Raw genomic sequence first — 57671 nt, 5'->3', positions numbered from 1 at the left:
ACGCCCTGCATGGCCTGCGCGTTCTTCATCGCCATGCCGAGCAGCATGGACACCCAGACCATGCCCGTGCCGAAGGCCAGCGCCAGTCCGAGCGTGGCCAGCACGTTCAGCGGGTTGGTGTGGACGCGCAGCCCCAGGCACATCGCGAACAGGACGAGGATCACCAGCGAGACCGCCGAACGGCAGCTCTCCGCCAGCAGCTTGGCGACGAGCACGGAGGAGCGTGCGATCGGCATCGTCCGGAAGCGGTCCATGACGCCGCTGGTGAAGTCCACGTTGAGGCCCGTGCCCACGGCCATCGCCAGGCTGAGGCCGATCTGCCCGAACAGGCCCGGGATCATGTACTGGATGTAGTTGTGCGAGTTGCCCGCCACCGCCCCGCCGAAGACGTAGACGAAGAGCACGGTGAAGAGGATCGGCATCAGCAGGGCGTCGAGCAGGGACTCCGGGTCGGCCTTCATCCGCATCAGGTTGCGGCGCGTCAGCGCGCCGATGTGGTGCGCGCTGGCGCGCAGGCTGGTGCGCTGGTCGGCGGCGTAGGCGCTCATGCGACGGACTCCAGGGGCGAGAGGGGAGCGGGAGCGGCCGGAGCGGACTGCGCTGCGGTGACGGCCAGGAACACCTCGTCCAGGCTCGGCAGCCGCATCTCCAGCGCGGCGACGCCCAGGCCGGAGGTGCCGAGCGCGGCCACCGCGGCCGTCAGCTCGGCGTCGTCACCGGCGGGGACCGCCAGGCGGCCCTCCCCGTCGGGCACGGCGGCGACGCCGTGGTCGGCCAGCCGGCGGACCATGGCGTCCAGCTGGTCCGGCCGGGCGGGCCGGATCGTCAGCGTCTGGTGGCCGACCTGCCGCTTGAGCGCGTCCACGCTCCCGGCGGCGATCACCTTGCCGCGGTCGATGACGGTGAGGTCGGAGGCGAGCTGCTCGGCCTCCTCCATGTACTGGGTGGTCAGCAGCACTGTCGAGCCTTGGTCGACCATGTGGCGGACCTCCGTCCACACCTCGTTGCGGGTGCGCGGGTCCAGCCCGGTGGTCGGCTCGTCGAGGAAGAGCACGAGCGGGCGACCGATCATCGAGGCGGCCAGGTCGAGGCGGCGGCGCATGCCGCCGGAGTACGTCCTGGCCGGGCGGCGCGCGGCCTCGGTGAGGGAGAAGCGCTCCAGCAGCTCCTCGGCACGGCGGCGCGCCCCCTTGGCGCTCAGGTCCAGCAGCCGGCCGATCAGGTAGAGGTTCTCGTAGCCGGAGAGCAGCTCGTCGACGGCGGCGAACTGCCCCGTCAGCCCGATGGCCCGGCGCAGCCGGTGCGGCTGGCGCTCCACGTCCCACCCGGCGACGCACGCCTGTCCGGCGTCCGCGCGCACCAGCGTGGACAGGATCCGCACCAGTGTCGTCTTCCCGGCCCCGTTCGGCCCGAGCACCCCCATCACGGTGCCCTCGGCGACGTCGAGATCGACGCCGTCGAGGGCCGTGGTCTCCCCGTAGTACTTCGCCAGCCCCCGCACCCGCACGGCGGCGGCCCGGCTCGGATTCGTCCTCAGCTCCATGCGAGGCACTCTGCCGCTGGGCGCCGTCACGCCTCCGTCAGCCCACCGTCAACCAGCCCACCGTCAACCTGGGGGCGCGGGGCCCTGCCGGGCTCGGGTCAGTGGAAGGTGTGCTCCTCCGCCGGGAAGGCGCCGGTGCGGACCTCGTCCATGTACTCCGCCGCCGCGCGGCCCAGCTCGGCGCGCAGGTTGGCGTACTGCTTGACGAACTTCGGCACGCGGCCGTCCGTCATCCCGGACATGTCCGTCCAGACCAGCACCTGGGCGTCGCAGCCGACGCCCGCGCCGATCCCGACGGTCGGGACGTGCAGCTCGTGGGTGACCTGCGCGGCCAGCTCGGCGGGGACCGCCTCCAGGACCACCGCGAACGCGCCCGCCGACTGGACGGTCTTGGCGTCCCGCAGCAGCTGGTGGGCGGCCTCGTCGCCGCGGCCCTGGACCGGGTAGCCGCCGAGGGCGTGCACGGACTGCGGGGTCAGGCCCAGGTGGGCCATGACCGGGACGCCGGCCTGGACCAGCATCTCGATCGCCGGGGCGGAGCGCTCGCCGCCCTCCAGCTTGACCGCGTGGACGCCGGACTCCTTCATCAGGCGTACCGAGTTGCGGAGCGCCTGCGCCGGGGACTCCTGGTAGCTGCCGAACGGCAGGTCGGCGACGACCAGGGCGCGCTTGGTGCCGCGGACGACCGCGGCGGACAGCATCGCGATCTCGTCCATGGTGACCGGCACGGTGGTGTCGTAGCCGAGGTGGCAGTTGCCCATCGAGTCGCCGACGAGCAGTACCGGGACGCCGGCCTCGTCGAAGACGCCCGCGGTCATCGCGTCGTAGGCGGTCAGCATGGCCCAGCGCTCGCCGCGGGTCTTCGCGGCGGCCAGGTCGCGGACGGTCACGCGGCGCGAGGTGACGCCGCCGTAGAGGGACTTCGGGGCAGGCGGGAGCGAACCGTTCTGCATGACGTGTCTCCTGAATGTTGGTCTCGTGGCGCCGTTCGGCGTCCCCGGATCACGTCCCATGCTGGCACGCGCCCACGGCGGAGGAAAGGGGAGTGCCCCGGGCGCCGCAGTCGCACACGTCACTCTCCGCTCGTCCGCTCACTCCATCGGGCCTCATTTTCGATACGAGACGTTCTCGTATCGAAAATGGGCTACGCTACCTCCCATGACGACGACTGCCCCTGCCGCTGCTCCGCCGCGGGTGCCCGAGGCGATACACAAGCGCCGCTGGGCGATCCTCACCGTTCTGGTCTTCAGCCTGCTCGTTGTGGTGCTGGACAACTCGATCCTGAACGTCGCGATGAAGACGATCGCCTCCCCGAAGCCGACGGGTCTGGGTGCCACCCAGAGCCAGCTGGAGTGGGCGATCAACTCCTACACGCTGGTCTTCGTGGGCCTGCTGTTCACGGCCGGCCTGCTGGGCGACCGGCTCGGTCGCAAGAAGGTGCTGCTCTTCGGCATGGTCGTGTTCGGGGCGGGCTCGCTGCTCTGCTCCATGGCGAGCAGTCCGGGTGAGCTCATCGCCTTCCGCGCGGTGATGGGTTTCGGTGGCGCCTTCGTGCTGCCGGCCACGCTGGCCATCATCATGAACGTCTTCGAGCGCGAGGAGCACCCGAAGGCCATCGGCATCTGGTCCGGCGCGGTGGGTCTCGCCATCGCCATCGGCCCGATCGCGGGCGGGCTGCTGCTGGCCCACTTCTGGTGGGGTTCGGTCTTCCTGGTCAACGTCCCCATCGTGGTGGCCGCGCTGATCGGCATGGTCGTGCTCGTGCCGGACTCCAGCGACCCGAACCCGGGCAAGCTCGACCCGCTGGGTGTGCTGCTCTCCATGGTCGGCCTGGTGGCGCTGATCTACGGCATCATCAAGGGCGGCCAGGACGCCGACTTCGGCGCCACCGAGAGCTGGGTGCCGATCACCGTCGGCCTGCTGGTGCTGGTGGCCTTCGTGCTCTACCAGAAGCGCGCGGCCCACCCGGTGCTGACCATCTCCTGGTTCCGCAACAAGCACTTCTCCGCCTCGGTCGTGGCCATCGGCCTCGCCTTCTTCGCGCTGATGGGCGTCACCTTCTTCGGTGTCTTCTACATCCAGAGCGTGCGCGGCTACAGCCCGCTCCAGGCCGGTCTGCTGCTGCTCCCGCTCGCGGTCGCGCAGCTGATCTTCTCCCCTCGCGCCCGGTTCGTCGTGGACCGCTACGGCGTCCGGTTCACCGTCGCGTTCGGCATGTTCCTGATCGCCGCTGCCTTCGTCGGCTTCATGACGCTGGGCCGCTCCACGGGCATCTGGGTGCTGGAGGTCATCGCCTTCGTCCAGGGCGCCGGTATGGCCCTGGTCATGCCGCCGGCCTCGGTCACCATCATGGCCAGCCTGCCGCGTGAGAAGGCCGGCTCCGGCTCGGCCGTCAACAATACCTTCCGGCAGGTCGGCGGGTCGCTCGGGGTGGCCGTGCTGGGCGCGCTGCTGTCCACGAGCTACCGCAGCGGCATCAGCGGCCACCTCGCCGCGCTGCCGCCCGCCCTGCGCGGTCCGGCCGGCGAGTCGATCGAGGGCACCCTCGGCATCGCCGAGCAGCCGCAGTTCCACGCCGCCGCACTGGTCGATCCGGCCAAGGACGCGTTCGTCCACGCCATGCACGTGACGGCAGCGGGCGCCGCGGTGGCGGCGGTGCTCGGGATGATCGTGGCGATCGCCTTCCTGCCGGGCCGGGCCGCGGCCTACGGCGGCGCGATGACGCCACGTGCGGGCGGCGCGTCCGACGCGGGTCAGGTTCCGGCCGACGCTACCGGGACGCAAGCGGAGTGAGGGAGGATGGGGTGGTGAGCAGCAACGCCGGTCAGGCCGGTCACACCGTTGACAGCGAGTTCGAGAACCTGATCAGCCGCGAGCTCGGCCCGCAGCGTGCCACCGCCCCTGCTCCCGCCCCTGCTCCCGCATCGGCCCCCGCTTCGGCCCCCGCTTCGGCCCCGGCTCCCGCCCCTGCTCCCGCCCCGGCCAAGCGCGGGCGCCCGCGCAGCGAGGCGGTGGAGGCCTCGATCGTCGAGGGTATGCTGCGCCTGCTGGACAACGGTTCCAGCCTGGCCGGCCTCACGGTCGAGGCCATCGCCGCCGAGGCGGGCGTGGGCAAGGCCACGATCTACCGCCGCTGGGCGGACAAGGACGCGCTGTTGCTGCACCTGCTCACGCAGCTGGAGTCCAAGCTGGAGCCCGTCTGCGAACGCGGCACCCTGCGCGAGTCGCTGATCGCGGCCCTGGAGAGCATCCGCCTGAACGCGGTGAACCGCCGCTCCGGCACCAACCTCGCCATGATCGGCGCGGAGATCCGCGCCATCCCCGACCTCTACTGCCGCTACCACGAGACGGTCATCGAGCCCCGTCGCAGGGCGATGCGCCGGCTGGTCGAGGGGGCACAGCTCCGCGGTGAGCTGCGCTCGGACATCGACGCCGACCTGCTCGGCGAGCTGATCGTCGGCCCGATGCTCTCCCGTGCGGTGCTGCACCCGGACGCCTCCCTCGAGGACCCGGCCCTGGCGGCCACGATCGTCGACGCGGTACTGGAGGGCATCGCGCTACCGTCGTACAGAGATCCGGTTCACAGCAACGCCGACGGAACCTGAGGTCGGGAGCGGGGCGTCTCCTCACCCATAGGCTGAGTTCCGGCAAACGGGACCAACTAGGGCAAGGGTGAGGAAAAGCGCATGCTTCGCGGCTTCGGGGGACTCCACTGGCGCGGACGGGACGGCAAGGGCCGCTCCGCCTGGCGGCGCGGCTGGGTGCTGGCCGCGTTGGGGTTGCTGCTGGCGGCGGTGCTCGCCTTCCACCGGCAGATTCCCGACACGATCGGCAACTTCGGCAGCCTGATCGAGACCTTCCTGCCCTGGTTCGGGCTGGGCGTTCCGGTGCTGCTCACGCTCGCGCTGCTGCGCCGCTCCGCCGTCGCGCTGGTGGCGCTGCTCGCGCCGACCCTGGTCTGGATGCTGATGTTCGCCCCGCTGATCCCGGACAAGAGCGGTGGCTCCTACGACTTCACCGCCGTCCAGCACAACATCAGCGCGGACAACACGAGCGTCGCGAGCACGATGCGGACGCTGATGGCGGCCGATCCGGACGTCATCTCCCTGGAGGAGATCACCGGCACCGAGCTCCCGGTCATCCGGCAGACGCTGGAGACCACCTACCGCTACCACGTCGTCGAGGGCACCGTCGGCCTGTGGTCGAAGTACCCGCTGAGCGACACCGGACCCGTCGACATCAAGATCGGCTGGACCCGCGCCCTGCGGGCCACCGTGCAGACGCCCGAGGGTGACCTCGCCGTCTACGTCGCCCACATGCCCTCGGTCCGCGTCCACTTCGACGGCGGCTTCACCGCCAACCAGCGCAACCACAGCGCGGAGGCGCTGGGGGAGGCGATCAGCGCGGAGAAGCTCAGGCGGGTGCTGCTGCTCGGCGACATGAACGGCACCATGAACGACCGCGCGCTGGCGCCGCTCACCATGCAACTGCGCTCCGCCCAGGGCAGCGCGGGCGCGGGCTTCGGCTTCTCCTGGCCCGCGAGCTTCCCCTCCGCGCGCATCGACCAGATCATGTCCCGCGGCATCACCCCGACCGCCGCCTGGACCCTGCCCCGCACGGGCAGTGACCACCTCCCGATCGGCGCGCACTTCGAGCTGTAGGCGCTCGCACCGGCGCAAAGCCGTTGCCCGGCCGATCGGCCGGCCGGTAGCGTCCGCGATCATGACCCCGACGCTGCACGCCGACCGCCTGCTGCTCGAGCCGTACGTCCCCGCGGACGAGGAGGGCTTCGTCGCCCTGTTCCAGGACGAGCGCGTCTCACGCTGGATGGGCGACGGCCCGGCCACGGAGGCCGAGGACCGGGAGCTGTTCGGGCGGATCTTCACCAAGGTCTACGCCCAGGACCTCTTCGCGGTCTGGGCCGTCCGCCGTGACGGCGCGCTGGTCGGGCACGCCGAGATCAAGCCCACCGAGGTGTCCGGCGGTCAGGAGATCGTCTACGCGCTGGCCGCGGACGTGTGGGGGCAGGGCCTCGGGACGGAGCTCGTCCGGACCCTGGTCGCCCACGCGTTCGACGTCCTCGGGCTGGCCGCGGTGCACGCCACCGTGGCCGCGCCCAACACCGTCTCGCTCGGCCTGCTGCGGAAGGCCGGCTTCGAGCACGTCAGGGACATCAGCGAGGACGACGGGAGCACCACCGTGCTGCTGACCCGTCGTCGCCCCGGCTGACTCTCGCTGCCCGGCTGACCCTCGCTACCTCTCGCGCCAGCGGTTGGTGATGGGCTGGCGGCGGTCGCGGCCGAAGTTCCTCGGAGAGATCTTCGTGCCCGGCGGGTACTGCCGGCGCTTGTACTCCGCCGTGTCCACCAGCCGGATCACCCGCTCGGCCAGCGCCCGGTCGAAGCCCGCGGCGACGATCGCGGCCAGGCCGCGGTCCTGTTCCACATAGGCCGTCAGGACGGCGTCCAGGACGTCGTACTCGGGCAGTGAGTCCGTGTCGACCTGGCCCGGCCGCAGTTCCGCGGACGGCGGCTTGACGATGGTGTTCTCCGGGATCGGCGGGGTCTCCCCGCGTGCCTCGGCGATCTCGTTGCGCCAGCGCGCGAGACGGAAGACCAGCGTCTTGTAGACGTCCTTGATCGGACCGAACGCGCCCACCGAGTCGCCGTAGAGGGTCGAGTAACCGACCGCCAGCTCGCTCTTGTTGCCCGGCGCGAGCACGAGGTGGCCCTCCTGGTTCGAGACCGCCATCAGCAGCGTGCCGCGCAGCCGTGACTGGAGGTTCTCCTCGGCCAGGCCCTTGAGGTCCAGCGCGTCCACATACGCGTCGAACATGGGCGCGATGGACACCGTCCGGAAGTCCAGCCCGGTGCGACGGGCCAGCTCGGCCGCGTCGTCGCGGGAGTGGTCGGAGGAGTAGGCGCTCGGCATGGAGATGCCGTGGACGTTCGCCGCACCGATCGCGTCCACCGCCAGCGCCGCGACGAGCGCGGAGTCGATGCCGCCGGACAGGCCGACCAGCACCGAGCGGAAGCCGTTCTTGCGCACGTACGCCCGCAGCCCGCAGACCAGCGCGGCGTAGATCTCCTCCAGCTCGTCCATCGGCGCGGCCCGGCCCGCGGCGACCGGCTCCTCGGGAGCGGGCAGTGGGTCCGGCGACAGGACGGTGCGCCTGATCTCCAGGCCGTCCGCAACGATGCGGGTGGTGCCGTCGACGGGCGCGGTGGCCTGCGGCAGGTCGAGGTCGAGCAGCAGGCAGCCCTCCTCGAACTGCGGCGCGCGCGCCAGCACCGTGCCGTCGGCGCCGACGACGACCGACTGGCCGTCGAAGACCAGCTCGTCCTGGCCACCGACGAGGTTGACGTAGGCGAGCGTGCAGCCGGCCTCGGCCGCGCGGCGGCGGACCAGGGCGAGTCGCTCCGCGCCGCGCCGCGCCTCGTAGGGGGAGGCGTTGACCACGAGCAGCAGCCCGGCGTCGGCCTGGCGCGCGGCCTGGACCCGGCCGCCGTCCTGCCAGATGTCCTCGCAGATGGCGAGGGCGACGTCGACGCCCCGCACCCGTACGACGGGCAGGGTGTCGCCGGGCACGAAGTAGCGGAACTCGTCGAACGTGCCGTAGTTGGGCAGGTGGTGCTTGGCCGTCCGGGTGACGACCTCACCCATGTGGAGTACGGCGGCGCAGTTCTGCGGAGAACCGGCCGGGAGCCCGAGCCGCGGGGTGTCCTGGAGTGACTTGCCCAGGTAGCCGACGACCACCGGAGTCTCGCCCAGGCCTTCCGCCGCGAGCCGCGCCGCGAGCGCGACCAGCGCCGAGCGGGAGGCCTCGATGAAGGACGGACGCAGCGCCAGGTCCTCGATGGGATAGCCGTTCAGCGCCAGCTCGGGGAAGGCGACCAGGTGAGCGCCCTGTTCGGCGGCGTGTCGGGTCCAGCGGACGACGAGTTCGGCATTGCCGTCGATGTCGCCGACGACGCTGTCCACCTGATTCAACGCGAGGCGAAGGCTAGGCATGCCCCCAGAGTAATCGTCTCTTCGACGCTATGTGCCGGAAGGGGTCGGTGATCAAGGAGTACTCGTTCGGCGGCGTTTCCTTGCCTGCCTTATCCGGGCATGCGGCTATTGGTATAGATGCTCTGATACGAGCGAGATATAGCCGTATTGACGGTATGTCCGAAATAAAGGTACGTTCGAGCCTTCGAGCGAGGGTGCGGGCACGATCGATCGTCCGCAGAGGGGATGGACCACGTGGACCAGTCGGCCGAGGGAGGGGCCACCGCCCCGTGGGCGGTTCGTCGACCGCCCCGCTCCGACGCGGAACTGAGGGAGCGTCCGGCCCGCGGCGTCCTGCCCGGCTGGACGGCGCTGCTCGCGATTCTCGTGGCCGCCGTTCTCGCCGTCCTGGTGCAGGCCCGTCGCGCCTCCGGCCTGCCGAGCTGGTTTCCCGGCGGGCGGGCCCTGCACGACAGCGGACCGGTCGTACCGGAGCGGGCTGCCGTCGCCCTGCTCGCGATCTGCGGTGTCGTGGTGGTCGTCGCCTTCTTCGGGTTGATGGCCAACTCGATGGGCACCGCGCGCGTGCTGAGCCGGTGGGGCGGCTACCGCGGCACGGTCCGCCGGCCCGGGCTGTTGTGGGTGAACCCGCTGTTCAAGCGGCGTCCTGTCGACGTGCGGATCCGCCACTGGCGCAGCGAGGCGATCGCGGCGACCGACCGCGAAGGGTCGCCGATCAGCGCCGAGCTGATCATCGTCTGGCAGGTCAAGGACACCGCGCGGGCCCGCTTCGCCGTCGACGACCACGGCAGGCACCTGGCTCTGAGCGCGGAGTCCGTCTTCGCCCGGACCGTCTCCACCCTGCCCTGCGACAGCTTCGCCAACCCCGGCCCCTCCCTGCGCGACGGCCAGTGGCTCGGTGGTGAGCTGACCCGCCTGCTCGGCGCCGAGATGGCCCCGGTCGGTATCGCCGTCTACTCCGTCCAGGCCGTCGGCCTCGGTTACCGGGCCGACTTCGCCGACAGCATGCGCCGCCGCCGGCTGGCCGAGCTGGACGCGGGCACCCGCGAGGTCGTCGTCGGAGACGCGGTGGAGACGGCGGCGTTGACGCTACGTCGGCTCGAGCGCGGCGAGGGGCTCACACTCGACGACACCTTCCGCGCCGAGCTCACCCGCGACCTGGTGGCGGCGTTCCTCACCGCCCCGGTCCCCGGCCGCGCGCAGGTCGTGGCCGGCACGGCCGGTCCGTCCGGTTCGTCCGGTACGGCCGAGGCTTCCGGCGCGGGCGGCGCGGGCTTTGCCGCCGATGTGGACGACGCGCTCGCCGTGGCCGCCGGGACCGCTGTGGCCGCCGGGGACGTGGGGGCCGGGGCGCGCCCGGCGCCGGGATCGGCCACCGCCGTCCCGGACGTGGACCAGCTCGGGGACGCCGGCCGCCTCCCCGTCCTGCACCGCTCCGCGACGGCGCTCTCGTCCCGGACCTCCCGGCTGAGGGGCAGCCGGCAGCGACACGTGGTCGAGCCGACTGCCGTCACGCCCGGCCCGTCGTCCTCCGCCGCGGCTTCCGGCGCGACCTCCGCCGCGTCCTCCGGCGGCGCCTCGCCCGTGGGCTCCGTCCCGCCTTCCGTGCCGCCCGCGCCCCGGGTGGAGCGCGCCGCAGACCTTCCGTGACCACCTCCGCACTTTTCGAAGAGCCATTCGAACCCCTGAGGAACGGAGACCGTCCGCGATGACCGCCTTCGCCGAGCTGGACATCACCGACTGCACCTGCGCCCACTGCCGTGCCCACGGCGGTGGTGCGTCACCGGGCGGTTCCGCCCCCCGGCCACTGATGGGCAAGCCACGGGCCCACGAACCACGCGGTACCGTCCGGCCGCTGTTCCGCGCCGCCGCGACCACCGCGATGATCGCGGTCGGCGGCGGCGCGGCCCTGATAGCCGCGCCCGCGGCGAGCGCCGAGTCGGCGCCCGCCCACGCGGGCTGGGACGGGCAGCGGTACTGGTTCCAGTCCAACGGCGTGTGGCGCTGGACCACCCACTACGACATCTATCTGCGCCACACCGGCGGTGGTGGCTCCGGTGGCGGCGCCACCGCGACCGACGGCGGTATACGGCAGGGCTGGGACGGGCAGCGGTACTGGTTCCGCAAGAACGGCGAGTGGCGCTGGACCACCCACTACGACGTCTACCTGCGCTACACGGGCGCCGCCGGGGGCGCGACGGGCGCGGGCGGCGGCACGACGACCACGCCGCCTTCGGCGGACGGCATCAAGTGGGGCTGGGACGGGCAGCGGTACTGGTTCCGCAAGAACGGCCAGTGGCGCTGGACCACCCACTACGACATCTACCTCAGGTACGCGGGCTACGGGCACCCCGGCCCGGGCCCGGGCCCCGGTGACCCGGGTTCCACGCCGGCGCCCGGCCCGGTCGCCCCCGGCCCCGGTCACGGCGCGGGCAGCGTGGAGTCGGCGATCGCCTTCGCCGAGGCCCAGCTGGGCAAGCCCTACGTCTGGGGCGGCAACGGCCCGTACGGCTACGACTGCTCCGGCCTGGTCCAGCAGGCCTTCTTCCGTGCGGGGATCAAGCTCCCCCGGGTCGCGGCCGAGCAGTACCGGGCCACCACGCCCATCTCGCCCAGCCAGCTGCGACGCGGCGACCTGGTCTTCTGGTCCAACAGCAGCCGCTCCAGCGGCATCCACCACGTGGCGATCTACCTCGGCGGCGGCCGCTACATCGAGGCCCCGCACCCCGGCGCGGACGTGCGCATCTCGGTGCTGTCGACCGGTTACTACCCGGACTTCTTCGGGCGTGTCTCCTGAGCGTCCGCCGATGAGCGCTGTTCAGCGGTGTGAACATCCCGCCAGGCCCATTATCTGCAATGATGCGATCAGTGGGCCTGGCGGGCGACGTGTGCGCCCCCGGCTTCCGCGCGTAACGCATCCGTAAACCGCAGAGGTGAGACTGTAGCCATGGGCAAGCAGCAGGAGTTCGTGCTCCGCACTCTCGAAGAGCGAGACATCCGTTTCGTCCGGCTCTGGTTCACCGACGTCCTGGGTTTCCTGAAGTCCGTCGCGGTGGCTCCGGCCGAACTCGACCAGGCCTTCGAGGAGGGCATCGGGTTCGACGGGTCGGCGATCGAGGGCTTCGCCCGGGTGTACGAGTCCGACATGCTGGCCAAGCCGGACCCGGGCACCTTCCAGATACTGCCGTGGCGCTCGGAGGCGCCGGGCACCGCCCGCATGTTCTGCGACATCCTGATGCCGGACGGCTCCCCGTCCTTCGCGGACCCCCGTTACGTGCTCAAGCGCACCCTGGAGAGGGCCTCCAACCTCGGGTTCACCTTCTACACGCACCCCGAGATCGAGTTCTTCCTCCTCAAGAACCTCCCCGGCGACGGCACCGCCCCCATCCCGGCGGACCAGTCCGGCTACTTCGACCACACCCCGCGCGGCGTCGGCCACGACTTCCGCCGACAGGCCATCACCATGCTGGAGTCGATGGGCATCTCGGTGGAGTTCAGCCACCACGAGGGCGCCCCGGGCCAGCAGGAGATCGACCTGCGCTACGCGGACGCGCTCTCCACGGCCGACAACATCATGACCTTCCGCCTGGTCATGAAGGAGGTCGCCCTGGAGCAGGGCGTCCACGCGACGTTCATGCCCAAGCCCTTCTCCCAGCACCCGGGCTCCGGCATGCACACCCACCTGTCGCTCTTCGAGGGCGACCGCAACGTCTTCCACGAGGCGGGCGCGGAGTACCAGCTCTCCAAGGTCGGCCGCTCCTTCATCGCCGGCCTGCTGCGCCACGCGGCGGAGACCGCCGCGATCACCAACCAGTGGGTCAACTCCTACAAGCGCATTTGGGGCGGCTCCCAGCGCGCCGCGGGCGCGGGCGGCGAGGCCCCCTCCTACATCTGCTGGGGCCACAACAACCGCTCGGCGCTGGTGCGCGTGCCGATGTACAAGCCGGGCAAGCAGGGCTCGACCCGCGTCGAGATCCGCTCCCTCGACACGGGCTGCAACCCGTACCTCGCCTACTCCGTCGTCCTCGCCGCCGGCCTCAAGGGCATCGCCGAGGGCTACGAACTCCCGCCCGGCGCCGACGACGACGTCTGGGCCCTCAGCTCCCTCGAGCGCCGCGCGCTCGGCATCGAACCCCTCCCGCAGAACCTCGGCGAGGCCATCGACCTGATGGAGCGCAGCGAGCTGGTCCGTGAGACGCTCGGCGAGCACGTCTTCGACTTCTTCCTGCGCAACAAGCGCCAGGAGTGGGAGGAGTACCGCTCCGAGGTCACCCCGTTCGAACTCCGCCGCGGCCTGCCGGTGCTGTAACCGCAGCTCAGCGGCACCCGTAGCACGACGAAGGGCCGGACCACGGTGGAGATCCCTCCACGGTGATCCGGCCCTTTCGGGGCTCTGGGGGCCGTCTACGGGCCGTCAGGCGAGCGGGGCGCGCTCGGTACGTGCTGTTCATCGCGTCGTGCGGGCGTCGCTGCTCGGCATCAGGTGCGACGCGGAGCGTGAACCACTGGGAGATTCCGACGACGATCAAGGAGAGGTGGCGGGGATCCTGGCCCCGTCCAGGATGTGTGCGTGCCACCACCTGGTGCGGTGACCGGGAACGTTCGGCGGGTCGGTCGTTGGTCTTCAGTTGTTGGGAGTCGCGGCCAGGAGTCGTTGGCCGAGGAGTCGGGCGGCTTGTTGGATCTCCGGGCATCCGATGATCCGGTATGGCGCCGGGATCGTCGCGAGCTGTTCGGCGTACCAGGTGGGGTTGCTGGTGCTGCCGACCAGGCGGGTGGTGTCGGCGTCCAGCGGTTGGAGTGTTCCCAGGGGTCGGGGCACGAAGGCGGCCGCGGCGTTGGCGGGGGCGTCGATGGTGATGTCGACGTGGTATTCCCATCCGGTGGCGAGGTGTTCTTCGAGCATGGCGACCGGGTCGAGGGCTGTGGGGGGTGTGAAGGTCTCGTCGAGGACTTCCACGCGGTGGATCCGGTCGATGCGGTAGGCGCGGCGGGCGTCGGAGCGGTGGGAGCGGCACAGCAGGTACCAGCGGCCGTGGCGGACGACGACAGCCCAGGGGTCGACCGCGGCGGCCCATTCGGCCCCGGCTTCGGAGCGGTAGCCGAAGCGTGCCTGCCGGTGGTTCGTGCAGGCCTGGACGAGTGCGGCGGTGGTCTCCGGGTCGGGCCGGGCTGCAGCGCGGTCGGGGACCGGGGCCGCGGTCCGGCGGACCGCCTCGGCCTCGGCTGCGACCGCCGTGGGGAGCGCCCGCATGATCTTGCCGAGGGCGCTGCCGACCGGTCCGCCGGGATCGCCGGCGTCGTGGTGGCCGTCGAGGACGGCCATGACCAGGCCGAGGGCCTCGGCGGAGCTGAACATCAGCGGCGGCAGGCGCAGGCCCCGGCCGAGGCTGTACCCGCCGTATGGGCCGCGGACGGATTTGATCGGGATGCCGGCGTCGCGCAGGAAGCCGACGTACCGCCGGGCGGCGCGTTCGGACACGCCGAGCTTGTCGGCGAGGCGGTCGGCGGTGATGCCCGGGGCGGTCTGGAGCAGTTCCAGGGCGAGCAGGGCCCGTGCCGTGGGGTTCGTCTCCGGTTTCACCGCGTCCTCCTTCGGCGTCGCCACGCACCTCGCAGACCAGGACGTAGATCGTCCGGAATGCAGTTTAGGGTGCGGGGCATGACCGAGAACACCGTTGTGATCACCGAAGTCCACGAACCGTCCATGACCGCGGGCGAGGCCGAGTTGCTGCTGTTCGCGCTGGATCGCTCCCGCGCGCAGTTCGCCTGGAAGTGCGGCGGCCTGGACGCCGCCGGCCTGGGAAAGGCGTACCCGCCGTCGGCGATGACCCTCGGCGGCCTGCTCAAGCACCTCGCGTTGGTCGAGGACGCGCAGGTCGCCGTCCATGTGACCGGTCGGCCGTTCGGGCCGCCGTGGCACGCGATCGGCGCGGCCGGCTCCGACGTCGGGGACTGGGCGTGGCAGTCCGCGGCCGACGACGCCCCCGAAGAGCTCTACGCGCTGTGGCGGGGCGCGGTCCAGCGGTCCCGCGCCGCCTGGACGGCCGCGATCGCCGACGGCGGCCTGGACCAGCCCTCGAAGTTCGCCGGCGACTCCGGTCAGGCGCCGAACCTGCGGCGCTTCCTGGTCGACCTGCACGACGAGTACGCCCGCCACGTCGGCCACGCGGACCTGCTGCGCGAGGCCGTCGACGGCCTGGTCGGCGAGGACCCGCCCCAGTGACCGCCGGCGGCACGGGGAACCAGGGGCCCGGCGGCGCGCACAACTGCCGACCGCCGAGGACGACGCCCGGGACGACACCGCGCAAGATCTCGATGCCCTCAGGGGCGCGATCGGGGCCGGCCAGCCGTAGCACGACGAAGGGTCTGACCACGGCCGAGATCAATCCACTGCCGCCCAGCCCTTTCGGGGCTCTGGGGACCTCGCTGTGCGCCTTGCGGAACGCACCTGCACGGCCGGATCCAGCGGAGGCTTGCCGTTGCCGATGATGTTGGGCAGGGTGTCCCGACGGCCTCCTGCACGCAGCGATCACAGGGCACGACGGGATGTGTATCGCGTGCTCTCTATGAGCCCTTGCCCCCGGGCGAGCCGTGGGCGCAGTCAGGAGTTGGGCATTGAGGCCGTCCGGATCGCGTACATATCGGCCAGGACCGCGACCAGCACCCAGGTCAGCGCGGCCGCGAGGATGGCGTACTTGACGATTCGGTTCCGGCGGCGGCCCAGGCGGGCCACCTCGTCGCTTCCGCGTGCGTCGGTCACCTTGGGGTCACGCCACCACATTGTCGCCAGCCAAACGCCGGTCAGGGCGAGCGCGAAGTAGCAGGTCCCACCGCCCACCGCCTCTCCGAACCGGTACACCGATATGTGCCAACCGCCGATCGTGATCACCGGCGCATCCTAGAGGAGCGCTGGTCCTGGCGCGGGACGGCGGGGGGTGCCGGTTTCCCCAGTCGTTGGTGAAGACAGCGGTCATGCCCTCGTAGTGCACGCTGAGGAACGGGTTCGAGTGGAACATCACGGCGATCCACGATGGGACGCCCACCTTCGGTCACGCCGGATCTGCTCGTATCACCTCGCCTGGTGGGCGTACCAGCGGGCTTCGACGGTGCGGCCGTCGGGGAGGGTGTGGTGGGCCGGGCCGTCGGTCGGAGTGAAGCCGGCCGCTTGGAGGGCGCGGCGGCAAGGGGCGTTCGTGCGTTGGGTTCCGGCTCGGGCGGTCGGCAGGCGCAGTTGGTCGTGGGCGATGCGCGCGCCCGCGCGGAAGAGTTCGGTGCCCAGGCCGCTGCCGCGGAAGCCGGGTGCCAGCCAGCCGCCCACCTCGCCGTTGCGGGTGTCGACGCTGACCGCGCCGGCGCAGCGGCCGTCCGCGGGATCGATGAGGGCGAAGAAGGCGCTGTTCTTGCGCCGCCACTGCCGGACCGTCCGGAACGAGGCGGGCAGCTCGCGGCTGCGCTGGTCCCGGTTCAGGTCGGTGACGTCCAGCAGCCAGTGGACCAGTTCCGCCTGCGGACGCTCGGGCCAGCCGAGCCAGCTGAGCGCGTCCGGGTCCCAGGCGCCGGCATAGGCCGCCGCGTAGCCGATGACGTCGCGCGGGGGTATCGCATGCAGCCGCGGGGTGTGGAAGGGCTGGAGCGACGGGCGCGTCCGTCCTATGCCGATCAGGCGCACGCGGCACCGCCCTCGGCGTGGGCCTGCACCGGGTGGGCCGCGGCCTTTCGGCAGGAGAAGACGGTCACGTCCCGGGTTCTACCGCACGACGGGCTGGACCGTCACGCGGAAATCGACGAACTACCCCGAGCCGGCCCGCTCCACCCGCACACGCATGGCCGACTGCCGCCTAACATACCGACATGTCGACACCATGGCGTGCTGCCGCCACCGAGTTCGAGCGCGTTCTGGCGCGGCACGGCGTCAGCGGCGCTGACGCCGTGGACTGCATGGACGTGGCCTGGGCCGCTTTCGGGGAGTTCGTTCAGGTGCCCATCGAGGGCCTGGTGCCGGTCGAGGACGACGGTGACGGTTTCATCGTCGAGTGGGGTTGCTGGGACTGGAACGAGGGGCGGCCCGCGATCTCACTCGGGCGGCAGTTGGTCGTCGTCGACCGGGGTCATGACGGCGCGGAGGGCGATCCGGAGTACTGGAAGGTCGAGCTCCAGGTCGGCTTCGCGGCCGACCAGCCGTGGTCTGACCTCGCCGGCGTCGCGTTCCGGGGCACCGGGTTCGACTTCGTCGGGATCGGTCCGCTGCGAGTCGCCGCGCTCGCCGGGGCGCGAGTGTGGGTCGAGTCGTTCCCGGAGCTCAGGGAGATGTGGCAGGCCAGGCCGGTGAGCAGTGGGCTGAGGTTCGGGCGGGCGGACTAGGCCGTCACGTGGAACGGGCCGTCGAGGGCGGCCCACTGGAGCAGCATGATGGATTTCGCGTCCGCGATCGCGCCCGACCGGATCAGGGAGAGGGCCTCGTGGAACGGGAGTTCCACGACCGTGATGTCCTCGCCCTCCTCGGCGACGCCCGTCGCGGTGGGGGAGGGGTCGGTGGAACGGTATGGGGCCGCGTAGAAGTGGAGACGCTCCGTCACCGAGCCGGGGCTCATGAAGGCGTCGAAGACGTGGCGGACCTCGCCGACCGTGCGGCCGGTCTCCTCCGCGGCCTCGCGGCGGATGGCCGCCTCGGGGGCGTCGCCGTCGAGGAGGCCGGCCGGGGTTTCCAGGAGGAGGCCGTCGGGGTGCCCGTTGACGTAGGCCGGGAGACGGAACTGGCGGGTGAGCAGGACGGTGGCGCGGTCCGGGTCGTACAGGAGGATCGTCGCGCCGTCGCCGCGGTCGTAGGTCTCGCGGGACTCCCGGCTCCAGTGCCCGTCGCGGTGCCGGAAGTCGAAGGTGGTCCTGCGCAGGACGTACCAGTCGCAGGCGAGCACCTCGACGTCGCGGATGCGCACGTCGGGGTTGCCGGTGAGGTCGCGGCCGTGCAGGTGGAGGCCGGTGCGGCCGCGGCGGTCGGGGGTGTCGAGGCCGGCCGTCACGACGGGATCCGCGCAGGGTCGGTGAAGACGGGCTTGCCCTCGGCGCGGGCCTGGCGGACCATCTCGTCCGCGCCGGCGGAGGGGCCGCCGATGCGCAGGACGGCGTCGCAGCGGGAGAGGAGCCGTTCCGCGATCGGGTGGAAGATCTCGTCGAACAGCGGCGTGCCGGGACCCGCTCCGCCCGCGGTCTCCAGCAGCGGAAGAGCGAGGGCCTCGCCGGTGACGGGCAGGTGCCCGGCGCGGAAGAGGGTGAGGGCGACCTCGTTCATGGCGTCGACGTTCGCGGCGAGCTTGGCCGGGTCGTCGCCGGTGCCGGAGCGGTAGGGGCCGGCGACGAGGATCATCAGCGAGGCGGCGGGCAAGGGAGTCTCCGTTCGGTCAGGCCAGGACGGTGCGGACGCCCGCGTCGCGCAGAGCGTCGAGGGTGTGCGGGCCGCCCGGGTGGGTGGCCGGGTCGGCGGCGGCGTGGTCGGTGACGAAGACCTCCACCGCGCCGAGCGGAGCGACCTGGCTGAACGCCCGGACGCCGAGCTTCGTCGCGTCCGCGACGGCCAGTGTCCGGGCGGACTGGGCGAGGCCCGCCTGTTTGACGGCGGCGTCGTCGAGGCTGAACTCCGACCAGCCGTGCTCGGCGTGGACGCCGCCGATGGACATCACGAACACGTCGAAGGCCAGCGCCTCCAGTGTCCGCAGCGCGAGCGGGCCGACGAGCGACCGCTCGCCGGGGCGGGAGCGCCCGCCGACGACCAGCAGGTCGATGCCGGGCCGGTCGGCGAGCTGCGCGGCCGCCTGCAGGCTCAGTACCGCGACGGTCAGCGGCGCGCGCTCGGCCAGGTGCTCGGCGACGTGGACCGTCGTCGTCCCGGCGTCCAGCAGGACGCGTGACCCCGGCTCGACGAGTGCGGCGACGGCCGCGCCGAGGCGGTCCTTCGTGGCGGCCTGCCACGACTCGCGTGCGGTGAACCCCGCCTCCTCCTCCCGCGCCCGCGTCGCCACGGCGGCCCCGTGCACGCGCCGCACCAGCCCTTGCCGCTCCAACGCGTCCAGGTCCCGGCGGACGGTCATCTCCGACACCCCGAGGCGCTGGGAGAGCTCCGACACGGAGACCCGGCCGGAGCCCTGCACCAGGCGCAGGGTCAGGTCCAGACGATTGGCGACACCCATGCCCGATATCTAACACCATGATGTTCGAATGAACAAGACCATGGTGGATGGCGCTACTAGTTGACCCGAGACTAGTTGCAGTGCAACTATTGAGAGGTCGGCAGGCCATCGCCCGCCGAACGGAGCGAGCCCGGGAAGGGGCCGTCACCATGAGCGTCGCGTGCAGAGCCAGGCAGAGAACGCAGAGAGCGCAGAGACCGTCGTCACCGACCAGCCCGCCGTACCCGTGCTCTGGGTGGTCGCGTCCGCCGGGTCCCGGGTCACCGCCTTCGTGCTCGACATGGTGGTGATGGTCGTGCCGTTGATGCTGCTGTCCTTCGTGCCGGCCGTGCGGACCCGGTTCGATGTCAACTCCGCCCTCGTCGACGGCGTGGTCTGGTCCCTCTACTACGCGGTGATGCTCGCGGTGCGCGGTCGCACCGTCGGCATGGCGGCGGTGGGTCTGCGGGTCGTGCCGCTCGCGCAGTACACCGGAGCGGCGGCGCGGGACGGACTGACCGTGCGCCAGGCGTGCGTGCGCACACTGGTGTTCCTGCTGCCCGTGATCCCGGGCGGTGCGCTGCGCTTCGGGTGGGCGGTCGTCGACTGCGCCTTCGCGCTCGGCGGCCCGTACCGTCAGGCGCTGCACGACAGGCTCGCGGGAACCGTCGTGGTCCACGAGGGCGACTACTGAGCAGGGCGACAACGACAGGCGACAACGACAGGGGGGCTCATGACGATGGAACTCGCCGCCGGAGGCGGCAGCGGGGTGGGCGGCTACAGCGTCGGATGGCTGACGCTGTCGCTGATCAACGCGGGGCTCGCGCAGGGCAAGGGCCGTTCCGGGCTGAACTGGTGGCTGATCTCGCTGCTGCTCGGACCGGTCGCGACGCTGCTGATCGTGGTCCGGCCCCGGCTCGAGACGCCGATGGTCCAGCTCCTCGCCGAGCACGCGGTGGCCGACGCCGAGGACTGAGCAGCCCCACCGCGCGGCGCGCGCCGCCGACGTCCGGGCCGGTTCGGGTGTTCGATGGACGTAGGGTCGGGGAGGATCGTGTGCGGAGGCCCACGGGATGCCACGGCAGGCCCGGGGACGGCGGCAGCGGCGCGGAGGCGAGTGGCGTTGGAGACGGAGCGCGGCGGGGCGCGGCGGAGCAGTCCGGTCGGACGGCTGGTGCGGCGCGGGTTCACCGACCCCGAGGCGGCCGCCCTGCGGCTCGCGGAACCCGCGCTGGCCGCACACGCCGCCGACAGCGTGCTGCTGGACGCGCTCGCCGCCACCGCCGATCCCGACCAGGCACTCAAGGGCCTGGCCGGACTCGTCGAGGCCTGCGCCGACGACGCCGAGCGGCACACCCTGCTGGACACCCTCACCACCGCCAAGCCGCTGCGCGACCGCCTTCTGGGCGTGCTCGGCGCCAGCGCCGCGCTGGGGGAGCACCTGGCCCGGCACCCGCACGACTGGCACGAGCTGGTCACCTTCGAACTGCACGACATCCACCCCGGGCCCGAGGAGTTCGTCCGCCGCCTCTACCGGCACATCTGGGAGGAGCAGCCCGGCATCCCCCGGGCGGACGCGCTGCGCACCGGCTATCGCCGGCTGCTGCTCAGCATCGCCGCCCGCGACCTCACCGGCACCGCCGACCTCGGGCAGACCGCCGCCGAGCTCGCCGACCTCGCCGGGGCGACCCTGCAGGCCGCGCTCGACGTCGCCGCCGAGGAGGACCCGGACGCCGCGCGTGCCTGCCGGCTCGCCGTTGTCGCCATGGGCAAGTGCGGCGGACGGGAGCTCAACTACGTCTCCGACGTGGACGTCGTCTTCGTCTCCGAGCCGCGGGAGGACGCCGACCCCGACGTCGCGCTGAAGGCCGCCACCCGCCTCGCCGCCCGGATGATGCGGCTCTGCTCCGACAGCACCCGCGAGGGCACCATCTGGCAGGTCGACGCGAACCTGCGCCCCGAGGGCAAGAACGGGCCGCTGGTCCGCACCCTCGCCAGCCACCTCGCCTACTACCAGCGCTGGGCCAAGACCTGGGAGTTCCAGGCCCTGCTCAAGGCCCGTCCGGTCGCGGGCGACGCCGAGCTGGGCCGGCAGTACCTCGACGCCGTCAGCCCGATGGTCTGGCAGGCGTCCCAGCGCGAGAACTTCGTGCAGGACGTGCAGCAGATGCGCCGCCGCGTCATCGAGGCGATCCCGGCGGGCGAGGTCGAGCGCGAGCTCAAGCTCGGCCCCGGCGGGCTGCGCGACGTGGAGTTCTCCGTCCAACTGCTCCAGCTCGTCCACGGCCGCACCGACGACACCCTGCGCAGCGCCACCACGCTGACCGCCCTCGCGGACCTCTCCGCCGGCGGCTACGTCGGCCGCGCCGACGCCGCCGCACTCGACAGCGCCTACCGATTCCTGCGCACGCTGGAGCACCGGATCCAGCTGTTCCAGCTGCGCCGCACCCATCTCGTCCCGACGGGGGAGCAGGACCTGCGCCGCCTCGGCCGCTCCCTCGGCCTGCGCGCCGATCCCCAGGCCGAACTGCTCGCCGAGTGGAAGCGGCACGGCCGCGAGGTGCGGCGCCTGCACGAGAAGCTCTTCTACCGCCCGCTGCTCGACGCCGTCGCCCATCTGGACCTGGAGGAGGCCGGGCTGACGACCCGCCTCGACGGCACCGCGCTCAGCGCGGAGGCCGCCCAGGCGCGCCTCGCGGCGCTCGGCTACCGGGCCCCCGCCGACGCCTTCCGGCACCTCCAGGCGCTCGCCAACGGCGTCAGCCGCCGCGCCGCGCTGCAGCGCACCCTGCTGCCGGTGATGCTCGGCTGGTTCGCCGAGTCCGCCGACCCCGACGCAGGCCTGCTGGGCTTCCGCAAGGTCTCCGACAGCCTCGGCTCCACGCCCTGGTACCTGCGCCTGCTGCGCGACGAGGGCGCGGCGGCGGAGAACCTCGCCCGCATCCTCTCCTCCGGCCGCCTCGCCCCGGACCTGCTGCTGCGCGCCCCCGAGTCGGTCGCGTTGCTCGGCGACTCCGACGGGCTCGTCCCGCGCTCCCCGCAGATGCTCGACCGCGAGGTCGCCTCCGCCGTGGGCCGCGCCGACGACGCGGCGGCGGCCGTCGCGGCGGCCCGCTCGGTGCGGCGCCGGGAGCTGTTCCGCACGGCTGCCGCGGACGTGCTGGGCCGTCTGGGTGACACCCCCGCCGATTCCGTGGAAGCGGCCGGACTGGCGCTGACCGGCCTCAACCGCGCGACCCTGGCGGGCGCACTGGCCGCGTGCGTCGCGGCGGCCGAGGCGGCGGCAGGGGAACCGCTGCCCACGCGGCTCTCCGTCATCGCCATGGGCCGCTTCGGCGGCCACGAGCTCGGCTACGGCTCGGACGCGGACGTCCTGTTCGTCCACGACCCCCTCCCGGGCGCCGCCGAGACCAAGGCGAGCAACGCCGCACGCGGCGTCTTCGAGGAGCTGCGCCGCCTGCTCCAGCTGCCCTCGACCGAGCCGCCCCTGGTCGTCGACGCGGATCTGCGGCCCGAGGGCCGCCAGGGGCCGTTGGTGCGCACCATCGCCTCGTACGCGGCCTACTACCGCCGCTGGTCCCACACGTGGGAGAGCCAGGCCCTGCTCCGCGCCAAGCCGGTCGCCGGCGACACGGCGCTGGGGGAGGAGTTCGTGACGCTGATCGACCCGATGCGGTACCCGTCGGCCGGGCTGGACGCGGCCGAGCTGCGGGAGATCCGCAGGATCAAGGCGCGCGTGGAGGCCGAGCGGCTGCCGCGCGGCGCGGACCCGACCACGCACACGAAGATGGGCCGCGGCGGGCTCGCGGACGTCGAGTGGGCGGTGCAGCTGCTCCAGTTGCAGCACGGCCACGCGGTCGCCGGACTGCGCACGACGCGCACGCTGCGCGCGCTGGGCGCGGCGGTGGAGGCGCGTCTGCTGGACGCGGACGCGGCGGAGGCGCTCTCGGCGGCGTGGGTGCAGGCGACGCGGGTGCGCAACGCGGTGATGCTGGTGCGGGGGCGCGCGGGCGACAGCTTCCCCGCGGAGCCGCGGGAGCTGGCGGGCGTGGCCCGCTACCTCGGCTACGGCGCGGGCCACGCGGGCGAGATGGTGGACGACTACCGCAGGACGGCCCGCCTGGCCCGCGAGGTCATGGAGCACGTCGTCTACGGCGAGTAGTCGCACTCACCTCAGGGGCCAGCGCGCCCGGGGCGGGCAACCGGCCGGCTCAGCGGGCGGCACCCACCGGCTCGGGCTGGGGTTCCGGGAGGGGCGCCGGCGCGGGCGCGGACTTCGGGAAGCTGTAGGGCCAGCGGCGGTACACCAGGCGCGCCGTGCCCAGGCCGATGAGGGTGCAGCAGGCACCCGCGATCGCGTCCATGAAGAAGTGGTTGGCCGTCGCCACGATCACCACCAGCGTGGTGAGCGGGTAGATCACGCCCAGGATCCGCACCCACGTGCGCTTGGCCAGGAAGAAGATGGTGATGCCGCACCAGAGCGACCAGCCGATGTGCATCGACGGCATCGCCGCGAACTGGTTGGACACGTGGGCCATGTCGCCCGAGGCCATCGAACCCCAGGTGTGGTGCTTCTCGACGGTGTCGATGAAACCGCCGTCCACCATGAGCCGGGGTGGCGCCAGGGGATAGAAGTAGTACCCGAACAAGGCGAACCCGGTCGTCACGAAAAGTGACAGGCGAGCCGCCGCATAACGCCCGGAATGGGCGCGGAACAGCCATACCAGTACCGCGATCGTCACGATGAAGTGCAACGTGGCGTAGTCGTAGTTCAGGCCGGTGATCAGCCATGAGACGGAGTCGAACGCATGGTTGACGTAACGCTCCACATCGATGTGGAGCATGCCTTCCAGCGCCCAGATGTCATGCGCATTCCGTTGGGCGCGCGCCTCCATCTCGGGGACCGCGTTGCGGACCATCGAGTAGATCCAGTAGCTGACTGCGATGAGCAGCAGCTCGATCCACAGGCGGGGGCGACCCGGAGAACGGAAGTGTCCGCGCACCGACCAGAGCAGGTGGCCCAGGGGCCTCCTGTTACTGGTGCGTGCTCCTGTTGCCTTCCCCATGGGTGAGTAGTCTGCCATGTGGCCTGGGCTCTCCTGATCACCCTCTGGTCTGGGATTCCACGAACGAAATACCCCTCAGGTCCTAGTGGAGCAAAAACCCGGAGCCGCCGCCCGGTGGGGACGACGGCTCCGGCCGTGGTTACTTTCTGTTATTTCCAGATGTCATTGAGGGTGACGGCGCCGGAGGGGCCCGTCGTGTAGGCGCGGTTCGTGCCCGACTCCCAGGTCACGTCGCCCGCCGCGTCGATGACGATGTACTTGTACTCGAAGTATGTGTTCGGGGCGATGCTGACGGTCTTCGACCAAACGGGGTAATTGGCCGACGAGAGCGGGATCGCCTTGGTGGGATCCCAGAAGCCGAGCGCGTCGATGCTGCCGACCACGTAGATGTCCTGACCGGTGACGGTCGACCTGTTCTCGTCGAAGGTCACGCCGACGGGGCTGGTCGCGGTCACGTTCCAGGTGTCGCCGAGGGTCGCCGCGCCGGTACCCGTGGTGGCCGTCCGGTTGGCGCCGGACTCCCAGGTGATGGTGCCGTCGGGGTCCTTCTTGAGGTACTTGTACTGGAAGGCCGTGTTGGAGGGCAGCGAGACCGTCGCGGCCCAGACCGGGTAGGCCGCGGAGGAGAGCGGGACGGCGTTCGCGGCGTTCCAGTTGCCGAGCGCCGGCAGCGAGCCGACGACGTAGACGTTCTGGCCGTACCAGGTGGTGGTGTTCGCGTCGAAGGTCTCGCTCACCGTCGTCGCGGAGCCGTTGTAGCCGTCCGTCAGCGTCGCGGTGGCGCCGGAGCCGGTGGTGGCGGCGTGGTTGGCGCCCGGTTCCCAGGTGACGTTCCCCGAGGAGTCCTTCTCGACGTACTTGTACTGGATCGCGGTCGACTGCGGCAGGTTCACCGTGATCGTCCAGGTCGAGCCGGACTGCGTCATCGGCAGCGCGGAGGCGGGCGCCCAGTTGCCGAGACCGGAGACGGAGCCGACCAGGTACATCGGCGCGCTGCTCGGCGCACCGCTGACGGTGAAGGTCTCCGCGACGCTCCCGGCCGGCGCGGTCGCGGTGGCACTCGCGCTGGCCGACGGGGAAGCGGACGCCGACGCCGACGCCGACGCCGACGCCGAGGCCGAGGCCGAGGCGGACGCGCTCGCCGAGGCGGAGGGAGAGGCCGACGCCGTCGCGCCGGAGGAGCTCAGCGCGTACAGCGCCACCGCGTCCTTCGCCGCGACCGAGACGGTCGCGTTGCCGCTGCCGTCCACGGTGACCGTCGGGCCGGAGCAGGAGCTGGTCGACGCCGTGTAGTCGCCGTGGATGACGTCGCAGTAGGTGCCGGCGGCGAGGCCGGTCTGGAACGTCCTGGTCTGCGTGGAGCTCTCGTTGTTGATCGCGATCCACGCCTTGCCGCCGCGTGAGAAGGCGATCAGGTTGGAGCCGTCGTCGTACCAGTTGGCCACCGCGGCGCCGGCGGCCGCGTTGTGCCAGCCGACCATGTTGGCCACGCCCTGGATCCGGTCGGTGCAGTACCAGCCGTTGTTGCAGTCGGTGTTGGTGACGTAGCCGCCCGCGTCGGCCGGGGGCGAGTCGTCGGAGCTGTTCCAGGTGAAGCCGGAGTAGACGGACGGCTGCACGCCGTAGCCCCAGGCCAGCGTGAACTCGTTGGCGAGGGTGAAGGTGGCGCCGTTCTTGTAGCTGAGCGTGCTGCCGTTGCGCTCGGTGTCGTGGTTGGTCACCATCGCGCCGTCGGAGGCGCTCGGCTCCAGGCCCCAGGACTGGCCGAAGGTCTTCAGGTTGGCGATGTTGCCGGTGAACTGGTTCTTCAGGTTGTCGGCGTAGTCGAAGCCGATGACGCTGCCGTTGCTCTCGAACGCGGCCGGGGCGAGGTTGCCGCTGCTGCCGGGGTAGACCTCCTGCAGCACGTAGGGGCGCTGCCCCCAGAGCGTGTTGGTCAGCCGGGACTCGATGTTGGCCATGTCGGCCTGGTTGATGTGCTTGGCGGAGTCGACCCGGAAGCCGTCGACGCCGTAGCCGATCAGCTTGTTGAGGTAGCCGGCGATCTTCGACCGGACGTCGTCGGTCTCGGTGTACAGGTCGGCCAGGTTCTCCAGGTCGCACTCCTGGACCTGGGTCTGGTTGTTCCAGTCGTTGATCGAGAGGCTGGAGTTGGGGCAGTTGTTCGGGTAGCTGTGGAAGTCGGCGGAGGTGTACGGCACCTGGCTGTAGCTGCGCGAGGAGACGTTGAAGCTGTCGCCGCCGTAGGAGTCGGTGCTGGTCTGGTCGGTGCCCGACATGTGGTTGATGACGGTGTCGACGTAGACCTTGACGCCCGCGTCGTGGCAGGTGGTCACCATGGCCTGGAACTGGGCCTCGGTGCCCATCCGGCTGTTGAGGTCGTATCCGACGGGCTGGTAGATCTCCCACCAGGGGTGGCTGCCCGACAGTCTGATGGAGTCCTGCGGCGGGGCCACCTGGACGGCTCCGTAGCCCTTGGGGCCGAGGACGTTGGTGCACTCCGTGGCCACCGAGGGCCAGTTCCACATGAAGAGGTTGGCGGTCACGTCGCCACCGTTGGGCGCACTGGCCTGGGCGGCTGCGCTGCTCAGCGCGAGTGGCACCACGGTGCCGGCGGCGAGCAGCGCGCCTGAGGCGAACAAGGCACGCAGACGGCCGGATTGATGCGGCATCAGGATCTCCGGGTGGGAGAGGGTGGGTGGGTGAACAGGACGGCGCCGACGAGCGTGCTCCCGGTGATTCCTGAGCGTCAAGGCATTGGTGGAAACTTTTTCAGCATCTTGCTGAAACATCTTGCGGCAAGGTGGGGTCACCAGTAGGTTCTGGCTCGCCCCACGACCTGACCGACGAGGCGCCCCAGGGAGACAGACGCGTGGCCATCAGACCTGAGCGATCACGATGGAGAAGCCTGCTTGTCACGGTCGCGCTGCTGAGCCCGGCCGTCGTGGGACTGAGCCCGGCGGCCGCCGCCACGGCCACGGCCGTCCCGCTGCCGCCCGCGCCCTCCGACGCCAAGCTCGCCGCCACCCCCGACCGGCACGGTCTGAGCAAGGAGCAGTTCTACTTCGTGCTCCCGGACCGCTTCGCCAACGGTGACACGTCCAACGACACCGGCGGCATCACCGGCACCCGCCTGGACAACGGCTACGACCCGACCGATTCTGGCTTCTACCACGGCGGCGACCTCGCCGGGATCATCCAGAAGCTCTCCTACATCAAGAAGCTCGGCACCACCGCCATCTGGATGGCGCCGATCTTCAAGAACAAGCCCGTCCAGGGCACCGGCAGCAACGCCTCGGCCGGCTACCACGGCTACTGGATCACCGACTTCACCCAGGTCGACCCGCACTTCGGCACCAACGCCCAGCTCAAGGAGCTGATCCAGAAGGCCCACGCGATGGGCATGAAGGTCTTCTTCGACGTCATCACCAACCACACCGCCGACGTCATCGACTACGCCGAGAAGACCTACGACTACCGCTCCATCGGCGCCTACCCGACCCTCGACGCCAACGGCCGCCCGGTCGACACCACCGCGATCGCGAACGACAACGCGGCCAACGGCACGGCGAACTACCCCGAGCTGACCAAGAACTCCTTCCCCTACACCCCGGTGTTCGACAACCCCGGCGACGCGACCGCCAAGAGCCCCGCCTGGCTCAACGACGTGACGCTCTACCACAACCGGGGCAACACCACCTTCGTCGGCGAGAACGCCACCGAGGGCGACTTCTCCGGCCTGGACGACCTCGACACCCAGAACCCCCGCGTGGTCGCGGGCATGGAGAAGATCTACGAGAACTGGGTCAAGCAGGACGACGTCGACGGCTTCCGCATCGACACCGTCAAGAACGTCAACATGGCGTTCTGGCAGCAGTGGGCGCCCGCGCTGCAGAAGTACGCCGAGCAGCAGGGCAACAAGAAGTTCTTCATGTTCGGCGAGGTCTACGACACCGACACCAGTGTCAACTCGTCCTACGTGACGCAGGGCAAGCTGGACGCCGCCCTCGGCTTCCCGTTCCAGAACGCCGCCCGCCTCTACGCCTCGCAGGGCGGCTCGGCGCAGCTGCTCGCAACGCTCTACGCGGACGACTACAAGTACGCCTCCGCGAGCAGTGACGCGTACGAGCAGCCGACCTTCCTCGGCAACCACGACATGGGCCGCATCGGGTACTTCCTGAAGACCGACAACCCGAACGCGAGCGACGCCGAGCTGCTGAAGAAGGACCTGCTGGCGCAGCAGCTGCTCTTCCTGACGCGTGGCCAGCCGGTCGTCTACTACGGCGACGAGCAGGGCTTCACCGGCCTCGGCGGCGACAAGGCCGGGCGGCAGGACATGTTCGCCTCCAAGGTCGCCGAGTACAACACCGACGCCGTCATCGGCGGCCCGAGCGGTTCGGCCGACCGGTACTCCACCGACGTGCCCGTCTACCAGGCGATCGCCCAGCTGGCCGCGCTGCGCAAGGCCAACCCGGCGCTTACGATCGGCGCCCAGGTCGAGCGCTACGCCGCGAACGGCCCCGGCGTCTACGCCTTCTCCCGCATCGACGCCAAGCAGCAGGTCGAGTACCTGGTCGCGGTCAACAACGCCACCACCGACCAGACCGTGAGCGTGCCGACGTACGACGCCGGTATGGGCTTCACGCCCATCTACGGCAGCGGCCAGGCCCACGCCGTCAGCGGCGCCGACAGCAAGCTCAGCCTCACCGTGCCGGCCGAGTCGGCCGTGGTCTACAAGGCCGACGCCCGCATCGGCGCCCCGAGCGCCGCGCCGGCGGTCACGCTGACCACCCCGGCCGACGGCTCCTCGGGCACGGTCACCGTCAAGGCCGACGTCACCGGCGGCGGCTTCAACCGCGTCGTCTTCGCCGCCTCGGTCGGCACCGGCGCCTGGAAGGTGCTCGGCAGCGCCGACCACGCCCCCTACGCCGTCACCCAGGACCTCAGCCGCGTCCCGGCCGGAACGACCGTGCGCTACAAGGCTGTCGTCGTCGACAACACCGGCCGCACCGCCGACGCGACCGGCACCACGCTGGTGGCGGCCGTCCCGCCCGCGCCCAAGCCGACCGCCGTCTCGCGTGGTTACGCCGTGGTCCACTACCACCGCGCCGACGGGAACTACACCGGCTGGAACCTCTACGCCTGGGGCGACCTCGCCGACGGCGAGAGCACCACCTGGCCCGACGGGCACCCGTTCGTCGGCCGCGACGCCTTCGGCGCCTTCGCCTACGTGAAGTTGAAGCAGGGCGCGAGCAACGTCGGCTTCATCATCGAGAACAACGGCATCAAGGACACCGCGGCCGACCGGGCCATCGACCTCTCGCAGACCGGCGAGGTCTGGGTGAACTCCGGCGACCTCACCACCTACACGACCGACCCCGGCGCCGCGGACACCGTCCCGGCCGGGCAGGTGATCGTCCACTACCACCGCGCCGACGGCGGCTACGCCGGCTGGGGCATGCACGTGTGGACCGGCGCCGCCAACCCGACCGACTGGACCGCCCCGTTGCAGCCGTCGGGCACCGACGCCTTCGGCGACGTGTTCACCGTGCCGCTCGCGAGCGGAGCGACCTCGCTCAGCTACATCCTCCACAACGGCGACACCAAGGACCTGCCCGACGACCAGTCGCTGGTCTTCGGCCAGAACGGCCGCGAGGTGTGGATCCTGAACGCCACGCCCGGCTACCTGCTGCCCGAGGCCTCCGCCTCCGCCGCGGACATCGACCTGACCAAGTCCAAGGCGCAGTTCGTCGACGGCACCACCGTCGCGGTGCCCGCCAACTGGGGCTTCGGCGCCACCGTCCCGAACGGCTCCTCCGCCGAGCTGGTCTACTCGCCGACCGGTGCCCTCTCCGTCCAGAACGGCGACACCACCGACCCCGGCTACTGGCTGCGCCTGCTGCCCGTCAGCGGCGGCCTGACCGCCGCGCAGCTGGCCAAGCACCCGGAGCTCAAGGGCTACGCCGCCTTCACCGTCGACCCGCGCGACGTCAGGCGGATCCCGCTCGCGCTGCGGTCGCAGCTGATCATGACCGAGCGCGAGGCGAACGGCGCCCTGCTGGCCGGCACGGGCGTGCAGCTGCCGGGCGCGCTCGACGCCATCTACGGAGCCGCGGCGAGCAAGGCGCCGCTGGGACCGGTCTACGGCAAGGACGGTACCCCGACGCTCAACGTCTGGGCGCCGACCGCGCAGCAGGTCAGCCTGGAGCTGTACGACTCCGCGACGGCCACCACGCCGCGGGTCATCCCGATGCGGCGGCAGAACGCCAGCGGTGTCTGGACGGTGGCCGGGACGAAGGCGTGGACCGGCATGTACTACCTCTACCGGGTCACCGTCTGGGCGCCCAGCGTCCAGAAGCTGGTGACCAATCACGTCACCGACCCGTACTCGGTCTCGCTGTCCACCGACTCCAAGCTGAGCCAGATCGTCGACCTCGGCGCCACCTCGCTCGATCCGGAGGGGTGGCAGCAGGACCACTCGCCGAAGGCGATCAGCGCCTCGCAGCAGGAGATCCAGGAGCTGCACGTCCGCGACTTCTCCGTCGCCGACGCGACCGTCCCGGCGAGTGAGCGCGGCACCTACGTCGCCTTCACCGACCTGAACTCGGCCGGCATGAAGCACCTGGCGCAGCTCGCCAGGCAGGGCCTGACCACCGTCCACATCATGCCGAGCTTCGACTTCTCCTCCGTGCCCGAGGCGAAGAGCGAACAGACCACCCCCGCCTGCGACCTGGCCTCGTACGCGGCCAACTCCGACCAGCAGCAGGCCTGCGTCGGCAAGCAGGCGTCCACCGACGCCTACAACTGGGGCTACGACCCGCTGCACTACGACGTCCCGGAAGGCTCCTACAGCACCGACCCGAACGGCAGCGCCCGCATCGTCCAGTTCCGCGCCATGGTCGCGGCGCTGCACAGGATCGGCCTGCGGGTGGTCATGGACGTCGTCTACAACCACACCGCCGCCTCCGGCGAGAACGCCGCCAGCGTGCTGGACCAGATCGTCCCCGGCTACTACCAGCGGCTCTCCGCCGACGGCGCCGTGACGACCGACTCCTGCTGCGCGGACACCGCCCCCGAACACGCCCTGATGAACCGCCTGGTCGTCGACTCGACGAAGCTCTGGGCCACCCAGTACCACGTCGACGGTTTCCGCTTCGACCTGATGGGCCTGGACCCGAAGTCCACCATGCTCGACGTCAAGGCGGGTCTGGCGGCCACCGGGCGCCACGCGTTCCTCTACGGCGAGGGCTGGAACTTCGGGGTCGTCGCGAACGACGCCCGCTTCGTCCAGGCCACCCAGGCCAACATGGCCGGGACCGGCATCGCCACCTTCAACGACCGCCTGCGCGACGCGGTCCGCGGGGGCGGCCCCTTCGACACCGACCCGCACACCCAGGGCTTCGCCTCCGGCCTGTACACCGCGCCCAACGGCGACGCGGTCAACGGCAGCGCGGCAGACCAGAAGGCGCGGCTGCTGAACGAGATGGACCAGATCAAGGTCGGCCTGACCGGCAACCTGGCCGCCTACTCGTTCACCGACAGCGCGGGCAAGTCCGTCACCGGATCGGAGATCGACTACAACGGCTCCCCGGCCGGATACACCGCCGCGCCCGGTGAGGCGATCACCTACGTCGACGCGCACGACAACCTCGACCTGTACGACGCCCTCGCCTACAAGCTCCCGGCCGGCACCCCCATGGCCGACCGGGTCAGAATGCAGGCCCTGGCGCTGGCCACCACCGAGCTCTCCCAGGGCCCCGGCTTCTCCGTGGCCGGCTCGGACCTGCTGCGCAGCAAGTCGCTGGACGCCAACTCCTACGACAGCGGCGACTGGTTCAACGCGATCCAGTGGCAGTGCGCAGGCGGCAACGGCTTCGGCCGGGGCCTGCCCGCGGCCGGCTCCAACTCCGGCTTCTGGCCCTGGGCCACGCCGCTGCTGGCGGACCCCTCCCTGGTCGCCGGCTGCTCGGCGCAGCAGGACGCGACGGCGCTGTACCAGCAGTTCCTGCGGATCAAGGCCTCCACGCCGCTCTTCTCCCTCGGCACGGCGGCCGCCGTCCAGCAGCGGGTCGGCTTCCCGCTGTCCGGCACGGCCGGGGAGCTTCCCGGTGTGATCACCCTGCACCTGGACGGCACCGGCCTGCCCACCTACAAGTCCGTCACGGTCGTCTTCAACGCGACCCCGACCGCCCAGCAGCAGACCCTCACGGGCCTGATCGGCACCGCCCAGCACCTGGACCCGGTCCAGGCCCAGGGCTCCGACCCGGTCGTGAAGACCGCGTCCTTCGACCCCGCCACCGGCACCTTCACCATCCCCGCGAGGACCGTGGCGGTCTACGTCCAGAGTTGAGCGACGTAGAACACCGCTGAGGGGCGGCTCCCGGTACCTGACTCCGGGAGCCGCCCCTCAGGCATTTCCCAGCGGACACACAGTTCCCCGGCTTCCGAGGTGGTGCAACGTCCCAATCTGGGTAGGTACGTGGGGTGCCCGGCACCGGCCGTGAGGTCCGGGGGCCGGGGCGGCGTCGGCGGGGGGTGTCGATGGCGGGGACCACATCGGATGCGGGCGGGGTGGGGGGACCACCCCTGATCGTCGTGCTGGCGGACCGGCAGTACCTGTTCCCGGTGGGCAGCGTCGTGCGGATCGGGCGCAATCCCGAGCTGGACGTGGTGTCGACCAGCCCACTGGTCTCGCGTGCCTGTCACGCGGTCATCACCGTGGACGCGCACGGTGCCACGTACGTGGACCAGTCGCGGCGCGGCACCTTCCTGCGCGGCAAGCCGCTGCGAAGACCCTTGCGGATCACCGAGTCGGTGGAGCTGCGTCTCGGTGACCCGGTGACCGGCGAGGTCCTCGGTGTCACACCTCCGCTGGGCTCGCACCAGCTGGAGCGGAACCGGCGCCGGCGGCTCGTGGCGCGGCGCGGGAGGGTGGCCGGGCTCGCGCTCGGCGTGGTGGGTTTCGTCGCCGCCGTCCTGACCGTGCTGCTGATGCCCGCCGGGGCGAAGCCGAACACCGCCGCGCACCCGAGCGTGAGCCCTACGGCGACCACCGCGCCGCTCGCCCGGGCCGAGGCCGCGACCGTCCGGTTACGCCTGGGGCCGGCGGACGGCTCCACGGGGTGGGGTTCGGGGACCGTCGTCGACCCGCACGGGCTGATCCTCACCAACGCGCACGTCGCCCAGCCGCAGGCGCCGGGTCAGGCCGTGGCGCTGGGGATGCCGGGCTACCAGCTGTCTGCCGACCCGCCCTATCTGACCGTCGAGATGACCACCGGCCAGTCCACCCCGGCCGTCGCCCGCTACCGGGCCAGAGCGGTGGCCGTGGACGGCTACCTCGACCTCGCCGTCGTCCAGGTCTACGCCGACGCGGCGGGCAGGCCCGTGGACCCGAAGAGCCTCCACCTGACCGCACTGACCATCGGGGACTCGGGCACGCTCCAACTCGACCAGCCCGTGACCGTGCTGGGCTTTCCAGGGGTCGCGGAGTCGGACTCGCTCACCGTCACCAGCGGCGTGCTGTCCACCTTCGTGCCCGACCCGCTGCACCATGTGGCGGACCCGCGCTTCGAGTTGGAGACCACCGCGCGGGTCGCCCACGGCAACTCCGGTGGAGCGGCCGTCGACGCGGGCGGGCGGCTGATCGGCGTGCCGAGCCTGGAGGTGACCGGGCAGGGCGTGGACGTGTCATGGCGGCTGCGGGCCGCCCAGTTGGCGCGGCCGCTGCTCGCCGCCGCGCGGGCCGGGCGGCCCTACACCTCGACGCTGCTGGTCCAACGGGCGCCCGGCATGCGGGTCGTGGGCTACGGCTCCGGTTCGAGCGCCGACCAGGCCTGCGGCACGGGCGCCTCGGCCGCACTCGGCGGGGCCGTCCCGTCCGAACTGTGGGTGGGCGTGCGCTACAGCGGCTTTCCGGCCGGGGTGGACCTCGCGGTCGGCGTCCGGTTGCCGGGAAGCAACGACTTCGGGGCGGGCGGTCCGCTGCCGGAGGAGACCGCCAAGGGCCCGGACGGCTGCGTCGCCGTGGCCGTCGACCCGGGCGCGTTCGGCCTGGCGGCCCTGCCGTCCGGCCCGTACCAGGCACAGCTCCTCGCCGGACCGGATCTCGATCCGGTGGGGGGAACCGCCCAGATCCGCGTCGGGGGGTGACGCACCGTGAGGCAGCGTGAGGAGAAGGGAAGAGGGCGATGAACCAGGCTCCCAACGGACCGGACGACGAGGTACGGGAGGCGCTGGCGGCCGCGGTCGGCTCCTACGGGCCCGCCGTGCTCGGCAACGCGCAGATGCTCGGCAACATCCTGACCGACCTGCTGCCGGACCATCCGCGCGAACGCAGTCTGCTGGTCGCCGCGGCTGAGGCGGAGGCCGCGACGCTGCTCCAGGAGCAGGTGGGACAGCAGCGTCTGGACACGGGCACGGCCGTGGCACTGACCTCCCGCACCCTGATGGAGCGCCGCGCCCTGGACCCGGCGGCGGCGCGCTGGGTCACCACCGCCTACGCGACGGCGCTCGGCTACCACCCGCCCCCGGTCGCGCCCCCGGCACCGGCCGACGTGCCTCCGGCTGACGCCGTCCCGGGCGCGGGGCCGGTGGGTGACGCGACGCCGTACGTGCCGACCCAGCCGATGTCCTCGCTGCCGCAGCCGACACCGGTGCGGCATCCGCCGATCCCCGACGCACCGACGCTGATCGCCCCGCCCGGAGCCGGTTCCGGCTCCGTCCCGCCGGCCGGCTCCTCCTGGCCACCGGCGCCGCCCGGGCCGCCGCCTGGAGCGCAACCCGGACCGGGCAGCTACGGCTCGCCGCTGCCGGGCTTCGGCGCACCTCCGGGCGGCGGGCAGGGCGTCCCGCCGCAGGGCTTCGGCCCGCCCGGCAGCGCTTCCTACCCCAACACGGCGTTCGGCGGTGCGTCGGCCGGGAACCCGCCACCGTTCGGGTACTCCACGGGTGCGGGCGGCGGCGGCCCGAAGAAACGTCCGGCGGCGCTGATCGTCGCCGCCGCGGCCGTGGCGGCCCTGCTCGTCTACCTGGCACTCGCCGGGGCCACCCACCTGCCGCCGTTCCAGGCCGCAGCCGCCCACCCGACGCACTCGCCGAGCCCGGCGCCCACCACGCCGTCACCGTCCCCGACGCCGACCACCCCGACCCCCAGCCCGTCCCCGACCGGGCCCGTGCTGGCCGACGGCATCACGCCGCTGATGGACATCCTGTCCACCGCGTTGCCCGACCCGGCGACGCAGTGCCAGACGCACGATCCGAGCCAGGACAAGTTCACCTCGGTCGGCCTGGTGTCGGCCTACTACTGCACCGACACCAACCTCCCCGGCGGCGGCATCTGGGCCTACCAGCTGGACACCGCGACCGACTACCAGGCCACCTGGGTCAACTACAACAAGTGGTGGGGCTTCAGCACCTCCTCGGCGGGCAGTGCCTGCCCGCCCGGCAGCGGCTCGTCCGGCGGCCTGAACGGCTGGCACGACAACGCGGCCGGCTACCCGGACCGCTCCGGGCAGGTGCTGGAGTGCCAGATGGTCGGCACCAGCGGCGGCACGAACAACCAGCCCTCCTACACGTGGTCGCTGCCGACGCAGAACACGTTCTTCGTGGCGGAGGGGGCGAAGGGCACCAGCTGGTCGGCCCTGAACGACTGGTGGGCCAAGTACGCCCCGCCGCAGCCGGCCTCCGCCGCCTCGCCCACCTCCTCGTGACGGGAGGCGACCGATCGCCATGACGGCCCACGACACCCCGACCCTGCGGATGCCGGGCGGCGGGATCTCCCGCCGCCCGCTCCACCTGATCCTCCTCGCCGACTGCTCCGGCGGCATGAAGGGGGAGAAGATCCAGGCGCTCAACTACGCCATCGCCGACATGCTGGCGCAGCTGGCCATCTGGGACCGCGCCCAGGAGCAGGCCCAGGTGTTCGTGCGGGCGGTGGCCTTCGCGACCGAGGCGGTCTGGCACATCCCCGAACCCACCCCCGTCGTCGACCTGCGCTGGCGCCCGTTGCAGCCGGTCCCGCGCGGGCTGACGAACATGGGCACGGCGTTCCAGCTGGTCGCTGAGGCGCTGGCACCCGGCCGCATCGAACGCCGGGCGCTGCGGCCCGCGCTGCTGCTCATCACGGACGGCCTGGCCACGGATCCACCCGGCCGCTTCGAGACGGGCCTCAACGCGCTGTTGGCCACCCCGGCGGGACGCGGCGCGCTGCGGCTGTCCGTCGCGATCGGGCGCGACGCGCGGTCAGAGGCGTTGAACCGGTTCATCGGTGACCCCTCGGTTCCGGTCCTGGTGGCCGACAGCACGTCCGACATCTCCGACCGGCTGGTGGTGGCCTCGCTCGCGGTCTCCCGCATGTCCGAGGCCGGCGCGGACCGCGCCGCCCTCGCCGACCGCCTCTTCGGCCACGGCGGTCCGGGCGACTCCGTCTTCGGCCAGGACACGATCATCTGAGCGGCGCGGCCGTTGGGGGGAGTGCGACCGGCCCAAGGAAGAAGGGTTGACCATGACCGGCTGGGAGGTCGTGACGGCCGTCGCGCGGGGGGCCGTGCACGCCGCGCGGGGTGCCGTCGCGCAGGACGCGGCGCGCGGCGCGCGGGGCGTGGACGGGTGCACGGTGGTGGCCGTGGCGGACGGGCACGGGCACGCCTCGCACTTCCGCAGCGACGTGGGCGCCGTGCTCGCCGTCGACGCCGCCTGCTCGCAGGGCCTGCGGCGGCTGCCGGACCTCCTCCGCGCGGACGCGGAAAGGCCGCAGCGCGCGGTGCGGCAGGTGTTCGTGCCGCTGCTCGTCGAGCACTGGCGCGCGGCCGTCGCCGGGCACCTGGCCCAACAGCCGTACGAGCGGCCGGTGGAGGAGCCACTGATCCCCTACGGCAGCACCCTGCTGATGGCCGCCGCCTGTCCGCCGTGGCTGCTGTGCCTGCAGATCGGCGACGGTGACCTGCTCGTGGTCCGGCCGGACGGCACCTCCTTCGCGCCCGTGCCGCCGGACGCCGCGCTGGACGGGCGGCGGACCACGAGCCTGTGCCAGGCCGACGCGGCGGCCTCGATCCGCCTCGCGGTCGTCGATCTGCGGCGCGAGGACGTCGCGTTGGCGTTGCTGGCCACCGACGGGTACGGCAACGCCCAGCGCGAGGACGACTGGCAGCCGACCGTCGGCGCCGACCTCGCCGAACTCGCCGCCGGGCACGGGCGGGACTGGTTCGCCGCCCAGCTGCCGCTCTGGGCCGAGCTGTGCGCCTCGGGCGCGGGCAGTGGCGACGACACCTCGATCGCGCTGCTGCTGCACCGGGGGGTGGGCTCGTGGACCCGCTGATCGCCCCGGGGCAGCGGCTGCGGCTGCTCGGCAGTGGTGCCACCGTGACGGTGGGGCGCCGGATCGGCGCGGGCGGGCAGGGGGTGGTGCACGTCGTCGCACTGGGGGAGGCGTCGTTCGCGGTCAAGTGGTTCCGGCCGAGTCTGCGCCAGGAGGGGTTCCGCGCCTGTATCGAGGCGCTGGTGCGGCGCGGCCGCCCGCCGCACGGCGCGTTCGTGTGGCCGATCGACCTGGTGGAGGCGGCGGACGCCGGGCCCGAGGGCTTCGGGTACCTGATGCGGCTGGTCGAGCCGCGCTTCGTGCCGATCCCGCAGGTGCTCAACGAGCGCCAGCAGCCGTCCTTCCGGGTGCTGGCGACGATCGGGCGCGAACTCGTGGAGGCGATGGCCGCGTTGCACGCGACGGGGCTCTGCTACCGGGACTTCAGCTTCGGCAACGTCTGGGTGGATCCGGCGACCGCGCAGATCGCGGTGCTGGACAACGACAACATCGGCAGCGAGGGCGGCGAGGTCTTCGTCAAGGGGACGGGCCGGTTCATGGCGCCGGAGATCCTGCGCGACGAGGCGCTGCCCTCCACGGTGACGGACCTGCACTCCCTGGCCGTCCTGCTCTTCTTCGTGCTGGTGCACGGCCATCCGCTGCTGGGGGCACGGGTCGACTCCTCCTACACCTGGGAGGGGGGCGGTCACCTGACCGAACTGGAGCTGCTGCTGGAGCACTTCGGCCGCAGCCCGCTCTTCGTCTTCGACCCGGCCGACGCGGCGAACCGCCCGGTTCCGGGGGACCGGATGCTGGTGTGGTGGTCGCTCTACCCGGAGTTCGTACGCCAGGTCTTCACCCGCGCCTTCACGGTCGGGCTGCGGGACGCGAGCCTGGGCGGCCGCGTCACCGAGGGGGTGTGGCGGCGGGCGCTGCTGCGGCTGCACGACAGCGTCTGGGCCTGCCCGCGCTGCGGCGCGGAGGTGTTCCACGACCCCGACCGCCCCGGCAGCCCCTGCTGGGCCTGCCGACTGCCGCTGCCCGTCCCGCCGTTGCTGCACCTGCCGAACGGGCGCGAGCTCGTGCTGGGCGAGGGTGCGGAGGTGACCGACCATCACCTGGCGGGTGGGCGCGGTCAGCCGACGGTCCTCGGGCGGGTCGAGCCGCACCCGGGCCGCCCGGGGCGGGTGGTGCTGCGCAACGTCGGCGACCGGGCGTGGCGGGTGGCGCCGGACGGGGAGACGCTCAAGGCCGTCCACCCCGGCCAGCGGCTCGGGGTGCGGCCGATGGGCGTGGACTTCGGCCCGGCACGCGGCTGGATCACGGCCGGTGAGGCCTGACGCGAGGCGCGTCGGTCAGGGTGGCGGTCAGCTCGGCGGGCGGCGCACCAGGTGCGCGAAGACCACCACGTTGCCCAGGTAGCCCTGCCCGGCCCGGTAGCCGCCGCCGCAGGTGATCAGCCGCAAGGCGGCCAGCGGCGTCGGACCGTAGACCTGGTTGTCGGGGAAGTGGTCCTTGTCGAAGACCCGGACCTGGTCGACCAGGAACACCGCCGTGCGCCGGTCGGCGCGGACCACGTCCACGGTGTCGCCGCGGGAGAGCGAGCCGAGGGCGTAGAAGACGGCGGGTCCGTGCGCGTTGTCCACGTGGCCCGCGATGATCGCGGGCCCGGCGCTGCCGGGGGCGGTGCCGTCCGCGTACCAGCCGGCGAGGTTCCTGCGGCCCTCCGGCGGCGGGACCAGCCGCCCGGCGCGGTCCAGGGAGAGGGAGGCCAGCGGCGCGTCGACCCCGATGGAGGGGATGCGCACCCGCAACGGCGTCGCGGCCGGCAGCGGGGGAGCGGGACGGTCCTGGTCCGCGTACCAGTAGACGCCGTTGGCGTTGTCGGCCGCGCTCGCGTCCGGCTGCGGCGGGCCGCCGCCGAGCCCACGGCCGGCGATCACCAGGCCGAGGACCAGGACGGCGCGCGCCACCGACCGCCTGCTACCGAGCATCCACCCCTCCTTCGTGCGGCGGTCTCAGTTCGCGCCGCCGCGACGGCGGCTCAGGAACAGGGCGCCGCCGGCGAGCCCGGCCAGGCCCAGGCCCACGGCCACCTGCGTGGTGCTGCCCGGGTCGATGCTGCCGCCGACACCGGTGTGGACGGGACCGTGCGGGTGGCGGTTGTCGTCGTGACGGCCGTCGTCGTGGCGGCTGTGGACCTCGACCTCGCCGCGGAAGGTGGACAGCGAGGTGTTGGACTCCTTGCAGGCGCCGGAGACGCTGTAGGAGCCCGGTTTGACGTCCGAGCTGATCGTCGCCGCCCCGGAGAAGAAGCCCGGCTGGCCGGGCATCGGGTGGACCCGGACCGCCGTCACGAAGGCCATCGAGGAGACGAGCGTGGGGTCCGGCGTGCCGAAGAAGGAGGCGCTGCAGTTGACCACCAGGCCCACGGTGCGGCCGGGGGTCACGTTCTCCGGACTGATGGAGATGTCCGCGCCGTTCACCCCGTTCGCGGGCACGGCGGGCTTCACGGGCGAGGCGGGCGTCCCGGAGGATGCGACGGCGGCCGGGGCGAGAGCGAGTATCGGGGCGCAGGCCAGCGCGAGGGCGGCACCGGCGGACACGGCGAGCGGGGGGATCCTGTGCGGCATGCGGAGCATCCGGCACCTCCGGGCGTCGGGTGCGGACCTCGGGCGCCGGGCCCGGGGTGCGGGGGGACACACCGCGACTGTCTCGACCGGGAGTGTCACCGTCCGTATGCGTCTTGTAGCGTTCCGGTCATACAATTAATTCGAAAGAAGTAGTGGTGGGGGGTGGGGGTCGACCGGTTTACTCTCCCTCATGACCTCTCTTGATCATGGCGGCATTGTCGCGCGCGCGGCGGACCTGGTGACCGCGAACTACGTCTTCCCCGGAATCGGCGAGAAGATCGCGGCCGATCTGCGCGCCGCCGCCGCGGCCGGCCGGTACGCCGCCGCCGAGGGTCCCGAGGAGCTCGGCCGACTGGTCACCGAGGACCTGCAGGCCGCCAACGGCGACAAGCACCTGCGCCTGGCCTTCCACGCGGAGGTCGTCCCGGACGGCAAGGACGCCGCCGCCGAGCAGATGTTCCTCAAGCGCGCCGCCGAGTCCTGCGGCGGCGTGCCGCGCTTCGAGCTGCTGGAGGGCGGTGTCGCGGTCGTCGAGTTCGCGCCGATGCTGTTCCCGCTCGCGCTCTCCGCCGACTCCGTCACCGCCGTGATGACCCTCGCGGCGCAGGCCCGCGGCCTGATCCTGGACCTGCGCGGCAACCTGGGCGGTGACCCGTACACGGCGCAGTACGTCTGCAGCTACCTCTTCGACGAGCCGACGCACCTCAACACCCAGTTCTGGCGGGACGGCGACGCGGGCGACACGGAGGAGCAGTCCTGGACCCTGCCGCACGTCCCCGGTCGCCGGCTCGGCCGGGACAAGCCCGTCGCCGTGCTGACCAGCGGCCGCACCTTCTCGGGCGGCGAGGAACTCACCTACAACCTCCAGCAGTCCGGCCGCGCCGTCGTCGTCGGCGAGCGCACGGGCGGCGGCGCCCACCCGCGCAACGGCTGGACGCTCCACCCGCACCTGGAACTGACCGTCCCGGTGGGCCGTTCGGTCAACCCCACCAGCGGCACCAGCTGGGAGGGCGTGGGCATCGCCCCGGACATCGACGTCCCGGCGGAGCAGGCGCTGGAGCGCGCCGTGCAGGAGCTACTCGCCCGGCTCGGCTGACCGGGCAGGGCGGGGCTGACCGAGTACGGCGGGGCTGACCGAGCAGGGCGGGGCTGACCGGGTACGGCGGGGGAACAACCGCGGCGGTTCGGCGGTTCGCTCGATCATGAAGGCAATCGTGTACGAGCGCAGCGGTGGTTCCGACGTCCTCGCCCTGGTCGACGACCGCCCGGTCCCGGAGCCGGGCCCGGGCGAGGTCCGGGTCAAGGTGGCCCTGTCCGGGGTCAACCCGACCGACTGGAAGGCCCGTTCGGGCGGTGGCTTCGGTGCCGGCGCCCGGCAGGTGCCGAACCAGGACGGCGCCGGCGTCGTGGACGCGGTCGGCGCGGGCGTGGACGCGGCACGGATCGGCGAGCGCGTGTGGATCTGGGAGGCCGCCTGGCAGCGTCCCGACGGCACGGCGCAGGAGTACGTCGTGCTCCCGGCCCGCCAGGCCGTCGCCCTGCCCGGGCACGCCTCCCTGGAGCTCGGTGCGAGCCTCGGCATCCCCGCGATGACCGCGCACCGCGCGCTCACCCTCGGCGCGGACTTCCCCGCGCGGCTCGCGCCCGGCGCGCTGGCCGGCCGCACGGTGCTGGTCGCGGGCGGCGCGGGCGCGGTCGGCAACGCCGCGATCCAGCTCGCTCGCTGGGCGGGCGCGACGGTCCTCACCACCGTCAGCGGCCCCGAGAAGGCCGCGCTCGCACGGGCGGCCGGAGCCCACCACGTCGTGGACTACCGCGCGCAGGACGCCGCGACGGTGGTCCGGGCGACGGCACCCGACGGGGTCGACCTGGTCGTGGAGGTCGCCCCGACGGCCAACACCGCCCTGGACCTCGCGGTGCTCGCCCCCGGTGGCACCGTGGCCTTCTACGCGGACGGCAGCGGCCCGGAGCTGACGATCCCGGTGCGCGACTCGATGGTCCGCAACCTGCGGTGGCTCGGCATCCTCGTCTACACGATCCCGGACGCGGCCAAGCTGGACGCGGTCGCCGCGATCGGCGACGCGGTGGCGGCGGGCGCGCTCCGCGGCGGCGAGGACGCGGGCCTGCCCTGGCACCGCTTCCCGCTGGAGCGGACGGCCGAGGCCCACGACGCCGTCCAGAGCGGCACGGTGGGCAAGGTCCTGATCGAGCTGTAGTCGCGGGCACGTCAGGCGGCGCAGCCGCCAGGGGCGCGGGGCTCTGCCGATGTGCGGCTCCTCCCCAGCCTTCGGCTGGGAGGCGCCCCTGCGCCCATGTGGCGGAGGGCCGATCAGCAGGGCCTCGCGCCTCTGGCGGCTGCGCTCAGCCGAATTCCGCGTTGAAGCGCGACAGCAGCTGCGCCAGCGTCGCGAGATCGCCCTCCGCCCACGTCGACAGCCGCTCGTGGAAGGTCTCCCGGCGCTGCGCCCGCGCGGCGAGGACCCGGGTGACCCCCTCGGGCGTCAACTCCAGCAGGTGGGCGCGGCCGTCCTCCGGATCGGGGCGGCGGGTGACCAGGCCGAGTGTCTCCAGGCACGTCAGCTGTCGCCCCGCAGTCGCCTTGCCGATGTGGAAGTACGCGGCCAGCTCGCTCGGACGGCTCGCACCCGCCTCGTCCAGCCGGACCAGGAAGGCGTAGTGGCCGGGCTCCAGGCCCGGGTGGACGGCCTCGGCCAGCTCGTGGGAGAGAGCCCGCCCACGACGGAACAGCACACCGAGCTCCTGCTCGATCTCCTCGACAGCCCTGCTCACCGTGCCGCCCGCCTTCCGTCCTCGACCGCCGTCCCGTCCTGCGCCGTCAGCGCGTCGCGCCGACAGTATCCTGCGCGGACGCGGCGCCACCCGCCGCCACGGGGCCGGTGGAGCTCCGCAGCGGGACCTCCTTGATGAACAGGATCGCCAGCGTCGCCAGCGCCGCGAACGGCGCCGCGTAGAGGAAGACGTCCGCGATCCCGTGGCCGATCGACTCCTCGACGACGCCGCGCACCGGGACCGGCAGCGTCGACAGCTTCGGCACGCCGCCGTCGCCGGCCGCACCGTGAATGCCGAGCCTGGCCAGGCCGTCCTCGGTGTAACGGGTGACCTTCGTGGACATCAGCGAGCCGAGCGCGGAGACGCCCACCGCGCCGCCCAGGGTCCGCATGAACGCGACGGCCGCGCTGGCCGCGCCCATCTCCTCGGCGCGGACCTGGTTCTGCACCGACAGCACCAGGTTCTGCATCGTCATGCCGAGGCCGGAGCCGATCAGGAACATGTCCAGCGCCAGCAGCCAGTAGTCGGTGTGCGCGCGGACGGTGCCCATCAGGGCGACCCCGACGACGGTCAGCACCCCGCCGAGGACGAGGATCGCCTTCCAGCGGCCGGTTCGGGTGATGACCCGGCCGGACAGCATCGAGACCAGGGCGAGGCCGAGGATCATCGGCAGCGTCATGATGCCCGCCATCGTCGGCGAGTTGTCGCGGGCCAGCTGGAAGAACTGGCTGAGGAAGGTGGTGGCCGAGTACATGGCCACGCCGATCAGCAGCGAGGCGGTGACCGCCAGGGCGATCGTGCGGCTGCGGAACAGGTGCAGCGGAATGATCGGCTCGCTCGCCCGCCTCTCCGCGAGCAGGAACAGCACGCCGAGGAGCACCGCGCCGCCGACCATGACGGCGGTCTGCCAGGAGGCCCACGCGTACTTGTCTCCCGCGAAGGAGACCCAGACCAGCAGCAGCGAGACCGCGGCGGTGACCAGGCCGGCGCCCAGCCAGTCGACCTTCACCTCGCGCCGGGTGACCGGCAGGTGCAGCGTCTTCTGCAGCACGATCAGTGCGACGACCGCGAACGGCACGCCGACGTAGAAGCACCAGCGCCAGCCGAGCCAGGAGGTGTCCACGATCGCCCCGCCCACCAGCGGGCCGCCGATGGTGCCGAGGGCGAAGACGCCGCCCATGTAGCCGGAGTACCGGCCGCGCTCACGCGGCGGGACCATGGTGGCCAGGATCGTCTGGGTCAGCGCGGTGAGCGCGCCCGCGCCGATGCCCTGCACCGCACGCGCGGCGATCAGCATGCCCGCGCTCTGCGACAGGCCCGCGACGGCCGAGCCGACGACGTAGATCACCAGACCGATCTGGATCAGCAGCTTCTTGCTCATCAGGTCGGCGAGCTTGCCCCAGATCGGCGTGGAGACGGTCATCGCGAGCAGGGTCGCGGTGATCACCCAGGTGTAGGCGGTCTGGCTGGCGTGCAGGTCGGCGATGATCGTCGGCAGCGCGTTGGAGACGATCGTGGAGGACAGGATCGCGACGAACAGGCCCAGCAGCAGGCCGGTCAGCGACTCCATGATCTGGCGGTGGCTCATGGGCTGTCCGGCGGCCACGGGTTGGCGTCCCGAATGCTTGGACACGGCGGTCTTCTCTCTCACGCGTGGGTGGTCTTGCAGTGACTGCGTCCCAGCTGGGACTGGAAGCTGTGGTGGAGGCGACCCAGCAGGTCCGACAGCAGCGCGACGTCCTCGTCGCTCCACTCCTGCAGCACCGGCTCGATCGCCTCCGCGGCGCGGGCCATCGCGGCCTCGTGACGGCGGACGCCGTCGGGGGTGATCGCGAGCAGGGAGGACCGGCGGTCCTCGGGGTTCGGCCGCCGCTCGACGCAGCCCTCCGCGGTCAGGTCCGCGACGAGCCGGCTGACGACGGAGAGGTCGAGATCGGCCTCGTCGGCGAGGTCCCGCAGCCGGGACGGCCCCGTCCGGTGCAGGATCGCCAGCACCAGCACGCCGGCACTGCGCCCGCGCTCGCGCTCCGGGAGGTCGCGCTTGACGCGCCGGAGCAGCGCCTTGATCGCACCGAGGTTGCTCACGAGTCGGACCCGGTCGGCACGTGCGGAGGCGGTTGCCATGGGAACCCCTTTGATTGCCCAGGGCAACTATATGCCTATTGATTGGTTAAAGCAACTAGTTGCACTCACCGCGCCCCCAGCGGCTGCGTGGCTGCCCCCCAGTGGCTGCGCCGACCAGGGAGGTGCCTACTGCCCCAGGTGCAGGAAGGCCCGCTTCACCGCGTTGTCCAACGCCTCCCGCTCGTACGGCCACTCGCCCGCCGCCAGCGCCTCGTCGACCGGCACCCCCGCCGCGTGCAGCGCCCTGCACTGCGCCGCGACCGCGGCGATCGCGTCGCGCTGGGAGCGGACGAAGGACGCGTCCGTGGTCTCCCCGTGGCCGGGGACGTAGCGGGTGGCCGGGCCGGCGAGGGCGAGCGCCGCGTCGAGGGTGGGGGCCCATTCGAGCGGGAAGGAGTCGGGGCCGAAGGCCGGATCGCCGCTGACCTCCAGGAGGTCGCCCATCAGCAGCACGTCCGCGTCCGGGACGTGGAGGACCAGGTCACCGTCGGTGTGGCCGCGGCCGACCTGGCGCATCCGCACCACGCGCCCGTCGCCGAGGTCGAGGTCGTGCGCGCCGTGGACCGCGTTCTCGGGGACGTACTCCTCCAGCTCGGCCATCCTGGCCCGCCACTTCTCGCTCTTCGCGGTGACGGACGCCTTGAACGCCAGCGCCTCGGGGTCGGTCGCGGCACCGCGCAGCTCGGCGATCATCTCCGCGCTGCCCCAGAACTGCGCCGGCGGGACCTGCCGGGGCGCGGCGAACTCCGCGTTGCCCCAGACGTGGTCGAAGTGCACGTGGGTGTTGACGACCCAGCGCACCGGCGCGGCCGAGACCTCCCGCAGGTGCTCGCGCAGCTCCCGCGCCTCGGCGAGGCTGCACCGGGTGTCGACCACCATCAGGCCGTCCGCCCCGGCGACGGCCGTGACCGTCACGTCGCAGGGGTTGTAGCGGCGTTGGAAGACCCGGTCCGCGACCTCGGCCCAGCCGTCCGTCGCGTCGGTCATGTCTGTTCCCCCTCGACCACAGGAAAGCGCTTCGGCGCCACTGTAGCGAGGACGATCACCGCGAGAGCGGCTGCTGCCGCCGCGCCGAGGTAGACGTGGCCGACGGCGCTCGCGAGGGCGTGGCGCAGGTAGTCCGTGGCCGCACCGCTCAGGCCGCCGTCGTGGAGCAGCGCGGAGGCGGTCTTGTCCAGGCCCTGCGGCAGCGCGCCGCGCAGGGAGGCGGGGGCGGAGTGGAGGCGGCCGGTCAGCGTCGCGTTGGCGATCACCGCGAAGAGCACGCCGCCCACGCTCTGGCCGACCTGGCGGCAGAACAGGACGGAGGCGGTCGCGGTGCCGCGCTCGTGCCAGGGCACGCTGCCCTGCACGCCGATGATCAGCGGCAGCTGGAACAGTCCGAGCCCGGCGCCGAGCAGCAGCATCAGCAGCGCGGGCTGCCAGGCAGGGCCGCGGTAGGGGAGGAGCGGGAAGACGGCCAGCAGCAGCGTGCCGACGACCGCGCCGATCAGCGCGGTGTTCCGGAAGCCGATCCGGCGGTAGACGCGGTTGGAGAGCGCGGCCGATATCGGCCAGCTGATCGTCCAGACCGAGAGGACGAAGCCCGCTGCCACGGGGGAGAGGCCGAGCACCGACTGCGCGTACGTCGGCAGGAAGACCATCGGGGCGATCATCAGCACGCCGAGAAATCCCAGTGCCAGGCTGACCCCGGCGATCACGCGCCGCCGCCAGACCCACCCCGGCATGATCGGCTCCTCGGCGCGGCGCTCCTGCAGGAAGGTCGCGACGCCCGCCGCGACCGAGCCGGCGAAGCAGGCGAGGCTCGGCGCGGAGAGCCACGGCCAGGCGACGCCGCCCTGCACCAGGGCGAAGAGCAGCAGGCCGGTGGTCAGGAACAGGCCGACCGCGCCCGCCCAGTCGATCCGGGCCCGCTTGCGCCGGTCCACCTGGGCCTCGCGCAGGTGGCGCTGGATCAGCACCAGCGCGAAGATCCCGACGGGGAGGTTGATCAGGAAGATCCAGCGCCAGCTGGCGTAGCCGGCCAGCAGGCCGCCGACGGCCGGGCCGAGGACGGCGGACGCGGCCCACACCGTGGAGAGCGCCGCCTGGATCTTCGGACGGCGCTCCAGCGGGTAGAGGTCGGCGGCGAGAGTCTGCACCGTCCCCTGGATCGCGCCGCCGCCCAGCCCCTGCACCAGCCGGAACGCGATCAGCGCGCCCATCGACCAGGCGCCCGCGCACAGCAGTGAGCCGATCAGGAAGACCGTCGACCCGATCAGCAGCACCGGCTTGCGCCCGCGCGCGTCGGCGAGCCTGCCGTAGATCGGCAGGGTGACGGTGACCGCGAGCAGGTAGCCGGAGAAGAGCCAGGAGAAGTAGCTGAAGCCGCCGAGTTCGCCGACGATCTGCGGCACGGCGGTCGACACGCAGGCGGAGTCGAGGGCGACGAGCGCCATCGAGAGCATCAGCGCCGCGACGACGAGCCGGCGGCGGGCCGCCACGGTTCCGTCGGCCGCGGTTCCCTCGGCCGCGGTTCCCTCGGCCACGGGGCTTTCGGCCGCGGGGCTTTCGAGCACGGGGCTCTCGGCCCCGGCGTCCGCGGGGCCGGGCGGCGTGGGCCCGCCGCTGTCGCAGTGCGGGCCCCCGCCGGAGCCTGCCGCTCTGCCGGTGTCGCCGCCTCTCCCCGTCCCGTCCCCTACGGCCATGGCCGATCACTCTCCCCTGCGTCCACTCACCCGCCGCGCCGGAACCACACTCTCACGGGGTGGTTCCGGCGCGGCCAGCGGTTTTCCGGTCGGAAGGGACGTTCTCGGGCGTGCTGACGGGCCGTCATGCTGTGGTGTGGGTCACTCCACGGGAGCCCGCTGGGCGCCGATCTGCGCCCAGCCCTCCGGTACGACATCCTCCGAGACGACGTCGGCGCCCGCGGTCGCCTCCGCGGCGACCGCGTAGTCCGGGACCGGGGCGGACCGCTCGCGGCGGATCGTGCGGCGCAGTCGCGACCCCAGCCGCTGCAGCGGCCCGGTCAGCAGGCGGCCGACGACGACCACGGCGCCGCCCGCGACGCAGTCGAGCAGGTAGTGGTTGGCGGTGCCCATCACCACGACCAGGATCAGCGCGGGGTAGAGCAGGCCGAGGACGCGGACCCAGCGGCGCCGTGCGTGGCGGTGGATCAGCAGGCCGCACCAGAGCGCCCAGCCGAAGTGCAGGCTGGGGAACGCGGCGAAGTCGTTCGTCATCGCCCCGAGGCCCTGCGGCGCACTGCCGCTGCCGCCCCACCAGCCGATGTCGGAGTGCTGGGCCATGATGTCGAGGAAGCCGTCGGGGTCGGTCAGCAGGCGCGGCGGGGCGGTCGGGAAGAAGACGAAGCCGACCAGCCCGAGGGCCGTGGCCAGCACCAGCCAGGTGCGGGCGTAGGCGTAGTGGGCGCGGCGGCTGCGGAACATCCAGACCAGCACCAGCGGCGTGATCGCGTAGTGGAGGCTGGCGTAGACGAAGTCCGCCGGGACGCCGAGCCAGGCGTGCTCGGAGAAGAGGCGGTTGAGCCAGTGCTCGGGCTCGGCGTGCAGGTGGCGCTCGGTGCGCAGCAGCATCTCGCCGTGCTCGCGGGCCACGGACTCCTTTCCGTGCACCAGCAGGCGGCTTCCGTCGTAAGCTGCGTACACGAGCAGTACGAGTTCCAGGCCCCACTGGCGGGGCTTCCAGCGCGCCATGCGTCGTAGCAGGCCCCGCCGGCCGGGATCGGGCGGCAGCCGCGATGGCGGGTTCTGCGGGTCGGCCGGGGGGGTGGAGTCGTCGGCGGTGCCGACCTCGCCCTGGGCCACGGTGCCTGCCATAAGTCGAGTTCCCCCCGCGTGTTCACCTGATGGACACCGCCTACCGTACGCCGTACGTTAGGTGCTCGCGCAACCCGGCCCCCGGATCGGGCAGACTGGCAGAACCATGAACCACTTCGCCCTGCCCGGCGGCGCCGGAATCGATCTTGCTCGCTTTCCCGTCGACGCACGCGACCGCCTCCGCGCCTGGGATGCGTCCGACGACTATCTGCTGCAGCACTTGGCTGACGCCGAAGTGGCACTCGATCGTTCCCCGGACGGTTCCGCGGGGAGCCTGGTGATCCTCGGCGACCGCTGGGGAGCGCTCGCCACCGCCCTGTCCGCGCACGCGCCGGTGCAGATCACCGACTCCTGGCTCGCGCAGCGGGCGACCGCGGCCAACCTCGCCCGCAACGGACGCCCGGCGGACGCGGTGCGACTGCTCTCCAGCCGGGACCGGCCCCCGGCGCGGGTGGACGTGCTGCTGGTGCGGGTTCCGAAGAGCCTCGCGCTGCTGGAGGACCAGCTGCTGCGGCTCGCCCCGGCCGTCCACCCGGGCACGGTGGTGGTCGGCACCGGCATGGTGACCGAGATCCACACCTCGACGCTGGAACTGTTCGAGCGCGTCCTCGGCCCGACGCGCACCTCACTGGCCCGCCGCAAGGCCCGGCTGATCTTCTGCACGCCCGACCCGGACGTCCTCGCCGCCCGCCCGGCGAATCCGTGGCCCCAGCAGTACCCGTTCCCCTCGGACGTCCCCGGCGCGGGCGCGCTGCTGGCCGGCCGGACCGTCACCAACCACGCGGGCATCTTCTCGGCCGAACGGCTGGACATCGGCACCCGCTTCTTCCTGGAGCACCTGCCCACCCCGGCCGACGGGCACCACGTGGTGGACCTCGGCTGCGGCAACGGCGTCCTCGGCCTGGCCGCCGCCCTGGCCGCGCCCGGCGCGGAGCTGACCTTCCTCGACGAGTCCTTCGGTGCGGTCGCCTCCGCCGAACAGACCTTCCGCGCCAACGCGGACCCCGCCACCAAGGCCCATTTCACCGTCGCGGACGGCGCGAGCGGCCTGGCCCCCGGCTCGGTGGACCTGGTCCTCAACAACCCGCCCTTCCACAGCTACCAGGCCGCCACGGACGCCACCGCCCACCGCATGTTCGCCGACGCCAAGCGCGCCCTGCGCCAGGGCGGCGAGCTGTGGGTCGTCGGCAACCGGCATCTGGGCTACCACGTCCGACTGGACCGCGTCTTCGGCAACTGCCGCACGGTCGTGGGCAATCCCAAGTTCGTCGTGCTGCGGGCGGTCAAGCGCTGACAGTCACCGCTCACAGGTACTGACTGTGTGTCATGTGCCGGTTATCCTCGGGCGTGTGGGGGCCGGAGGAGGGGAGCGCGGTGGGCGCCTTGCTGCTCGGGTGCGAGGCCGAGGATCTGATGCGGTTGCGGGTGGCCATCTCCCCGCTGCGCAACCTCGTCGACGCCCTGCACGATGGTCCGCGCGCCGACGGCGGTGTGTCGCGGGCGCGTTGGTGGAACGACGTGCGGCGCAACGTGCCCGCCAGGGCGCTGCCGCTGGTGGAGATGATCAACGCGCATCCACGGTTCGTGCCCCTGCCGCTGGTGCCGCTCGCTGCGGGTGAGGAGCTGTCCACCGAGCTGGACGCGCTGGAGGCGACCGCGCCCGAACGGATCGGCGCCGAGGTCGAGCTGTACCTGACCCGGGCCCGCCTGCCGAAGGCGCCGGGTGAGCTGCTGCGCCTGCAGGACGGCGGCCGCCGGGAGGTTCGGCAGCTGGCCGAGGCGCTGCGCGCGGTGTTCGACGTGGCCCTCGCGGAGAGCTGGCCGACGATGCGCGCAGTGCTGCGGCGCGACGTCGCGGGGCTGCGGCAGCGGGCGGACCTGCTGGGCCTCGGGCCGGCGGTCGGCTCGCTGCACGACGGGGTCCACTGGAGTGGTCCCGAGCGGGCGCTGGAGGTGCGGCTGCCGGGCTTCCCCGGCGAGTCCCGGGTGGAGCTGGGCGGGCGCGGCCTGGTGCTGATGCCCAGCCTGTTCGGGCTGGACCAGGCCCTGCCGATCCTCGATCCGAGCCGTCAGCCGACGCTGAACTATCCGGTGCGGGTCGCCTCGGCCCCTCGACGCGACGACGGGGGCGCCGGTGACGGCCTGGCCGCGCTGATCGGCGCGGGCCGGGCCCGCGCGCTGCGTGCCATCGGCGCGGTCGGCGCCGGTTGCACCACCGGGGAGCTGGCCGGCCGACTCGGGGTGAGCGCGCCGACCGCCTCGCAGCACGCGCTCGCGCTGCGCAACGCGGACCTGATCGCCACCGTGCGCGAGGGCCGGCGGGTGCGGCACCTGCTCACCGACCTCGGCGACGCGCTGCTGTGTGCGAACCCGGCCGGGCGGGTGGGCGCGCGGGCCCGGAGCTTTAGGCCCTCCGCCTAAAGGCTGGCATCCGTGGTCATCACGGTGTCACGCTGCTGCCGCATCCTCTCGGAGCCTTGTGACGGCGTCCGGAGGCGGGGTCCGGCACCGGGGACCGGATCCCGTCTCCGCGGCGCGCTCGGGATTCCCTGGGCCGCGAGGTCGATTCCGGGGGCTCTCGGTCGACGCTCAGGTGGCAGGCGGGAACGCACCCGTCGCCGCCCACTTTGGAGCCGACCATGCCGCGTTACCTTTCGCTGATCCGCATCGACGAGCAGGACAGCCCCCGTGCCTTCGCCTCGCCCGAGTCCCAGCAGGCCATCGGCGCGCTGTTCAAGGAGATCACCGAGGCGGGCGTGATGCTGGAGACCGCCGGGCTGACCCCGACCGCCGCCGGCGCCACCGTCACCTGGGCGGGCGGAAAGCTGTCCGTCACCGACGGCCCGTTCGCGGAGGCCAAGGAGGTGGTCGGCGGCTACGCCCTGATGCAGTGCCGGGACCGCGCCGAGGCGCTGGAGTGGACGCGGCGCTTCCTCTCCTGCCATGACGCGGGCGTCACGGTCACCGCGGAGGTGCGGGAGATCAAGGAGGGGTAGGCCGAGGGGCAGGCGGGCCCCGCCGGTATTGGACGAGGTGTCACCCTCTGATCCATGATCGACACGGTCGGCGACGTGACCGCCCGACCAGCTTCGTCCGATACCCCGGGGGACCACCGTGACCAGCACCGCACCGCAACCGCCCTACCGGCTCGACGTCCACGGCACCGACCAGCACGGCGAGAACGCCGCCCTGCGCGAACGCGGGCCGGTGGCCCGGGTGGAGCTGCCGGGCGGGATAGCCGCCTGGGCCGTCACCGGGCACGACGAACTCCAGTCCCTGCTCGGCGACCCGCGCGTGGGCAAGAACCCGGGCAACTGGCGGGCCCTGCAGGAGGGGCAGGTGCCCGAGGGCTGGCCGCTGCTCGGAATGATCACGATTCCGGGCATGACCTCGGCCGACGGTGAGGACCACCGGCGGCTGCGCAGTCTGGTCAGCCAGGGTTTCACCCCGCGCCGGGTGGAGGCGCTGCGGCCGCACGTCGAGGCGGTCGTGGCGGAGCTGCTGCGGCACCTGGAGCGGCTCGCGCCCGGCCCGGTGGACCTGCGGGAGCACTTCGCCTATCCGCTGCCGATGCGGGTGATCGGCGAACTGCTGGGCATCCCCGAGGAGTTGCGTGACGAGCTGCACGCGCACTCGGGGGTGCTGGTGCGCAGCTCCGCGACCGCGCAGGAGGCCGTCGCGGCCCAGCGCGGCATGGTCGCGCTGCTCGGCCGGGTCGCCGCGGAGCGGCGGGCCAACCCCGGCGACGACCTGACCAGCGATCTGCTCGCCGCGCGCGAGGCCGACGACCGGCTGAGCGAGCAGGAGGTCGTCGGCACCATGATGCTGATGTTCATCGCGGGCCACGCGACCACGCTGAACCTGATCACGAACGCGGTCCGCGCGCTGACCGCCTTCCCCGAGCAGCGCGACGCGGCCGTGGCGGGCACGGTCGCGTGGTCGGCGGTGGTCGAGGAGACGCTGCGCTACGACTCGCCGGTCGCGCACTTCCCGATGCGCTTCGCCCTGGACGACATCGAGATCGGCGACGTCGTGATCAAGCGTGGCGACGGCATCCTCGCCTCCTACGCCGCCGTCGGCCGCGACCCGCGCCGGCACGAGGACGCGGACCGCTTCGACGCCACCCGCACGCCCAACCGGCACCTCGCCCTGGGCCACGGCCTGCACTTCTGCCTGGGCGCGCCGCTGGCCCGGCTGGAGGCGGAGGTGGCGCTGCGCGAGCTCTACGGCCGCTTCCCGGGCCTTGCGGCCGTGGGGGAGACGACCCCGATCGCCTCGTTCGTCAGCAACAGCGTGCAGGCCCTGCCGGTGGCACTCAAGGGCTGAGCTCGCGGGTTGATCGCACGGGCTGAGGTTGCGGACTGAGCTCGCGGGCGCCGGGGTGACGGAGGTCTCGCGGACGCGGTTTTGCACCTTGTTGCATAACCGCGTCCGCGGCCCCTACCGTGGTGGCGACACCGGACGTGTGACCGGACGTGTGCGAGGAGACGCCGTGACCGCCTACCCCCACCTGCTGAGCCCCCTGGACCTGGGCTTCACCACCCTGCCCAACCGGGTGCTGATGGGCTCCCTGCACGTCGGCCTGGAGGAGGCCCCGGACGGCTTCGCGCGGATGGCCGAGTTCTACGCCACCCGCGTGCGCGGCGGCGTCGGCCTCATCGTCACCGGCGGCATCTCCCCGAACGACGCCGGACGCCCCTTCGAGGGCGGTGCCAAGATGAGCACCGAGGCGGAGGCCGCCCAGCACCGCGTCATCACCGACGCCGTCCACGCGGCCGGTGGGAAGATCGCCATGCAGATCCTCCACTTCGGCCGCTACGCCTACCACCCGCAGCTGGTCGCCCCGAGCGCGATCCAGGCGCCGATCAGCCCCTTCGTGCCGAACGAGCTCAGCGACGCAGAGGTCGAGCAGACGGTGGAGGACTTCGTCCGCGCCGCCGAGCTGGCCAAGCTGGCCGGCTACGACGGCGTCGAGATCATGGGCTCCGAGGGCTACCTGATCAACGAGTTCATCGCGGCGCCGACGAACCACCGCACCGACCGCTGGGGCGGCAGCTACGAGAACCGGATGCGCTTCCCCGTCGAGATCGTGCGCCGGGTGCGCGAGCGCGTCGGCACCGACTTCATCATCGTCTACCGCCTCTCCATGCTGGACCTGGTGCCCGGCGGCTCGACCTTCGGGGAGGTCGTCGAACTCGGCAAGGCCGTCGAGGCGGCCGGGGCGACCATCATCAACACCGGCATCGGCTGGCACGAGGCGCGCATCCCCACCATCGCCACCTCCGTGCCGCGCGGCGCCTACACCTGGGTGACGAAGAAGCTGATGGGCCAGGTGTCCGTTCCGCTGGTCACCAGCAACCGCATCAACACCCCCGAGCTGGCCGAGGAGCTGCTCGCCTCGGGCGTCGCCGACATGGTCTCCATGGCCCGCCCGCTGCTGGCCGACCCGGAGTTCGTCAACAAGGCCGCCGCGGGCACCCCGCAGGGCATCAACACCTGCATCGGCTGCAACCAGGCCTGCCTGGACCACACCTTCAGCCTCAAGATCGCCTCCTGCCTGGTCAACCCGCGCGCCTGCCACGAGACCGAGCTGGTGCTCTCGCCGACCCGGCTGCGCAAGCGCGTCGCCGTCGTCGGCGCCGGTCCGGCGGGCCTGGCCTGCGCCGTCTCCGCAGCCGAGCGCGGCCACGCGGTCACCCTCTTCGACGCCGCCGACGCCGTCGGCGGCCAGCTCAACCTCGCCCGCCGCGTGCCCGGCAAGGAGGAGTTCGACGAGACGCTGCGCTACTTCCGCCACCAGCTCGACACCTTGGGCGTGGAGGTGAGGCTCTCCACCCGCGTCGACGCGGACTTCCTGACGGCGGCGGGCTACGACGAGGTCGTCGTGGCCACCGGCGTCACCCCGCGCACCCCGGAGATCGACGGCGTCGACCACGCCAGCGTCGTCAGCTACGTGGACGTGCTGAACGGCTCCGCGACGGTCGGCGAGCGCGTGGCCGTCCTCGGTGCGGGCGGCATCGGCTTCGACGTCGCGGAGTTCCTCACCGACCCGGGTGAGCAGGCGAGCCTGGACCCGGCCGTCTTCTTCGCCCAGTGGGGCGTCGACACCGCGCACACGACGCCCGGCGGCCTCACCGCCCCGGTCCGCAGCGCGTCCCCGCGTCGCGTGACGCTGCTTCAGCGCAAGACCAGCAAGCCGGGCGCGGGACTGGGCAAGACCACCGGCTGGATCCACCGCGCGGAGCTGAAGCACCGCGGCGTCGAGACCGTCGCGGGCGCCACCTATCGGCGCATCGACGACGCCGGCCTGCACATCGCCGTCGACGGCGCGGACCGGCTGATCGAGGTCGACACCGTCGTCCTGTGCACCGGCCAGGAGCCCCAGCGCGCGCTCCACACGGAGCTGCTGGACCGCGGCGTCAAGGCCCACCTGATCGGCGGCGCGGAGATAGCGGCCGAGCTCGACGCCAAGCGCGCCATCGACCAGGGCACCCGCCTCGCCGCCACGCTCTGACCCTCGCCCTTCGGCTGCCTGGTACCGCCCGACCCTGGACAGGCACCGGCAGCCGGAGGCCGCGGTCCGTCACCAGTCGGCCACCCCGTAGTCCTTGAGGAAGACCCCGGCCACGGGGTGGCCCGCCTCGCCCCGCACGATCGGGTCGTAGACCCGGGCCGCGCCGTCGACGACGTCCAGTGGGGGCCGGAAGCCGCGGGCCGCCTCGTAGGCCTTCTTGGGCGCCGGGTTCTCGTCGGTGATCCAACCCGTGTCCACGGCGCACATGTGGACGCCCTCGCGGGCCAGCTCCTCGGCGCTGGTGCGGGTCAGCATGTTGAGCGCGGCTTTGGCCATGTTGGTGTGGGGATGCCGGGCCGTCTTGTTGCGCACCGCGAACCGGCCCTCCACGGCCGTGACGTTGACGATGTAGCGCGCCGGATGCGGAGAGGCCAGCAGCAGCGGTAGCAGGCGGTCGCAGAGCAGTGCCGGGGCGACGGAGTTGACCAGCTGCGTCTCCAGCACCTCGGCCGGGTCCAGCGCACCGAGCCGGACCGACCAGGAGTTCTCGGCCGCGAGGTCGGGCAGGAGCCCGGCCTCGTCGGTCTGCGGCAGTGACGACGGCAGTGGCGCGGACGGGCCGGGGTGGTGCCGCCCGGACTCCAGCCCGGCCGTGGGCCAGGCCGGTGACAGCGCCGGCATGGGCCGGAACCCGGGCGCCGGACGCAGCCGCGCGCGCAGCGCGTCCGGCAGCGGTGCCAGCTCCTGCTCCGCCAGCCGCGCGTAGGACTCCGGCGGCCGACGCAGCGTCTGCGCCGCGTTGTTGACCAGGATGTCCAGCGGCCGCCCCTCGGTGCGCAGTTGCTCGCAGAGGCCGAGCACCTGGCGCGGGTCGCGCAGGTCGATCCCGACGACGGTCAGCCGGTCCAGCCACGCGTCGCTGCTCGGCGCGGCCTGGAAGCGGCGCAGGGTGTCGTGCGGGAAGCGGCTGGTCACGATCAGCTCGGCGCCGTCGCGCAGCAGCATCAGCGCCAGCTGGAAGCCGATCTTCACCCGGCCACCGGTCAGCAGCACGCGCCGCCCGGTCAGGTCGGTGCTCAGGCCGCGGCGCGTGGCGTTGTCGGCCGCGCAGGCGGGGCAGAGCAGATGGTAGAAGCCGTCGACCTGTCGGTACGGCGACTTGCAGACGTAGCAGAGCCGGGGCTTGACGAACTCACCGACGGAGCCCGGACGCTGCGGCAGCGCCAACGGCGCGTCCTCGCGCCGATCCGCGGCTCCCATGACGGTCGCCCCCGCCAGCGCTGCGTCGGCCTCCCGACGTTCGGCCCGCAGTTGCCGACGCCGGCCGTTGCGCCCTTGCCAGACGAAGGACGCGGCCAGGTCCTCCGCCTGCCTGCGTCGCACGTCGGCGGGAGGAAGCGCGCACAGGCGACCCACCAGCCGCTCGTAGGTGGCGAATTCCTCGTCCGAGATACCGAATGACTGTGTGTCCTGCACCGCCCAACCCCCAACTCTCCTGGTGGAACCCCTGAAACGCACGTCAGCCTAGTGGCGGCCGAGCGCGCACATCGAACGGATTTTCGCGGCATCACGGCCTCGACGCGGGAGGGGCACGATGCCGGACGAACTGACGGTGCAGGGTCTGCGCTCCCTCCTGCACCTGCTGCCTCCGGCCGAGGCAGCGCTCATCCGCGAGCGGCTCGGTGTCCCGGCGAGCGGCCCCGTCGGGCCGACGAGCACGCACCACGAGGGCCGCACGCCGCGCGAACCGCCGGGGCTGCGCAGCGATGTCCTCGGCGCCGAGCGAACTGCGGGGGACCCGACGGCAGGCGAACTCGTCCATCGGCTTCGGTCCGCGCGAGGGCGGCGCCGACTGGTCAGGGCGCGCGCGGTGGTCGGTCAACTGCGGAGCGCGGACTGGCCGGTGGTCGTCCGAGCCCATGCGGCAGGGCCACTGCCGGGCATCGGCCGCTGGGCGCCGGCGGAACGCCTCGACTGCCCGGGGGAGTTGCGGGGGCCGGATTGGAACCGGCGTGTCCGCCTCAGCCGGGCGCGCGCCTGCCGCTGCGCTGCGCCCGGGCAGTGGCCGTCGTCCTGACGCCCGGCCGCTTGATCGTACGACGAACCCCGCGTCCCGGGGTGGGGCGCGGGGTCCGGTGGTGCGGTGGGGTGAGGGGGGTCAGCCCTTGCGGGCGTTGATCTCGTCGGTGAGCTGCGGCAGGACGGCGAACAGGTCGCCGACGACGCCGTAGTCGGCGAGCTCGAAGATCGGCGCCTCGGGGTCCTTGTTGACCGCGACGATGGTCTTGGAGGTCTGCATGCCCGCACGGTGCTGGATCGCGCCGGAGATCCCGTTGGCGATGTACAGCTGCGGGGAGACCTGCTTGCCGGTCTGCCCGACCTGGTTGGAGTGCGGGTACCAGCCGGCGTCGACCGCGGCACGCGAGGCACCCACGGCCGCGCCGAGGGAGTCCGCGAGGGCCTCGACCACACCGAAGCCCTCGGCCGCACCCACCCCACGCCCACCGGAGACCACGATCGCGGCCTCGGTCAGCTCCGGACGACCCGACGAGACCCGCGGCGTCCGCGAGGTGACCCTCGTGCCCGACGCCAGCGGGGAGAACTCCACCGTCACGGCCTCGACCGCACCCGCGGCCGCGGCCGGCTCCGGCGAGGTCGCGTTCGGCTTCACGGTGATCACCGCGACGCCGCGCGAGACCCGCGACTGGACGG

At 72.4% G+C, this 57671-nt stretch carries 48 protein-coding genes (1 of these 48 running past the window's edge); 26 read left to right on the top strand and 22 right to left on the bottom strand.

From position 1 onward, the window contains the following. From ABH931_RS28110 to panB, 3 genes are all read right to left on the bottom strand, one after another. A protein-coding gene (locus ABH931_RS28110; RefSeq protein WP_370119037.1) for an ABC transporter permease crosses the window boundary here: on the bottom strand, window positions 1-548 show its 5' portion. Its footprint begins 244 nt before the window's first position; only the first 548 of its 792 coding nucleotides appear in the window; the start codon lies at window positions 546-548; its stop codon lies off the left edge, out of view. Further along, window positions 545-1543, bottom strand: a complete 999-nt coding sequence (locus ABH931_RS28105; protein WP_370119034.1) for an ATP-binding cassette domain-containing protein — start codon at window positions 1541-1543, stop codon at window positions 545-547. Before ABH931_RS28105 ends, ABH931_RS28110 begins: the two co-directional genes overlap by 4 nt. 98 nt (window positions 1544-1641) lie before the next feature. Continuing rightward, complete coding sequence (gene panB / locus ABH931_RS28100) at window positions 1642-2496, bottom strand: 3-methyl-2-oxobutanoate hydroxymethyltransferase (protein WP_370119030.1); 855 nt, start codon at window positions 2494-2496, stop codon at window positions 1642-1644. 205 nt (window positions 2497-2701) lie between these two features. On the opposite strand from panB, the gene ABH931_RS28095 reads away from it, so the two are divergent. From ABH931_RS28095 to ABH931_RS28080, 4 genes are all read left to right on the top strand, one after another. After that, on the top strand, window positions 2702-4336 hold the full coding sequence (locus ABH931_RS28095; RefSeq protein ID WP_370119027.1) for an MFS transporter: 1635 nt from the start codon (window positions 2702-2704) through the stop codon (window positions 4334-4336). A 14-nt stretch (window positions 4337-4350) separates the two neighbouring features. Further along, entirely contained in the window at window positions 4351-5148 is a 798-nt protein-coding gene (locus ABH931_RS28090; RefSeq protein ID WP_370119024.1) for a TetR/AcrR family transcriptional regulator, read from the top strand. A gap of 81 nt (window positions 5149-5229) precedes the next feature. Continuing rightward, a complete protein-coding gene (locus ABH931_RS28085) occupies window positions 5230-6204 on the top strand; it encodes an endonuclease/exonuclease/phosphatase family protein (protein ID WP_370119021.1) in 975 nt (324 codons plus the stop codon). Between the two features lie 61 nt (window positions 6205-6265). Next, the gene (locus tag ABH931_RS28080; protein WP_370119018.1) at window positions 6266-6772 is read left to right on the top strand and encodes a GNAT family N-acetyltransferase; all 507 of its coding nucleotides are present in this window, start codon (window positions 6266-6268) and stop codon (window positions 6770-6772) included. A 24-nt stretch (window positions 6773-6796) separates the two neighbouring features. Here the strand turns inward: ABH931_RS28080 and ABH931_RS28075 are convergent, their stop codons facing one another. After that, a complete protein-coding gene (locus tag ABH931_RS28075; RefSeq protein ID WP_370119015.1) occupies window positions 6797-8554 on the bottom strand; it encodes an NAD+ synthase in 1758 nt (585 codons plus the stop codon). Window positions 8555-8788: 234 nt separating this feature from the next. Here ABH931_RS28075 and ABH931_RS28070 point away from each other — a divergent pair, with 234 nt between their 5' ends. The 3 genes from ABH931_RS28070 to glnA all read left to right on the top strand — a co-directional run bounded on the left by ABH931_RS28070 (window position 8789) and on the right by glnA (window position 12863). Then, window positions 8789-10204 carry an SPFH domain-containing protein gene (locus tag ABH931_RS28070; RefSeq protein WP_370119012.1) on the top strand — a complete coding sequence of 472 codons (1416 nt, stop codon included), beginning with the start codon at window positions 8789-8791 and terminating at the stop codon, window positions 10202-10204. Window positions 10205-10262: 58 nt separating this feature from the next. Further along, on the top strand, window positions 10263-11351 hold the full coding sequence (locus tag ABH931_RS28065; RefSeq protein ID WP_370119011.1) for a C40 family peptidase: 1089 nt from the start codon (window positions 10263-10265) through the stop codon (window positions 11349-11351). Window positions 11352-11501: 150 nt separating this feature from the next. Next, entirely contained in the window at window positions 11502-12863 is a 1362-nt protein-coding gene (gene glnA, locus ABH931_RS28060) for a type I glutamate--ammonia ligase (RefSeq protein ID WP_370119008.1), read from the top strand. Window positions 12864-13178: 315 nt separating this feature from the next. On the opposite strand, the gene ABH931_RS28055 is transcribed toward glnA, so the two are convergent. Continuing rightward, a complete protein-coding gene (locus ABH931_RS28055) occupies window positions 13179-14138 on the bottom strand; it encodes a helix-turn-helix transcriptional regulator (RefSeq protein WP_370119005.1) in 960 nt (319 codons plus the stop codon). 78 nt (window positions 14139-14216) lie between these two features. Between ABH931_RS28055 and ABH931_RS28050 the strand changes: the two genes are divergently transcribed. Beyond that, window positions 14217-14780 carry a DUF664 domain-containing protein gene (locus tag ABH931_RS28050; RefSeq protein WP_370119002.1) on the top strand — a complete coding sequence of 188 codons (564 nt, stop codon included), beginning with the start codon at window positions 14217-14219 and terminating at the stop codon, window positions 14778-14780. Window positions 14781-15158: 378 nt separating this feature from the next. Here the strand turns inward: ABH931_RS28050 and ABH931_RS28045 are convergent, their stop codons facing one another. Together ABH931_RS28045 and ABH931_RS28040 are read right to left on the bottom strand one after the other, a co-directional pair. Then, window positions 15159-15446, bottom strand: a complete 288-nt coding sequence (locus tag ABH931_RS28045; RefSeq protein ID WP_370119000.1) for a hypothetical protein — start codon at window positions 15444-15446, stop codon at window positions 15159-15161. A gap of 180 nt (window positions 15447-15626) precedes the next feature. Continuing rightward, window positions 15627-16226, bottom strand: a complete 600-nt coding sequence (locus ABH931_RS28040) for a GNAT family N-acetyltransferase (protein ID WP_370118998.1) — start codon at window positions 16224-16226, stop codon at window positions 15627-15629. Between the two features lie 182 nt (window positions 16227-16408). Here ABH931_RS28040 and ABH931_RS28035 point away from each other — a divergent pair, with 182 nt between their 5' ends. Further along, complete coding sequence (locus tag ABH931_RS28035; RefSeq protein ID WP_370118995.1) at window positions 16409-16918, top strand: hypothetical protein; 510 nt, start codon at window positions 16409-16411, stop codon at window positions 16916-16918. Here the strand turns inward: ABH931_RS28035 and ABH931_RS28030 are convergent. Genes ABH931_RS28030 through ABH931_RS28020 form a run of 3 tightly spaced genes read right to left on the bottom strand, consistent with a single transcriptional unit; the run spans window position 16915 to window position 18741 of the window. Further along, a complete protein-coding gene (locus tag ABH931_RS28030; protein ID WP_370118992.1) occupies window positions 16915-17577 on the bottom strand; it encodes an NUDIX domain-containing protein in 663 nt (220 codons plus the stop codon). The two genes, ABH931_RS28035 and ABH931_RS28030, sit on opposite strands and share 4 nt — an antisense overlap. Then, window positions 17574-17921 (bottom strand): DUF4406 domain-containing protein, encoded by a 348-nt coding sequence (locus ABH931_RS28025; protein ID WP_370119172.1) that lies wholly within the window; start codon window positions 17919-17921, stop codon window positions 17574-17576. Before ABH931_RS28025 ends, ABH931_RS28030 begins: the two co-directional genes overlap by 4 nt. A gap of 34 nt (window positions 17922-17955) precedes the next feature. Next, complete coding sequence (locus ABH931_RS28020) at window positions 17956-18741, bottom strand: DeoR/GlpR family DNA-binding transcription regulator (protein WP_370118989.1); 786 nt, start codon at window positions 18739-18741, stop codon at window positions 17956-17958. A 160-nt stretch (window positions 18742-18901) separates the two neighbouring features. Between ABH931_RS28020 and ABH931_RS28015 the strand changes: the two genes are divergently transcribed. The 3 genes from ABH931_RS28015 (at window position 18902) to ABH931_RS28005 (ending at window position 22882) form a co-directional block, all read left to right on the top strand. Then, window positions 18902-19414, top strand: coding sequence for an RDD family protein (locus tag ABH931_RS28015; protein ID WP_370118987.1), 513 nt, complete (start codon window positions 18902-18904; stop codon window positions 19412-19414). Between the two features lie 39 nt (window positions 19415-19453). Then, window positions 19454-19696: a hypothetical protein gene (locus ABH931_RS28010; RefSeq protein WP_370118984.1), complete on the top strand. Its 243-nt coding sequence runs from the start codon at window positions 19454-19456 to the stop codon at window positions 19694-19696. Window positions 19697-19837: 141 nt separating this feature from the next. Then, window positions 19838-22882: a bifunctional [glutamine synthetase] adenylyltransferase/[glutamine synthetase]-adenylyl-L-tyrosine phosphorylase gene (locus ABH931_RS28005; RefSeq protein ID WP_370118981.1), complete on the top strand. Its 3045-nt coding sequence runs from the start codon at window positions 19838-19840 to the stop codon at window positions 22880-22882. A gap of 49 nt (window positions 22883-22931) precedes the next feature. Here the strand turns inward: ABH931_RS28005 and ABH931_RS28000 are convergent, their stop codons facing one another. Both ABH931_RS28000 and ABH931_RS27995 read right to left on the bottom strand, forming a co-directional pair. Next, the gene (locus ABH931_RS28000) at window positions 22932-23804 is read right to left on the bottom strand and encodes a phosphatase PAP2 family protein (RefSeq protein ID WP_370118978.1); all 873 of its coding nucleotides are present in this window, start codon (window positions 23802-23804) and stop codon (window positions 22932-22934) included. Window positions 23805-23935: 131 nt separating this feature from the next. Continuing rightward, complete coding sequence (locus ABH931_RS27995) at window positions 23936-26458, bottom strand: carbohydrate-binding module family 20 domain-containing protein (protein WP_370118975.1); 2523 nt, start codon at window positions 26456-26458, stop codon at window positions 23936-23938. A gap of 272 nt (window positions 26459-26730) precedes the next feature. Between ABH931_RS27995 and pulA the strand changes: the two genes are divergently transcribed. From pulA to ABH931_RS27965, 6 genes are all read left to right on the top strand, one after another. Continuing rightward, window positions 26731-32136, top strand: coding sequence for a pullulanase-type alpha-1,6-glucosidase (gene pulA, locus ABH931_RS27990; RefSeq protein ID WP_370118972.1), 5406 nt, complete (start codon window positions 26731-26733; stop codon window positions 32134-32136). A gap of 221 nt (window positions 32137-32357) precedes the next feature. Next, complete coding sequence (locus tag ABH931_RS27985; protein ID WP_370118969.1) at window positions 32358-33935, top strand: trypsin-like peptidase domain-containing protein; 1578 nt, start codon at window positions 32358-32360, stop codon at window positions 33933-33935. Window positions 33936-33973: 38 nt separating this feature from the next. After that, window positions 33974-35494, top strand: coding sequence for a hypothetical protein (locus ABH931_RS27980; RefSeq protein ID WP_370118966.1), 1521 nt, complete (start codon window positions 33974-33976; stop codon window positions 35492-35494). Between the two features lie 19 nt (window positions 35495-35513). Beyond that, complete coding sequence (locus ABH931_RS27975) at window positions 35514-36236, top strand: VWA domain-containing protein (protein ID WP_370118963.1); 723 nt, start codon at window positions 35514-35516, stop codon at window positions 36234-36236. 52 nt (window positions 36237-36288) lie between these two features. Continuing rightward, complete coding sequence (locus tag ABH931_RS27970; protein ID WP_370118960.1) at window positions 36289-37101, top strand: protein phosphatase 2C domain-containing protein; 813 nt, start codon at window positions 36289-36291, stop codon at window positions 37099-37101. Beyond that, window positions 37089-38420 carry a hypothetical protein gene (locus tag ABH931_RS27965; RefSeq protein ID WP_370118957.1) on the top strand — a complete coding sequence of 444 codons (1332 nt, stop codon included), beginning with the start codon at window positions 37089-37091 and terminating at the stop codon, window positions 38418-38420. The genes ABH931_RS27970 and ABH931_RS27965 overlap by 13 nt, the downstream gene beginning before the upstream one ends. A gap of 27 nt (window positions 38421-38447) precedes the next feature. Here ABH931_RS27965 and ABH931_RS27960 read toward each other — a convergent pair whose 3' ends face one another. Together ABH931_RS27960 and ABH931_RS27955 are read right to left on the bottom strand one after the other, a co-directional pair. Beyond that, window positions 38448-39074 carry a class F sortase gene (locus ABH931_RS27960; RefSeq protein WP_370118955.1) on the bottom strand — a complete coding sequence of 209 codons (627 nt, stop codon included), beginning with the start codon at window positions 39072-39074 and terminating at the stop codon, window positions 38448-38450. A 24-nt stretch (window positions 39075-39098) separates the two neighbouring features. Next, window positions 39099-39713 carry a hypothetical protein gene (locus tag ABH931_RS27955; protein ID WP_370118951.1) on the bottom strand — a complete coding sequence of 205 codons (615 nt, stop codon included), beginning with the start codon at window positions 39711-39713 and terminating at the stop codon, window positions 39099-39101. Window positions 39714-39903: 190 nt separating this feature from the next. Here ABH931_RS27955 and ABH931_RS27950 point away from each other — a divergent pair, with 190 nt between their 5' ends. Beyond that, window positions 39904-40809: a S41 family peptidase gene (locus ABH931_RS27950; RefSeq protein ID WP_370118948.1), complete on the top strand. Its 906-nt coding sequence runs from the start codon at window positions 39904-39906 to the stop codon at window positions 40807-40809. Window positions 40810-40915: 106 nt separating this feature from the next. After that, on the top strand, window positions 40916-41929 hold the full coding sequence (locus ABH931_RS27945) for an NADPH:quinone reductase (protein WP_370118945.1): 1014 nt from the start codon (window positions 40916-40918) through the stop codon (window positions 41927-41929). Between the two features lie 145 nt (window positions 41930-42074). On the opposite strand, the gene ABH931_RS27940 is transcribed toward ABH931_RS27945, so the two are convergent. The 6 genes from ABH931_RS27940 to ABH931_RS27915 all read right to left on the bottom strand — a co-directional run bounded on the left by ABH931_RS27940 (window position 42075) and on the right by ABH931_RS27915 (window position 48445). Further along, a complete protein-coding gene (locus ABH931_RS27940) occupies window positions 42075-42503 on the bottom strand; it encodes a MarR family winged helix-turn-helix transcriptional regulator (RefSeq protein WP_370118942.1) in 429 nt (142 codons plus the stop codon). A 46-nt stretch (window positions 42504-42549) separates the two neighbouring features. After that, window positions 42550-44136: an MDR family MFS transporter gene (locus tag ABH931_RS27935; RefSeq protein WP_370118939.1), complete on the bottom strand. Its 1587-nt coding sequence runs from the start codon at window positions 44134-44136 to the stop codon at window positions 42550-42552. 14 nt (window positions 44137-44150) lie between these two features. After that, window positions 44151-44627, bottom strand: coding sequence for a MarR family winged helix-turn-helix transcriptional regulator (locus tag ABH931_RS27930; RefSeq protein ID WP_370118936.1), 477 nt, complete (start codon window positions 44625-44627; stop codon window positions 44151-44153). Between the two features lie 126 nt (window positions 44628-44753). Next, window positions 44754-45614: an MBL fold metallo-hydrolase gene (locus ABH931_RS27925; protein WP_370118933.1), complete on the bottom strand. Its 861-nt coding sequence runs from the start codon at window positions 45612-45614 to the stop codon at window positions 44754-44756. Further along, on the bottom strand, window positions 45611-47314 hold the full coding sequence (locus ABH931_RS27920) for an MFS transporter (RefSeq protein ID WP_370118930.1): 1704 nt from the start codon (window positions 47312-47314) through the stop codon (window positions 45611-45613). The genes ABH931_RS27925 and ABH931_RS27920 overlap by 4 nt, the downstream gene beginning before the upstream one ends. Window positions 47315-47455: 141 nt before the next feature. Beyond that, window positions 47456-48445, bottom strand: a complete 990-nt coding sequence (locus ABH931_RS27915; RefSeq protein ID WP_370118927.1) for a phosphatase PAP2 family protein — start codon at window positions 48443-48445, stop codon at window positions 47456-47458. A gap of 106 nt (window positions 48446-48551) precedes the next feature. Between ABH931_RS27915 and ABH931_RS27910 the strand changes: the two genes are divergently transcribed. The 5 genes from ABH931_RS27910 (at window position 48552) to ABH931_RS27890 (ending at window position 54959) form a co-directional block, all read left to right on the top strand. Next, on the top strand, window positions 48552-49739 hold the full coding sequence (locus tag ABH931_RS27910; protein WP_370118924.1) for a methyltransferase: 1188 nt from the start codon (window positions 48552-48554) through the stop codon (window positions 49737-49739). A gap of 80 nt (window positions 49740-49819) precedes the next feature. Then, entirely contained in the window at window positions 49820-50866 is a 1047-nt protein-coding gene (locus tag ABH931_RS27905) for an ArsR/SmtB family transcription factor (RefSeq protein WP_370118921.1), read from the top strand. A 218-nt stretch (window positions 50867-51084) separates the two neighbouring features. Continuing rightward, on the top strand, window positions 51085-51441 hold the full coding sequence (locus ABH931_RS27900) for a YciI family protein (protein ID WP_370118918.1): 357 nt from the start codon (window positions 51085-51087) through the stop codon (window positions 51439-51441). A 118-nt stretch (window positions 51442-51559) separates the two neighbouring features. Next, window positions 51560-52771: a cytochrome P450 gene (locus tag ABH931_RS27895; RefSeq protein WP_370118916.1), complete on the top strand. Its 1212-nt coding sequence runs from the start codon at window positions 51560-51562 to the stop codon at window positions 52769-52771. Window positions 52772-52937: 166 nt separating this feature from the next. Continuing rightward, the gene (locus ABH931_RS27890) at window positions 52938-54959 is read left to right on the top strand and encodes an FAD-dependent oxidoreductase (protein WP_370118913.1); all 2022 of its coding nucleotides are present in this window, start codon (window positions 52938-52940) and stop codon (window positions 54957-54959) included. A gap of 69 nt (window positions 54960-55028) precedes the next feature. On the opposite strand, the gene ABH931_RS27885 is transcribed toward ABH931_RS27890, so the two are convergent. Further along, the gene (locus ABH931_RS27885; RefSeq protein ID WP_370118910.1) at window positions 55029-56435 is read right to left on the bottom strand and encodes an SDR family NAD(P)-dependent oxidoreductase; all 1407 of its coding nucleotides are present in this window, start codon (window positions 56433-56435) and stop codon (window positions 55029-55031) included. A gap of 118 nt (window positions 56436-56553) precedes the next feature. Here ABH931_RS27885 and ABH931_RS27880 point away from each other — a divergent pair, with 118 nt between their 5' ends. Then, window positions 56554-57036 carry a hypothetical protein gene (locus ABH931_RS27880; protein ID WP_370118907.1) on the top strand — a complete coding sequence of 161 codons (483 nt, stop codon included), beginning with the start codon at window positions 56554-56556 and terminating at the stop codon, window positions 57034-57036. Between the two features lie 81 nt (window positions 57037-57117). Here ABH931_RS27880 and ABH931_RS27875 read toward each other — a convergent pair. Then, window positions 57118-57671, bottom strand: a 554-nt coding sequence (locus ABH931_RS27875) for an electron transfer flavoprotein subunit alpha/FixB family protein (protein ID WP_370118904.1), incomplete at its 5' end; no start/stop codon positions are given.

It is taken from the genome of Streptacidiphilus sp. MAP12-33, assembly GCF_041261265.1.
GTDB lineage: Bacteria > Actinomycetota > Actinomycetes > Streptomycetales > Streptomycetaceae > Streptacidiphilus.
This window is presented reverse-complemented; position numbering and strand designations above follow the sequence as displayed.

What these genes read in the sequence shown, in the direction of transcription:
- glnA (WP_370119008.1), top strand. Translation starts at nt 11,502, where the DNA reads ATGGGCAAGCAGCAGGAGTTCGTGCTCCGCACTCTCGAAGAGCGAGAC.
- ABH931_RS27880 (WP_370118907.1), top strand. Translation starts at nt 56,554, where the DNA reads ATGCCGGACGAACTGACGGTGCAGGGTCTGCGCTCCCTCCTGCACCTG.
- ABH931_RS27970 (WP_370118960.1), top strand. Translation starts at nt 36,289, where the DNA reads ATGACCGGCTGGGAGGTCGTGACGGCCGTCGCGCGGGGGGCCGTGCAC.
- ABH931_RS28020 (WP_370118989.1), bottom strand. Translation starts at nt 18,741, where the DNA reads ATGGGTGTCGCCAATCGTCTGGACCTGACCCTGCGCCTGGTGCAGGGC.
- ABH931_RS28010 (WP_370118984.1), top strand. Translation starts at nt 19,454, where the DNA reads ATGACGATGGAACTCGCCGCCGGAGGCGGCAGCGGGGTGGGCGGCTAC.
- ABH931_RS28080 (WP_370119018.1), top strand. Translation starts at nt 6,266, where the DNA reads ATGACCCCGACGCTGCACGCCGACCGCCTGCTGCTCGAGCCGTACGTC.
- ABH931_RS28000 (WP_370118978.1), bottom strand. Translation starts at nt 23,804, where the DNA reads ATGGCAGACTACTCACCCATGGGGAAGGCAACAGGAGCACGCACCAGT.
- ABH931_RS27910 (WP_370118924.1), top strand. Translation starts at nt 48,552, where the DNA reads ATGAACCACTTCGCCCTGCCCGGCGGCGCCGGAATCGATCTTGCTCGC.
- ABH931_RS28035 (WP_370118995.1), top strand. Translation starts at nt 16,409, where the DNA reads ATGTCGACACCATGGCGTGCTGCCGCCACCGAGTTCGAGCGCGTTCTG.
- ABH931_RS27955 (WP_370118951.1), bottom strand. Translation starts at nt 39,713, where the DNA reads ATGCCGCACAGGATCCCCCCGCTCGCCGTGTCCGCCGGTGCCGCCCTC.
- ABH931_RS27945 (WP_370118945.1), top strand. Translation starts at nt 40,916, where the DNA reads ATGAAGGCAATCGTGTACGAGCGCAGCGGTGGTTCCGACGTCCTCGCC.
- ABH931_RS27915 (WP_370118927.1), bottom strand. Translation starts at nt 48,445, where the DNA reads ATGGCAGGCACCGTGGCCCAGGGCGAGGTCGGCACCGCCGACGACTCC.
- ABH931_RS27900 (WP_370118918.1), top strand. Translation starts at nt 51,085, where the DNA reads ATGCCGCGTTACCTTTCGCTGATCCGCATCGACGAGCAGGACAGCCCC.
- ABH931_RS27995 (WP_370118975.1), bottom strand. Translation starts at nt 26,458, where the DNA reads ATGCCGCATCAATCCGGCCGTCTGCGTGCCTTGTTCGCCTCAGGCGCG.
- ABH931_RS27920 (WP_370118930.1), bottom strand. Translation starts at nt 47,314, where the DNA reads ATGGCCGTAGGGGACGGGACGGGGAGAGGCGGCGACACCGGCAGAGCG.
- ABH931_RS28065 (WP_370119011.1), top strand. Translation starts at nt 10,263, where the DNA reads ATGACCGCCTTCGCCGAGCTGGACATCACCGACTGCACCTGCGCCCAC.
- ABH931_RS28095 (WP_370119027.1), top strand. Translation starts at nt 2,702, where the DNA reads ATGACGACGACTGCCCCTGCCGCTGCTCCGCCGCGGGTGCCCGAGGCG.
- ABH931_RS28105 (WP_370119034.1), bottom strand. Translation starts at nt 1,543, where the DNA reads ATGGAGCTGAGGACGAATCCGAGCCGGGCCGCCGCCGTGCGGGTGCGG.
- ABH931_RS28025 (WP_370119172.1), bottom strand. Translation starts at nt 17,921, where the DNA reads ATGATCCTCGTCGCCGGCCCCTACCGCTCCGGCACCGGCGACGACCCG.
- ABH931_RS27950 (WP_370118948.1), top strand. Translation starts at nt 39,904, where the DNA reads ATGACCTCTCTTGATCATGGCGGCATTGTCGCGCGCGCGGCGGACCTG.
- ABH931_RS28075 (WP_370119015.1), bottom strand. Translation starts at nt 8,554, where the DNA reads ATGCCTAGCCTTCGCCTCGCGTTGAATCAGGTGGACAGCGTCGTCGGC.
- panB (WP_370119030.1), bottom strand. Translation starts at nt 2,496, where the DNA reads ATGCAGAACGGTTCGCTCCCGCCTGCCCCGAAGTCCCTCTACGGCGGC.
- ABH931_RS27975 (WP_370118963.1), top strand. Translation starts at nt 35,514, where the DNA reads ATGACGGCCCACGACACCCCGACCCTGCGGATGCCGGGCGGCGGGATC.
- ABH931_RS27980 (WP_370118966.1), top strand. Translation starts at nt 33,974, where the DNA reads ATGAACCAGGCTCCCAACGGACCGGACGACGAGGTACGGGAGGCGCTG.
- ABH931_RS27925 (WP_370118933.1), bottom strand. Translation starts at nt 45,614, where the DNA reads ATGACCGACGCGACGGACGGCTGGGCCGAGGTCGCGGACCGGGTCTTC.
- ABH931_RS27960 (WP_370118955.1), bottom strand. Translation starts at nt 39,074, where the DNA reads ATGCTCGGTAGCAGGCGGTCGGTGGCGCGCGCCGTCCTGGTCCTCGGC.
- ABH931_RS28085 (WP_370119021.1), top strand. Translation starts at nt 5,230, where the DNA reads ATGCTTCGCGGCTTCGGGGGACTCCACTGGCGCGGACGGGACGGCAAG.
- ABH931_RS28050 (WP_370119002.1), top strand. Translation starts at nt 14,217, where the DNA reads ATGACCGAGAACACCGTTGTGATCACCGAAGTCCACGAACCGTCCATG.
- ABH931_RS27930 (WP_370118936.1), bottom strand. Translation starts at nt 44,627, where the DNA reads ATGGCAACCGCCTCCGCACGTGCCGACCGGGTCCGACTCGTGAGCAAC.